The sequence below is a fragment of the Halomonas sp. ABH4_019 genome (assembly GCF_056159885.1).
In genome coordinates this window covers 1,067,868-1,111,094 of the sequence record NZ_JBSWWC010000002.1, presented here as the reverse complement: position 1 = coordinate 1,111,094, position 43,227 = coordinate 1,067,868, and the positions used below count along the sequence as shown (strand labels likewise).

The 43,227-nt window shown below is 68.8% G+C and carries 40 protein-coding genes and 1 other RNA gene (1 of these 41 cut by a window edge); 17 read left to right on the top strand and 24 right to left on the bottom strand.

The genetic code is table 11. The features are described 5' to 3' along the window. The 4 genes from ACXAFN_RS12330 to ACXAFN_RS12315 all read left to right on the top strand — a co-directional run. Window positions 1-865, top strand: an 865-nt coding sequence (locus ACXAFN_RS12330) for a homogentisate 1,2-dioxygenase domain-containing protein (protein ID WP_474989080.1), incomplete at its 5' end; no start/stop codon positions are given. Window positions 866-1,067: 202 nt separating this feature from the next. Further along, on the top strand, window positions 1,068-2,087 hold the full coding sequence (locus ACXAFN_RS12325; protein WP_474989078.1) for a fumarylacetoacetate hydrolase family protein: 1,020 nt from the start codon (window positions 1,068-1,070) through the stop codon (window positions 2,085-2,087). A gap of 11 nt (window positions 2,088-2,098) precedes the next feature. Beyond that, window positions 2,099-2,743: a maleylacetoacetate isomerase gene (maiA, locus tag ACXAFN_RS12320; RefSeq protein WP_474989076.1), complete on the top strand. Its 645-nt coding sequence runs from the start codon at window positions 2,099-2,101 to the stop codon at window positions 2,741-2,743. A gap of 80 nt (window positions 2,744-2,823) precedes the next feature. Further along, on the top strand, window positions 2,824-4,044 hold the full coding sequence (locus tag ACXAFN_RS12315) for a multidrug effflux MFS transporter (protein ID WP_474989074.1): 1,221 nt from the start codon (window positions 2,824-2,826) through the stop codon (window positions 4,042-4,044). Between the two features lie 13 nt (window positions 4,045-4,057). On the opposite strand, the gene ACXAFN_RS12310 is transcribed toward ACXAFN_RS12315, so the two are convergent. Continuing rightward, on the bottom strand, window positions 4,058-4,894 hold the full coding sequence (locus ACXAFN_RS12310; protein ID WP_474989073.1) for a LysR family transcriptional regulator: 837 nt from the start codon (window positions 4,892-4,894) through the stop codon (window positions 4,058-4,060). Between the two features lie 109 nt (window positions 4,895-5,003). Between ACXAFN_RS12310 and ACXAFN_RS12305 the strand changes: the two genes are divergently transcribed. From ACXAFN_RS12305 to ACXAFN_RS12295, 3 genes are all read left to right on the top strand, one after another. Then, a complete protein-coding gene (locus ACXAFN_RS12305; protein WP_474989071.1) occupies window positions 5,004-6,767 on the top strand; it encodes a SulP family inorganic anion transporter in 1,764 nt (587 codons plus the stop codon). Between the two features lie 60 nt (window positions 6,768-6,827). Further along, window positions 6,828-7,856, top strand: coding sequence for an aspartate carbamoyltransferase (pyrB, locus tag ACXAFN_RS12300; protein ID WP_474989069.1), 1,029 nt, complete (start codon window positions 6,828-6,830; stop codon window positions 7,854-7,856). Window positions 7,857-7,960: 104 nt separating this feature from the next. Beyond that, entirely contained in the window at window positions 7,961-8,608 is a 648-nt protein-coding gene (locus ACXAFN_RS12295) for a hypothetical protein (RefSeq protein WP_474989067.1), read from the top strand. Window positions 8,609-8,645: 37 nt separating this feature from the next. Here the strand turns inward: ACXAFN_RS12295 and ruvX are convergent, their stop codons facing one another. From ruvX to ACXAFN_RS12235, 12 genes are all read right to left on the bottom strand, one after another. Continuing rightward, window positions 8,646-9,086, bottom strand: a complete 441-nt coding sequence (gene ruvX, locus ACXAFN_RS12290; protein WP_474989065.1) for a Holliday junction resolvase RuvX — start codon at window positions 9,084-9,086, stop codon at window positions 8,646-8,648. Between the two features lie 67 nt (window positions 9,087-9,153). Continuing rightward, on the bottom strand, window positions 9,154-9,711 hold the full coding sequence (locus ACXAFN_RS12285; RefSeq protein WP_474989064.1) for a YqgE/AlgH family protein: 558 nt from the start codon (window positions 9,709-9,711) through the stop codon (window positions 9,154-9,156). Window positions 9,712-9,781: 70 nt separating this feature from the next. Beyond that, window positions 9,782-10,699: an energy transducer TonB gene (locus ACXAFN_RS12280; RefSeq protein ID WP_474989062.1), complete on the bottom strand. Its 918-nt coding sequence runs from the start codon at window positions 10,697-10,699 to the stop codon at window positions 9,782-9,784. Window positions 10,700-10,715: 16 nt separating this feature from the next. Beyond that, window positions 10,716-11,684, bottom strand: a complete 969-nt coding sequence (gshB, locus tag ACXAFN_RS12275; protein WP_474989060.1) for a glutathione synthase — start codon at window positions 11,682-11,684, stop codon at window positions 10,716-10,718. Window positions 11,685-11,768: 84 nt separating this feature from the next. Next, window positions 11,769-12,494: a CvfB family protein gene (locus ACXAFN_RS12270; RefSeq protein WP_474989058.1), complete on the bottom strand. Its 726-nt coding sequence runs from the start codon at window positions 12,492-12,494 to the stop codon at window positions 11,769-11,771. Between the two features lie 98 nt (window positions 12,495-12,592). Then, a complete protein-coding gene (locus ACXAFN_RS12265; RefSeq protein WP_474989056.1) occupies window positions 12,593-14,170 on the bottom strand; it encodes an aldehyde dehydrogenase (NADP(+)) in 1,578 nt (525 codons plus the stop codon). A 14-nt stretch (window positions 14,171-14,184) separates the two neighbouring features. Next, on the bottom strand, window positions 14,185-15,177 hold the full coding sequence (araD1, locus tag ACXAFN_RS12260; protein ID WP_474989054.1) for an AraD1 family protein: 993 nt from the start codon (window positions 15,175-15,177) through the stop codon (window positions 14,185-14,187). 8 nt (window positions 15,178-15,185) lie between these two features. Next, window positions 15,186-16,358, bottom strand: a complete 1,173-nt coding sequence (locus ACXAFN_RS12255) for an L-rhamnonate dehydratase (protein ID WP_474989052.1) — start codon at window positions 16,356-16,358, stop codon at window positions 15,186-15,188. Between the two features lie 26 nt (window positions 16,359-16,384). Further along, on the bottom strand, window positions 16,385-17,419 hold the full coding sequence (locus tag ACXAFN_RS12250) for a 4-hydroxythreonine-4-phosphate dehydrogenase PdxA (RefSeq protein WP_474989050.1): 1,035 nt from the start codon (window positions 17,417-17,419) through the stop codon (window positions 16,385-16,387). Between the two features lie 17 nt (window positions 17,420-17,436). Beyond that, a complete protein-coding gene (locus ACXAFN_RS12245) occupies window positions 17,437-18,717 on the bottom strand; it encodes a TRAP transporter large permease (protein ID WP_474989048.1) in 1,281 nt (426 codons plus the stop codon). Further along, the gene (locus ACXAFN_RS12240; RefSeq protein WP_474989046.1) at window positions 18,714-19,268 is read right to left on the bottom strand and encodes a TRAP transporter small permease; all 555 of its coding nucleotides are present in this window, start codon (window positions 19,266-19,268) and stop codon (window positions 18,714-18,716) included. The genes ACXAFN_RS12245 and ACXAFN_RS12240 overlap by 4 nt, the downstream gene beginning before the upstream one ends. A gap of 69 nt (window positions 19,269-19,337) precedes the next feature. Beyond that, window positions 19,338-20,312, bottom strand: a complete 975-nt coding sequence (locus tag ACXAFN_RS12235; protein ID WP_474989045.1) for a TRAP transporter substrate-binding protein — start codon at window positions 20,310-20,312, stop codon at window positions 19,338-19,340. 251 nt (window positions 20,313-20,563) lie between these two features. Between ACXAFN_RS12235 and ACXAFN_RS12230 the strand changes: the two genes are divergently transcribed. Next, on the top strand, window positions 20,564-21,298 hold the full coding sequence (locus tag ACXAFN_RS12230; protein WP_474989044.1) for a FadR/GntR family transcriptional regulator: 735 nt from the start codon (window positions 20,564-20,566) through the stop codon (window positions 21,296-21,298). Between the two features lie 279 nt (window positions 21,299-21,577). Here the strand turns inward: ACXAFN_RS12230 and ACXAFN_RS12225 are convergent, their stop codons facing one another. Beyond that, complete coding sequence (locus ACXAFN_RS12225; RefSeq protein ID WP_474989043.1) at window positions 21,578-22,333, bottom strand: response regulator transcription factor; 756 nt, start codon at window positions 22,331-22,333, stop codon at window positions 21,578-21,580. A 488-nt stretch (window positions 22,334-22,821) separates the two neighbouring features. Between ACXAFN_RS12225 and ACXAFN_RS12220 the strand changes: the two genes are divergently transcribed. Together ACXAFN_RS12220 and ACXAFN_RS12215 are read left to right on the top strand one after the other, a co-directional pair. After that, a complete protein-coding gene (locus tag ACXAFN_RS12220; RefSeq protein WP_474989041.1) occupies window positions 22,822-24,087 on the top strand; it encodes a FecR family protein in 1,266 nt (421 codons plus the stop codon). Next, window positions 24,068-26,410: a CHASE2 domain-containing protein gene (locus ACXAFN_RS12215; RefSeq protein WP_474989039.1), complete on the top strand. Its 2,343-nt coding sequence runs from the start codon at window positions 24,068-24,070 to the stop codon at window positions 26,408-26,410. The genes ACXAFN_RS12220 and ACXAFN_RS12215 overlap by 20 nt, the downstream gene beginning before the upstream one ends. On the opposite strand, the gene ACXAFN_RS12210 is transcribed toward ACXAFN_RS12215, so the two are convergent. The 4 genes from ACXAFN_RS12210 to ACXAFN_RS12195 all read right to left on the bottom strand — a co-directional run bounded on the left by ACXAFN_RS12210 (window position 26,394) and on the right by ACXAFN_RS12195 (window position 29,078). Beyond that, on the bottom strand, window positions 26,394-27,131 hold the full coding sequence (locus ACXAFN_RS12210) for an outer membrane protein assembly factor BamE (RefSeq protein WP_474989038.1): 738 nt from the start codon (window positions 27,129-27,131) through the stop codon (window positions 26,394-26,396). The two genes, ACXAFN_RS12215 and ACXAFN_RS12210, sit on opposite strands and share 17 nt — an antisense overlap. Window positions 27,132-27,141: 10 nt before the next feature. Then, window positions 27,142-27,873 (bottom strand): 16S rRNA (uracil(1498)-N(3))-methyltransferase, encoded by a 732-nt coding sequence (locus ACXAFN_RS12205; RefSeq protein WP_474989036.1) that lies wholly within the window; start codon window positions 27,871-27,873, stop codon window positions 27,142-27,144. A gap of 220 nt (window positions 27,874-28,093) precedes the next feature. Next, window positions 28,094-28,615 (bottom strand): protein-export chaperone SecB, encoded by a 522-nt coding sequence (secB, locus tag ACXAFN_RS12200; protein ID WP_474989034.1) that lies wholly within the window; start codon window positions 28,613-28,615, stop codon window positions 28,094-28,096. 40 nt (window positions 28,616-28,655) lie between these two features. Then, the gene (locus ACXAFN_RS12195; RefSeq protein WP_474989032.1) at window positions 28,656-29,078 is read right to left on the bottom strand and encodes a rhodanese-like domain-containing protein; all 423 of its coding nucleotides are present in this window, start codon (window positions 29,076-29,078) and stop codon (window positions 28,656-28,658) included. A gap of 210 nt (window positions 29,079-29,288) precedes the next feature. On the opposite strand from ACXAFN_RS12195, the gene gpmI reads away from it, so the two are divergent. The 3 genes from gpmI to ACXAFN_RS12180 all read left to right on the top strand — a co-directional run bounded on the left by gpmI (window position 29,289) and on the right by ACXAFN_RS12180 (window position 33,410). Further along, window positions 29,289-30,860 carry a 2,3-bisphosphoglycerate-independent phosphoglycerate mutase gene (gene gpmI, locus ACXAFN_RS12190; protein ID WP_474989030.1) on the top strand — a complete coding sequence of 524 codons (1,572 nt, stop codon included), beginning with the start codon at window positions 29,289-29,291 and terminating at the stop codon, window positions 30,858-30,860. Further along, window positions 30,857-32,014, top strand: a complete 1,158-nt coding sequence (locus ACXAFN_RS12185; RefSeq protein ID WP_474989028.1) for a murein hydrolase activator EnvC family protein — start codon at window positions 30,857-30,859, stop codon at window positions 32,012-32,014. The genes gpmI and ACXAFN_RS12185 overlap by 4 nt, the downstream gene beginning before the upstream one ends. Window positions 32,015-32,087: 73 nt before the next feature. Continuing rightward, window positions 32,088-33,410 (top strand): S41 family peptidase, encoded by a 1,323-nt coding sequence (locus ACXAFN_RS12180; protein WP_474989026.1) that lies wholly within the window; start codon window positions 32,088-32,090, stop codon window positions 33,408-33,410. 42 nt (window positions 33,411-33,452) lie between these two features. On the opposite strand, the gene ACXAFN_RS12175 is transcribed toward ACXAFN_RS12180, so the two are convergent. From ACXAFN_RS12175 to ACXAFN_RS12160, 4 genes are all read right to left on the bottom strand, one after another. Further along, window positions 33,453-34,691, bottom strand: a complete 1,239-nt coding sequence (locus ACXAFN_RS12175) for a UbiH/UbiF/VisC/COQ6 family ubiquinone biosynthesis hydroxylase (RefSeq protein WP_474989103.1) — start codon at window positions 34,689-34,691, stop codon at window positions 33,453-33,455. A gap of 50 nt (window positions 34,692-34,741) precedes the next feature. After that, on the bottom strand, window positions 34,742-35,959 hold the full coding sequence (ubiH, locus tag ACXAFN_RS12170) for a 2-octaprenyl-6-methoxyphenyl hydroxylase (RefSeq protein WP_474989024.1): 1,218 nt from the start codon (window positions 35,957-35,959) through the stop codon (window positions 34,742-34,744). A 62-nt stretch (window positions 35,960-36,021) separates the two neighbouring features. After that, window positions 36,022-37,359 (bottom strand): aminopeptidase P N-terminal domain-containing protein, encoded by a 1,338-nt coding sequence (locus tag ACXAFN_RS12165; RefSeq protein ID WP_474989022.1) that lies wholly within the window; start codon window positions 37,357-37,359, stop codon window positions 36,022-36,024. 69 nt (window positions 37,360-37,428) lie between these two features. Then, on the bottom strand, window positions 37,429-38,016 hold the full coding sequence (locus ACXAFN_RS12160; protein ID WP_474989020.1) for a UPF0149 family protein: 588 nt from the start codon (window positions 38,014-38,016) through the stop codon (window positions 37,429-37,431). A 152-nt stretch (window positions 38,017-38,168) separates the two neighbouring features. Between ACXAFN_RS12160 and ACXAFN_RS12155 the strand changes: the two genes are divergently transcribed. The 3 genes from ACXAFN_RS12155 to ACXAFN_RS12145 all read left to right on the top strand — a co-directional run bounded on the left by ACXAFN_RS12155 (window position 38,169) and on the right by ACXAFN_RS12145 (window position 39,339). Next, window positions 38,169-38,468 (top strand): cell division protein ZapA, encoded by a 300-nt coding sequence (locus ACXAFN_RS12155; RefSeq protein ID WP_474989018.1) that lies wholly within the window; start codon window positions 38,169-38,171, stop codon window positions 38,466-38,468. A 45-nt stretch (window positions 38,469-38,513) separates the two neighbouring features. Beyond that, window positions 38,514-38,698: non-coding RNA, 6S RNA (gene ssrS, locus ACXAFN_RS12150), on the top strand. Window positions 38,699-38,706: 8 nt separating this feature from the next. Beyond that, entirely contained in the window at window positions 38,707-39,339 is a 633-nt protein-coding gene (locus ACXAFN_RS12145) for a 5-formyltetrahydrofolate cyclo-ligase (protein ID WP_474989017.1), read from the top strand. A gap of 522 nt (window positions 39,340-39,861) precedes the next feature. On the opposite strand, the gene ilvA is transcribed toward ACXAFN_RS12145, so the two are convergent. Next, complete coding sequence (gene ilvA, locus ACXAFN_RS12140; protein ID WP_474989102.1) at window positions 39,862-41,445, bottom strand: threonine ammonia-lyase, biosynthetic; 1,584 nt, start codon at window positions 41,443-41,445, stop codon at window positions 39,862-39,864. Between the two features lie 91 nt (window positions 41,446-41,536). Here ilvA and rpiA point away from each other — a divergent pair, with 91 nt between their 5' ends. Next, entirely contained in the window at window positions 41,537-42,211 is a 675-nt protein-coding gene (gene rpiA / locus ACXAFN_RS12135) for a ribose-5-phosphate isomerase RpiA (RefSeq protein ID WP_474989015.1), read from the top strand. Between the two features lie 221 nt (window positions 42,212-42,432). Here the strand turns inward: rpiA and waaA are convergent, their stop codons facing one another. Beyond that, window positions 42,433-43,227, bottom strand: partial view of a lipid IV(A) 3-deoxy-D-manno-octulosonic acid transferase gene (gene waaA, locus ACXAFN_RS12130; protein ID WP_474989013.1) — the 3' portion only. 504 nt of this gene lie beyond the right edge of the window; 795 of the gene's 1,299 nt are visible here — the last part of the coding sequence; its start codon lies off the right edge, out of view; it ends in the stop codon at window positions 42,433-42,435.

Sequence of the window (43,227 nt, the reverse complement as noted above, 5' to 3'; positions counted from 1 at the left end):
CGGCGAGCTGCTGATCGTGCCCCAGCTGGGCACCCTGCGCCTGCGCACCGAGCTCGGCGAGCTCGAGGTGGGCGGCGGCGAGATCGCGGTGATTCCGCGCGGCGTCAAGTTCCAGGTGCGCCTGGCCGAGGGCCATGATGCCGCCCGAGGCTATGTCTGCGAGAACTACGGCAGCCCCCTGGAGCTGCCTGGCCTGGGGCCGATCGGCGCCAACGGCCTGGCCAACCCCCGCGATTTCCTGACCCCGGTGGCCGCCTTCGAGGACCGCCAGGGTGATATGGAGCTGGTGGCCAAGTTCTCCGGTCGCTTCTGGAGCACACGGCTCGACCACTCGCCGCTGGACGTGGTGGCCTGGCACGGCAACTACGCGCCCTACAAGTACGACCTGGCACGTTTCAACACCATCAACAGCGTGAGCTTCGATCATCCGGACCCGTCGATCTTCACCGTGCTGACCTCGCCGTCGGACACCGCGGGCACCGCCAACATCGATTTCGTGATCTTCCCGCCGCGCTGGATGGTCGCCGAAGGCACCTTCCGCCCGCCCTACTTCCATCGCAACCTGATGAGCGAGTTCATGGGCCTGATCCACGGCGAGTACGACGCCAAGGCGGAGGGCTTCGTACCCGGCGGCGCCAGCCTGCACAACTGCATGTCGCCCCACGGCCCCGACGCCGACACCTTCGAAAAGGCCAGCCAGGCGGAGCTCGAACCCCAGTATCAAGGCAATACGCTGGCCTTTATGTTCGAGAGCCGCTACGTCTTCCACCCCACCGAGGCCGCGCTGGCCGCCGACTTCCGCCAGCGCGACTACGTGGAGGTCTGGTCGACCCTGCGCGCCCATTTCGATCCGAATCGGCGCTAACCTCTACCGACGAAGATGAGCGCCGGGGACAAGCCGCAGCGAGGGTTTTTGCCATGGATGGCAAAAGTAGCGCCCAAGGATGGGTTTACAGCGCCTCGCGAAGGCTTGTCGACGGAAAAGCTCATCACTGTCCACTCAGAGTGCAAGACGCTCTGGACAACGGACGCCCCGAATCCTCTGACATACCCACAGGAACGCCACCATGAAACTCGCTACCCTGAACAACGGCCGCGACGGCGAACTGGTCGTGGTCTCCCGGGACCTGACCCGTGCCGTGCGCGCCAGCGACATCGCCGCCACCCTGCAGCAGGCCATCGAACGCTGGGACGATCTCGCCCAACGCCTGGAGGAGCGCTACGCGGCGCTCAACGACGGCCGCGCCGAGGGCACCTTCGACCTCGACCACGGCACCCTGCACTCGCCGCTGCCGCGCACCTATCACTGGGCCGACGGCTCCGCCTACCTCAACCACGTCCAGCTGGTCCGCCAGGCCCGGGGCGCCGAGATGCCCGAGACCTTCTGGACCGACCCGCTGATGTATCAGGGCGGCGGCGATGCCTTCCTGGCCCCCTTCGAGGACATCGAGGCGGTCAGCGAGGAGCATGGCATCGACTTCGAGGGCGAGATCGCGGTGATCACCGACGACGTGCCCATGGCGGTGACGCCGGAGCAGGCCGCCGGCCACATCAAGCTGATCATGCTGGTCAACGACGTCAGCCTGCGCGGCCTGATCCCCGGCGAGCTGGCCAAGGGCTTCGGCTTCTTCCAGGCCAAGCCGGCCTCCAGCTTCTCGCCGATCTGCGTGACCCCGGACGAGCTGGGCGACGCTTGGAAGGACGGCCGCGTCCACCTGCCGCTGACCGTGCACCTCAACGGCGACAAGTTCGGCGAGCCGGAGGCCGGCCCCGACATGATCTTCGGCTTCCCCGAGCTGGTGGCCCACGCCGCCCGCACCCGCTACCTGGGCGCCGGCGCGGTGATCGGCTCGGGCACCGTATCCAACCCGGACGCCGACGGCGGCCCCGGCAAGCCGGTGACCGACGGCGGCGTGGGCTACAGCTGCCTGGCCGAGGTGCGCATGGTCGAGAAGATCCTCCACGACGAGGTCAAGACGCCCTTCATGCGCTTCGGCGACCGGGTGCGCATCGAGATGTTCGACCGCGACGGCCGGAGCATCTTCGGCGCCATCGACCAGCGGGTCGTGAAGCACGAGGCCAAGTAAGGAGACCGGCCATGACCACGCTCTACGGCTATTTCCGCTCGTCGGCGGCCTACCGGGTGCGCATCGCGCTGAACCTCAAGGGCCTGGACTACGCCCAGGCCCCGGTCAACCTGGTCAAGGGCGAGCAGCGCAGCGAGGCCCACCTGGCGCGCCAGCCCCAGGGCCTGGTGCCGGTGCTGGAGACCGAGGATGGGCGACGGCTGACCCAGTCGCTGGCGATCTGCGAATACCTCGAGGAGTGCCATCCGGCCCCGGCGCTGCTGCCCGAGCATCCCGCCGACCGCGCCCGGGTGCGCGCCCTGGCCCAGCTGGTGGCCTGCGAGATCCACCCCCTCGATAACCTGAAGGTGCTCAAGTATCTGGTGGGCGAGCTCGGCGTCGACGAGGCGGCCAAGCTGGCCTGGTACCGGCACTGGGTCCACGAGGGCTTCACCGCCCTGGAGGCCCAGCTCAGCCGCGAGGCCGGCAGTGGTGACTTCTGCCATGGCGACGCCCCGACCCTGGCCGATATCTGCCTGGTGCCCCAGGTGTTCAACGCCGAGCGCTTCGAGTGCGACCTCGCGGCCTATCCGCGTATCCGGCGCATCGCCGCCAACGCCCGGGCCCTGGAGGCCTTCCGGCGGGCGGCGCCCGGAGAGCAGCCCGACGCGACCTGAGGTACAATAAGCGGGCTAAGGAAGCACCGGTCGGTGCTTCCCCTCGTCGTTGGTGATCGCCCACTCACCGAGGAGCCGCCGTGCTGAGGCCGACTTCCGCCGCTACCGTCGCCGTGCTCGCCGCCCTGACCGCCCTGGGGCCGCTGGCCACCGACATGTACCTGCCGGCCATGCCGGCCATGGCCGAGGCGCTCGGCGCCAGCCCCGATCAGATCCAGCTGACCCTCAGCGTCTACATGGCCGGCTTCGCCCTGGCCCAGCTGTTCTGCGGCCCGGTCTCCGACCGCTTCGGACGCCGCCCGGTAATGATCGCCGGCTTCGGTCTCTTCCTGGTGGCCAGCCTGCTGTGCGCGCTGGCGCCGAGCACCGAATGGCTGCTGCTGGGCCGCTTCCTGCAGGCGCTGGGCGGTGCCGCCGGGCCGGTATTGGCCCGGGCCGCGGTGCGCGACATCCACGGGCCCGTCGAGGCCGGGCGAGCGCTCTCCTACATGGGCAGCGTCATGGCCCTGGCGCCGGCCCTGGCGCCGGTGATCGGGGCGGGGCTGCTGGCGGTGCTCGGCTGGGCGGCGATCTTCTGGCTGCTGGCGGGCTACGCGGTCGCGATGCTGGCGATCCTCGCCTGGTGGCTGCCCGAGTCGCTCCCCGCGACGCAACGCCAGTCCATCGCCCCCCGCGCCATCCTCGCCAACTACCGCATGCTGCTCGGCCAGCGTGTCTTCGTCGGCTATACGCTGACCAACGCCGCCGCCTTCGCCGGCATGTTCGCCTTCCTGTCCGGCTCCTCCTTCGTGCTGATCGAGTACCTGGGGGTGTCGCCGGGCCTCTACGGCGTGCTGTTCACGCTGATCGTCGGCGGCTTCTTCACCGGCAGCCTGATCAGCGGGCGCTACAGCCGCCGGCTGAGCCGCGACCGCCTGCTGTCGCGCGCCACCCTGCTCTGCGCCCTGGGCGGGGTCAGCATGGCCGCCCTGGCGCTGCTCGGGGTCCACACCCCCTGGGCCATCATCCTGCCCCACGTCGTCTACATGATCGGCTTCGGCATCGTCATGCCCCAGAGCATGGCCGGGGCCCTCGCGCCCAACCCGCAGTGCGCCGGCTCGGCCTCCTCGCTGTTCGGCTTCCTGCAGATGACCATCGCCGCCCTGGGCAGCGCCCTGGTCGGCCAGTTCCACGACGGCACGTCGCTCGCCATGACCCTGGCCATCGGGCTATCCGGCGTGCTGGCCCTGGCGGCCTATGCCCGACTGGTCAGGACAGGACGGGGCAACGCGCCGGTCGCCGAGGGCCAGGGCGCACGCTAGGCGGCCGCGGCCATCACCGCAGCCGCTTGAGCAGCTCACGGATCAGCTCGCGATGCTCGCCGTGCAGGTGGTAGGCGACATAGGCCTTGAGCTCGATCGGCGGGGCGTCCTCGACGACGAACAGCCGCTCGCGGCGGCACCAGGGGGCCACGATGTCTGCCGGCAGGTAGGCCGCGCCGCCGCACTCCAGCAGCAGGTTCAGGGCGATGCGCCCGCTGTTGACGCGGCCCCGGGCCAGCAGGCGCTGCGGGAAGCGGCTCTCGTGGACGCTGGCGAAGGCCGTGCCCCATTCCACGCGGATGTAGCCGTCGCCCACCGCTTGCTCGGCCTCGATGCCTGGCCGGCTCGCGACCATCACCAGCGGGATGCTCGCTACTTCCTCGACCCCCACCCCGCGCAGGCGCGGCGTGTCGTAGAGGAAGCCGACGTCGATCATGTTCTGCTCCAGCTTCTCGACCACCCGCAGCGGCGTGCTCTCCTCGGCACGCAGCCCGAGCGTCGAATGGGCGCGATAGATCTCCGTGAGCCAGTCCTGCAGGAAGATATCCCACAGGCTGGCGACCCCGGCCACCACCAGGCGCCGCTGGTGGCGCTCGCTGAGCGCGGTGTCTTCATAGGCCCGCTCCCAGGCGCCGAGGATGAAACGCGCATGGCGCTCCATGCGCTCTCCGGCGGGGGTCATGTCGATGCGGTGATGGCCGCGGGTAAAGAGCGCAAGCCCCAGGTGCTCCTCCAGCTGGCGGATGCGCGCGCTGACCGTAGAGGGCGATACGCACAGGCTCTCGGCGGCCCTGCCGAAGTTACGCAGTCGGCCGACCTCGAGAAAGGTTTCCAGCAGTTGGGTGTCCATGGGAGCCATCTTCGATTTTTATGTTCATGAAGGCCAGAAAATTTTGTTTTCCAGCATGCCAGCTTTTCCCTAGGCTGGCTCCCCCGTATATCGTTCGAGGTTTCTCCCCATGGCGCCCAGACCCACGCGATTTCTGCCCTTCCTGAGCTGGGGCCGCTCCCTCGACCGTCGTATCCTGGGCGCCGATCTGATGGCCGGGCTCACCGGCGCCATCCTGGTGCTGCCCCAGGGCGTCGCCTACGCCTTCATCGCCGGCCTACCGCCGGAGATCGGCCTCTATTCCGCCATCGTCGCCGCCAGCGTGGCGGCGCTGTTCGGCAGCTCCTGGCACATGATCTCGGGCCCCACCGCCGCGCTCTCCATCGTGCTGGCCAGCGTGGTCGGCAGCCTGGGCGCCTTGACGCCCTCGGAATATCTCGCCGCCGCCCTGACCGTGACCCTGCTGGTCGGCGTGATCCAGCTGGCGATGGGGCTCCTGCGGCTGGGCAGCCTGGTGAGCTTCATCTCCCACACGGTGGTGATCGGCTTCACCACGGGGGCGGCGATCCTGATCGCCACCAGCCAGATGAAGCACCTGCTCGGTGTCGCCGTCGATGGCCAGGGCTTCCTGGCGGAACTGGCGCAGCTGATGCGGGCGCTGCCCGAGACCAACCCCTACGCCCTGGCCATCGGCCTGATCTCGCTGGTCACCTCGCTGGTGGTGCGGCGCCTCCACCGCCGCGCGCCACATTTGCTGCTGGGGCTGGCGGCCGGCAGCCTGGCCTGCTGGCTGCTGGACGGCGAGGCCCACGGGGTCGCCCTGGTCGGCGCCCTGCCCGGCACCCTGCCGCCGCTGTCGCTGCCCGAGCTGTCGCCGGACAGCCTGCGCACCCTGACCTCCGGCGCCTTCGCCATCGCCCTGCTGGGACTGATCGAGGCCGTCTCGATCGCTCGCGCCATCGCCCTGCGCTCGGGGCAGGTGATCGACGGCAACCAGGAATTCATCGGCCAGGGGCTGTCCAACATCATCGGCGGCTTCTTCTCCTGCTACGCCAGCTCCGGGTCTTTCACCCGTTCCGGCGCCAACTATGATGCCGGCGCCCGCACCCCGCTGGCGTCGGTGTTCGGCGCCGCCCTGCTGGGGCTGATCCTGGTGCTGGCCCCGGACATCACCGCCTACCTGCCGCTGCCCGCCATGGCCGGCGGCATCCTGCTGATCGCCTGGAACCTGATCGACGGCCACCACATCGCCCACCTGGTGCGCGCCAGCCGCCACGAGGCGATGATCCTGGCGGCGACCGTCGCCGCCACCCTGCTGGTGGCGCTGGAATTCGCCATCTACGTCGGGGTGCTGCTGTCGCTGGTGCTCTACCTCAAGCGCACCTCGCGCCCCACCGTCATGGAGGTGGCACCGCGCCAGGACCATCCGCGCCGCCACATCCGCAACGTCGAGCGCTACGCCCTCGCCCAGTGCCCGCAGCTGAAGATCCTGCGCATCGACGGCTCGCTGTTCTTCGGCGCCACCGACCACGTGCAGCGCCGGCTGCGGGCACTCGGCGCCGCGCCGGGCACGCGAATGCTGATCATCGGCAAGGGCATCAACTTCATCGACACCGCCGGCACCGAGATGCTGCTCCAGGAGGCCCGGCGACTGCGCGACCAGGGCGGCGAGCTGATGATCAGCTCGCTCAAGGGCACGGTGCTGGACGAGCTCGGCCGCCGCGGCGACCTGGCCCGGCTCGGCGAGCAGCGCTTCTTCGAGACGCCCGAGGCGGCGATCGCCGCCATCGCCCCGGCGCTGGATCCGGGGACCTGCGAGAGCTGCCACAAGCGGATCTTCACCGAGTGCGGCCCGACGCCGGACGCCGGGGAGATACTGGCGCGAGAAGGCTGAAGCCAGGCACGACGGAGAGTAAACTAGCGCCCGACCCCCACCGCCAGCCGAGGCCCGCAAATGAGTTCTCACCTGCTCTCCGTCGATTCCCTGTCCCGAGACGATGTCGATCACCTGATGCGCGTGGCGGCGCGCATGGAGCCGATCGCCCAACGCCGCAAGGTCACCCGGGTGCTGGAGGGCGCGGTGCTCGGCAACCTGTTCTTCGAGGCCAGCACGCGCACCCGGGTCAGCTTCCACGCGGCCTTCTGCCGACTGGGCGGCAGCGTCTGCGACACCACCGGCTTCACCTTCTCCTCCATGGCCAAGGGCGAGTCGCTCTACGACACCAGCCGGGTGATGAGCGGCTACTGCGATGCCATCGTGATGCGCCACCCGGAGCAAGGCTCGGTGGCCGAGTTCGCCCGCGCCACCAACGTGCCGGTGATCAACGGCGGCGACGGCCCCGGCGAGCACCCCAGCCAGGCGCTGCTCGACATCTACACCATCGACAAGGAGTTCGCCCGACGCGGCAAGCGCCTGGCCGGTGCCCATGTCCTGCTCACCGGCGACCTGAAGTTCGGCCGCACCGTGCACTCGCTGATCAAGCTGCTGTCGCTCTACGAGCCGATGCGTATCACCCTGGTCTCGCCGCCGGGCCTGGAGATGCCACAGCATTTGATCGAGCTGGTCGCCTCCCGCGGCCATCGGGTCGAGACCCGCGAGAGCCTGGCCAGCGACTTCTCCGACGTCGACGTGGTCTACACCACCCGCATCCAGAAGGAGCGTTTCACCGCCGAGATGAGCGAGGGCTTCAGCCTGTCGCGGGACTACACCGTGGACAAGGCCTTCATGGACCAGCGCGTCAACGACCACGCCATCGTCATGCACCCGCTGCCCCGCGACAGCCGTCCCGACGCCAACGACCTGGACGTGGACCTCAACGGCGATCCGCGCCTGGCGATCTTCCGCCAGACCGACAACGGCATCCCGATGCGCATGGCGATCTTCGCCACCCTGCTCCAGGTCGAGGACCGGATCGAGAAGGACCTGCGCGACGTGCCCTGGTTCGTGCCCGGCACCGTGGGCGTGGACGACGTGCCACGCTGAACTGCGTTGGCCGCCCCACCGGGTCCGATCGGCGAGTTTCGCCTAAGCTGGCAGGCAGACGGCCACAGCGGCCGGACCACCAGGCGACAGGGAGGGGCGAGCCGATGAACCTGCAACGTGCCTATGCACTGCTGGCAATCTTCTATACCGCACTGCTGGCGGTAGGCGTCCTCGCCGTGGCGATGGGCGGCGGCACGCCGCTCTCGCTGCTGCAACTGGCCATCGGCGCGGTGACCGTCATCGGCCTGTGGGGCTATCTGCTGGGTCGCCAGGCCATGAGCTGGCGGACCTGGCGGCCGTTCGCCGGACTGCTCGTCGTCGGCATCGCCGCCAATATCTGGCTGCTGTTCACGACCTCGCCCTCCGGCACCGAGCTCACCTGGCTGCTGGCCAACATCATCTTCACCTCGCTGCCGGCCGTGCTGCTGTTTCGCTACGGCGACCGCGACCAGGACCTCTGGGCCTCCCCGGCCGCGCTCGAGGGCGGCCGGGCGCTGGGCGAACTGCTCGCGCGGGAACGCGAACTGACGGTGGAGAAGCACGATGACCCGCGCCACGCCACCGTCAACGTCAGCCGCGAGGGCGAGCTCTACCGGGCACGGGTGGTCCGGGGCCAGGGCGACGCGGAGGAACGCTTCGAGGAGCGCTTCCGACGCCCCGCGACCCTGGCCGCGTTCATCGAGACGTTTACCTGCGTCGAAGTGCAGGATTTCATCGCCAAGTACCGCAACGGGCCGGATGCGACCCAGTAGGCCGCGTCGGAAATACCTTGGAGAGAGGGCGAAGAGCCTAGCGCGGCAGCCCTTCGCGGTCGGCCAGCCAGCCTTCGAGGATCAGCACCGCGGCCAGGCCGTCGACGCTATCGTCCCGGTAGTTGCCGCGGTGCCCCGCTTCCCGGGCGATATGCTTGGCCTCGCGGGTGGAACCGCGCTCGTCGGCCATCTCGCAGGGAATGCCGTAGCGCCCGTAAAGCCGCTTGCCGAACTTGCGGGCGCGGGTGCTCATCACGCTCTCGCTGCCGTCCATGTTGAGCGGCAGGCCGACCACGAACAGGTCCGGCCGCCACTCATCCACCAGCCGCGCCACCCGGTCCCAGTCGGGGATGCCGTCGCGGGCCGGCAACGGCTCCAGGGCCCGGGCGCTGGCGGTCAGCTCGTTGCCCACCGCCACGCCGATGCGCCGGGTGCCGAAGTCGAAGCCCAGGATCAGGCGCTGGCCGCTGCCACTCATCGGCACCGCTCCCCGAGGGGGCACCGGGCCGGCGAACGCCACGAGCGAGCGCAGTGCGTTCCCGTCATCAGGAGTGCCCCGCCTCGCGGGTCATCAGGTTGAGATCGATCCCCAGCAGGTTGGCGCTGGCCCCCAGGCGCTGTTCCGGCGGCACCTCGAAGAGGATGTCGGCGCGCCCTTCCACGGTCAGCCAGGCGTTGTCCTTGAGCTCCTCCTCGAGCTGGCCGGACTCCCAGCCGGCACAACCCAGGCAGACCAGGAACTTCTCCGGGCCGCGGCCCTCGGCCAGGGCCTGGAGGACGTCCATGGAGGTGGTCAGGGCGATGTCCTCGGCCACCTGCAGGCTCGAGTCCCACTCCTGGCTGTCGCCCTGGTGCAGGATGAAGCCGCGGTCCTTGTGCACCGGGCCGCCATAGTAGACGGGCGCATTGAGGTGCGGGCTGCCGGTGCACTCCAGCTCGAGCTGCTCGAACAGGGCATCGAGGGTCAGTTCCAGGGGCCGGTTGACGATCACCCCCATGGTGCCCTTGTCGTCGTAGTCGCAGAGGTAGCTGAGGGTGCCGGCGAAATTGGGATCTTCCAGGTGCGGCATCGCCATCAGGAAGTGATTTTTCAAGCTTTGCATGGAGCTCCCCAGCGGAATGCGGCACGCTCCCGTCGCGGGCCGCCAAATGTCTGCGCGCGCCTTGCGGTGGCTAGCGCACGCCGTAGTGATTTCCGTCGCCGAACCGCCAGATCCGGGTGATGGACAGGCTGTCCAGGTCGCCCATGCCCGCGTCGAAGGGACGATAGGGCGCGGCGCCGTGGACGGTGTCCAGGGCCGCCTGGTCCAGTTCGGGATGTCCCGAGGATTGTATCACTTCCGCCCGGCGAACCTGACCGTCGCGGCCGATCACGACTCGGATCCTGAGCTGGCCCGCCAGGTCCGGCGGCGCCGGGTGGACCCGGTTGCCGTAGTCCTCGACCCGGCGCGTCCAGTCGTCGATGTAGCGGGCCTCGGCGGCCCGCTGTGCCGCCGGCCGCGCCGCCCCCGAGGCGTCGCCGGCATAGTCGGCGGACAGTCCCTGTTCGCGAATGCTGGTGGTGGCCTGGGCCAGCAGGTCGCGCCCCGATACGGGGGTGCCGGTCGCCGCAGGAGCTGCGTCCGTCACCGGTTGGGCCGTACTGGGACGGGGTTCAGGGGCCTCCGCGGCCTCTTGTTCCGGCGAGGGCTCCGGGTCGACGGCGGGCGGAGCGCTCGGCTCGGGCTGCACCTCCGGTTCGGGTCGAGCGGCCACCTCGGGCTCGGTCGGGGTGGCCGGCGCTCCGGCCGGGACCGTCGCCGTGGGGGAAGCAGGCCGTCGGTCAGGCCCGGCGCGAGACTCGGCGGCCTCCCCGGCGGCACGCTGGGCGGCCTCGGCCAGCGCCTCGGCGGCCACCGGGGACTCGGCGGGCCGGGTCGCCAGCACCACGTCGAGGCCGGTGCGTTCCGGCGGGGCCGGGACGAACGGCCGGCTCGCCACCGCGCCGATGACCGCCAGATGCAGCAGCAGCGACGCCGCCCAGGCCAGCCAGTAGCGGTAGGGCCGAGTCACCGGCGCGTAGCGGACCGGATCGTTGACGGGGGCGGCCACGGCGGCGTCTTCCGGCTCAGCCCCGACGCTCGGCGAGACGACGCTCGACGGCGTCCATCAGCGCCCCGGCGATGTCGGTGCCGCGCTGGTCGTCGATCTCGCGCACGCAGGTCGGGCTGGTGACGTTGATCTCGGTGATGTAGTCGCCGATCACGTCGAGGCCGACGAACATCAGGCCCTTCTCGCGGATCATCGGCTGCACCTGGCCGATCAGCCAGCGATCGCGGTCGGTGAGCTCGCGGCTGACGCCACGGCCGCCGGCGGCCAGGTTGCCACGGGTCTCGCCGGCGCTGGGAATGCGCGCCAGGCCGTAGGGGACTGGCTCGCCGTCGACCAGCAGGATGCGGGTGTCGCCGTCCTTGATCTCCGGCAGGTAGCGCTGGGCCATGATCTGGCGGCGGCCGCGCTCGGTGAGGGTCTCGATGATCGCCCCCAGGTTGCGGCCGTCCGGCTGAACATGAAAGATGCCGCTGCCGCCCATGCCGTCCAGCGGCTTGAGGATGACGTCGCCGTGCTCGGCATGGAAGGCACGCAGCTCCGACTCCCGGCAGGACACCAGGGTCGGCGCGCAGCACTCGGGGAACTGCTGGGCGAACAGCTTCTCGTTGCACTCCAGCAGCGCCCGGGTGGGATTGACCACCAGCACGCCCTCGCGCTCGGCGAAGCCCAGCAGGTGCACGGCGTTGAGGAAGTGGCCGTCCACCGGCGGATCCTTGCGCATCAGGATCACGTCGAGCTCGGCCAGCGGGCGCGACGCGACCTCGCCCAGAGCAAACCAGCGCTCGGGGTCGCGGAACACCTCGAGCTCGCGCAGCTGGGCGTGGGCCCGGCCATCGCGCAGGAACAGGTCCTCCTGCTCCATGTAGTACAGCGCGGCGCCGCGGTCCTGGGCGGACCACAGCATGGCCAGGCTGGTGTCCTTCTTGTAGCTGAGGTCGGCGATGGGATCCATCACCACGCCGACCTTGAGGGGGCGTTGGCTCATCGGTCTACTCGTCTGCGCCGGAGCGATCCGGCGGGGAATGATGGCTGGCAGTATGCCGCAGGGCCGCGAAGGACTCCAAGGCGCTCACTCCTGGCCGCCGCCGGGCGCGAAGCGGATGCCGCCGGCCTCGATGACGATACGGCGCTGCTTGTAGAGCCGGCCGATGGCCTGCTTGAAGGCGTTCTTGCTGACCCCGAGCCGGGACTTGATCTCGGGTGCCGGGCTGGCGTCGGAGAGCGGCAGGTAGCCACCACTCTCGCGCAGTGCCTTGAGCACCGCCTCGCCGACCACGTCGAGCCGTGCCGGGCCCGGCGGCAGCAGCGACAGGTCCAGGCGGCCGTCGTCGCGGACCCGCTTCACATGACCCTCCAGGCGCTGGCCGCGGCGCAGCGGCCGGGTCACATCGTCATGATAGAGCAGCCCCCAGAAACGACCGTCGACCACCGCCTTGTAGCCCAGATCGGTCTGGTCGGCGATCACCAGCGCCACGGCGCTGCCGGCGGACAGGCCCTCGGCATGGTCGGAAAGATAGCGATCGAGGCGCTGGCTGGCGAAGGGGCGGCCGCGGTCGTCCTCCTGAATCATCACCAGCACCCGGCGACCCACGGTGGGGCGAAAGCGCTGCTCGCCGAAGGGCAGCAGCAGGTCCCGGGAGTGGCCCCAGTCGAGAAAGGCGCCGGTCTCGTTGACCGTCACCACCGGCAGGTAGACGACCTCGCCGACGTTCGCCCGAGGCTCGCGGGCACGGCGCATCGGCTCGCGGCGGGTGTGGGCCGCCCGGGGGGCGCGGCGGCGGTCGGCATCGGACATGGCGGGCGTACCGGTCGAGAGTGGAGCCGCCATTATCCCCGATGGGCGCCGGCAGACAAAACTCACCGGCCAGACCCTGGGCCATGCGATGACGGACCTCAGGCCTCGCGCTGGCCGTCGACCAGGCGGCGAACGCCGGCCGGGTTGCCGTCCCGAAGCGCCGAGGGCAACAGGCCCTGGGGCAGATTCTGGTAGCACACCGGACGCAGGAAGCGATGGATCGCCGCGCTGCCTACCGAGGTGGTGCGCGCGTCCGAGGTGGCCGGATACGGGCCGCCGTGGACCATGGCGTGGCACACCTCGACGCCGGTGGGCCAGCCGTTGGCCATCACCCGGCCGGCGCGGCGCTCCAGCGTCGGCAGCAGCTTGCGTGCCGCGTCCAGGTCGCCGTCGTCCATCTGCAGGGTGGCGGTGAGCTGGCCTTCCAGGGACTCGGCCACGCGCTTGACCTCGTCGAGGTCGGCGCACTCGACCACCAGCGAGGTAGCGCCGAAGACTTCGGCCTGCAGCGCCTCGTCGGCGAGGAAGTCGGCGGCCGAGGCCACGAACAGCCCGGTCTGGCAGGCGTTGGGGCCCTCGCCGGCGTCGCCGCGGGCGACCTCGCGGGCCTTGCTGCTTTGCATGAGGCCGTCGACGCCCTGCACGTAGGCGTCATGAATGCCCGGGGTCAGCATGGTCTGGGCCGTGGAGCCCTTCACCGCCTCGCCGGCGGACGCCACGAAGGCATCGAGCGCCTCGCCCTTGACGGCGATCACCAGGCCGGGGTTGGTGCAGAACTGGCCGGCGCCCATGTTCAGCGAGCCGATAAAGGCTTCTCCAAGCTCCTTACCGCGGTTGTTCAGCGCTTCCGGCAGCAGAAATACCGGATTGATCGAGCTCATCTCGGCGTAGACCGGGATCGGCTCGGGGCGCGACTGGGCGGCCTGCATCAGCGCGGTGCCGCCGCTGCGCGAGCCGGTGAAGCCCACCGCCTTGATGCGCGGGTCGCGGACCAGCGCCTGGCCGAGCTCGCGGCCGGAGCCGTAGAGCAGCGAGAACACGCCCTCGGGCAGCTCGCACCTGGCCAAGGCGCGCTGCACGGCGCGGCCGACCAGCTCGGAGGTGCCGGGGTGGGCGGCGTGGGCCTTGACCACCACCGGGCAGCCGGCAGCGAGTGCCGAGGCGGTGTCGCCGCCGGCCACGGAGAAGGCCAGCGGGAAGTTGGAGGCGCCGAACACGGCCACCGGGCCCAGGGCGATGTGGCGCTGGCGCAGGTCGACCCGCGGCATCGGCTGACGCTCCGGCAGGGCCGGATCGAGGCGCACGTCGAGCCACTCGCCGGCGCGCACCACGGAGGCGAACAGGCGCAGCTGGCCGCAGGTGCGGCCGCGCTCGCCCTCGAGGCGTGCACGCGGCAGGCCGGACTCGGCCATGGCACGGGTGATCAGCTCATCGCCGATACCCTCGATCTCCTCGGCCACGGCCTCGAGGAAGGCGGCGCGGGCCTCGAGGCCGGTCTCGCGATAGCGATCGAAGGCGGCCCAGGCCAGTTCGCAGGCCTGCTCGACCTCGGCCTGGCCGCCGGCGGGATAGGCCGGGGACAGGGTCTCGCCGGTGGCGGGGTCGACGGCGTGGATCGGCTTGCCGTTGCTGGTCACGGCCTGCTGGCCGATGAGTTGCTTGCCTTCCAGGGTCATGTTGCCTCCTGAGGTCACAGGGAATGAACGGTGGCGTCGGCGGCGTCGGCCGCGAACGCCAGCGGGTTGCGCAGCGTGCGGCCGAAGGCCGGCAGACTGATCTCGAAGCGATCGCCGTCGCGGGTCTGGACGCCGTCGGCGAAGCTCAGCGTCGCGGTGCCGAAGAAGTGCACGTGGACGTCGCCGGGGCGCCGGAAGCCCGGGTACTTGAAGTGGTGGTGCTCGAGGTTGGCGACGCTGTGGGCCATGTTGGCCTCGCCGGTGAGAAACGGCTTCTGCCACAGGGGCTCGCCGTCGCGCACGATGCGGCTTACGCCCTCGAGGTGCTCGGGCAGCTCGCCGATCAACAGCTCCGGGCCGAAGCTGCAGTGGCGCAGCTTGGAGTGGGCCAGCCACAGGTAGTTGAAGCGCTCGGTGACGTGGTCGGAGAACTCGTTGCCGATGGCGTAGCCGACCCGCCAGGGCCGGCCGTCGTCGCCGATCACGTAGAGCCCGGCGAGTTCCGGCTCCTCGCCGGCGTCCTCGGCGAAGGCCGGCACCGGCATCGGCGCCTCGGGGGCCACCACGCAGTCGCCGTCGCCCTTGTAGAACCACTCCGGCTGGGCGCCGGTCTCGCCGGCGGCCGGCTTGCCGCCTTCCACGCCGAGCTTGAACATGCGCATGGAGTCGGTCAGCTCGGACTCGTCGGCCTGGGTCTTGGCGTGCATGGCCGAGCGGGTGTCGGCGCTGCCGAGATGCGTGAGGCCGGTGCCGGTCACGAGACAATGGGCCGGATCGGGATGGGTCAGCGGCGGCAGCAGGCGGCGCTCGTCGATCAGCTGTTGATAGTCGATCAGGTCATCGTCGAGCCGCACTTCGATCACCGCCGACAAGGACTGCCGGCTGGCGATGGCCAGCCGCGCCAGGGCGTAGGTGCCGCCGGCGAGGCGAATCGGCCTCACCGCGTCGTCGCTCTCCACCAGGGCAGCGCGCGGCTGCCCCTCCTCGAGATACTGGATCAGTCGCATGGCCGGCCTCACTCGGTGATGTGGAACTGGTCGAAGTAACGCTCGTTGAGCGTGAGGCCGAGGCCCGGGGTCTCGTCATCCAGGTCGAGGAAGCCGTTGACCGGCTCCGGGTCGCCCTCGAACAGGTAGTAGAACAGCTCGTTGCCGATCTCGACGTCGTGGACCGGGAAGAACTCTGCCATCGGCGAGGCCAGGGTCGCCATGGTCAGGTGATAGTTGTGCATCTGGCCGGCGTGGGGGATCACCGGCACGCTGAACGACTCGGCGATGGCATTGATCTTGCGCGCCGCCGTGATGCCGCCGACCCGGTTGGTGTCGTACTGCACCACCGAGACGGCACGCTTCTCGAGCAGCTGGCGGAAGCCGTAGTGGGTGAACTCGTGCTCGCCGCCGGAGATGGGGATGCTGGTCAGCCGGTTGAGCTCGGCATAGCCGTCGATGTCGTCGGCCAGCACCGGCTCCTCCAGCCAGCGCGGCTGAAAGCGCTCCAGCTTCGGCAGCATGCGCTTGGTGTACTCCAGGTTCCAGCCCATGTAGCACTCGAGCATCAGGTCGACGTCCTCGCCGATCACCTCACGCACCGCGGCGACGCTGTCGAGGTTGGCGCGCATGCCGGCGGGACCATCCTTGGGGCCATAGCCGAAGCGCATCTTCATCGCCGTGAAACCCTGATCGAGATAGGACTGGGCCTCCTCCTGCATCGACTTCAGGTCGGTGCGATAGAGCTTGGAGGCATAGCAGGGGATCTTCTCCTTGGTGCGCCCGCCGAGCAGCTTGAACACCGGCTGCCCGACGGCCTTGCCCATGATGTCCCAGATGGCGATGTCGACGCCGGAGATCGCCGCCATGCCGATGCCCTTGCGCCCCCAGGCGTGGGTGGAACGATACATGCGCTGCCACAGGTACTCGTAGTCGAAGGGGTCCTGACCGATCACCAGCGGCGCCAGGTACTGGTCGATGATGGCCTTGGCGATGCGCGGCGCCAGCGCCACGTTGCCCAGCCCCACCAGGCCAGTATCGGTCTCGACCTCGACGGTGGTCCAGCCGTGGAAGCGGAAGGTCCCCATGGAGTCGCCCTTGTCCCACAGCTCGTCCATGGCGTTGGAGCAGAAGTGGGCGGTGGGGGGCACGGTGTGGCCCTTCCATTCGAAGACGCGGGTGCGGACGTTGCTGATCTTCATGTGCGGTGTTCCTTGTACGGGGAGATTCAGGCGTGGGTGGCGGCGTCGGCGAGACGCTGGCGACGCAGATTGGCGCCCATGCGGCAGGCAATCTCGAAGGCGTTGCGGGTCGGCCCCACATCGGCCCGGCCCTGGCCGGCGATATCGAAGGCGGTGCCGTGGGCCGGCGTGGAGATGGGGATCGGCAAGCCGCCCTGAACGGTGACGCCCTGCTTGAAGCCCAGCAGCTTGATCGCGATCTGCCCTTGGTCGTGATACATGGTGACGATGGCGTCGTAGTCGCCGTCGCGGGCCTTGAGGAAGATGGTGTCGGCGGGGAAGGGGCCGTCGATGGGATAACCCTGGGCCCGGCACGCCTCGACGGCGGGGGCGATGACATCGATCTCCTCGCGCCCGCAGGTACCGCCCTCGCCGCCATGGGGGTTGAAGGCCGCCACCGCGACCCGCGGCGCCTCGAAACCGGCCAGTCTCAAGGAGTCATGAATCAGCCGGCTGGCGGCAACGATGCGCTCCTTGGTGACGTAGCGGGCGGCATCCTTGAGCGGGATGTGCGAGGAGATCCGCGAGGTCCACAGGCTGCCCAGGGTGTTGAACTCGCAGAAGTACCCCTCCACGCCCAGCCGCTCGGCGAAGAAGTGCAGCTCATCTTCGTGCTGCAGGCCGCCCTTCTTCATCGCCAGCTTGTTGAGCGGCGCAAAGCAGATGGCATCCACCTCACCGGCCTGGGCGGCCGCCAGGCAACGATCGAGGATCGCCAGCACCGAGGCGCCGCCGGCGGCGGTCTCCTCGGCATAGCCGACCTCGCCCTCGGCGACGCTGTCGACCGGCAGGAAAACCGGCCCGGCGTGGTCGCGGGCGGCGGCAAAGTCCGAGACCTCGGGTAACGGATGAGAGAGGCCGGCGACGCGTTGCCCCTCCTGCCACAGCCAGCGGTCGCCCACCAGCACGGCATGCACGTCGGCGAACAGCGGGGTCTCGGCGAACAGCCTGGCGATCAGTTCCGGGCCGATGCCGGCCGGGTCGCCCAGGGTGACGGCGATGAGGGGGCGTGAATCGGTCATGAGGGGCTCCGTATCACTCAATAGAAGAGGTTGACGAGTGTCATGGGAATAGCCGGCACGTAGGTGACCAGCATCAGCACGATGAAAAGCACCAGGATCATCGGCAGATTGACGCGGGTGGTGTTCCAGATATCGGTCTTGGCGATGGAGCAGGACGTCGCGAGCACCGAGGCGACCGGCGGCGTCTGCTGGCCGATGGCCAGGTTGAGGGTCAGGATCAGGCCGAAGTGGATCGGGTCGATGCCGATCTGCTGGACCAGCGGCATGACGATGGGCACCACCAGGATGATGGCGGCGGCGCCGTGCAGGAACATGCCGAGCAGCAGCAGCAGGACGTTGAGCAGCGCCAGCACCAGCACCGGATCCTGGGTGATGGCGGTGATCTGCTGGGCCAGCTGCTGAGGCAGCTGCATCTCGGTGAGGAACAGCCCCAGTACCGCCGAGGTCGCCACCAGCAGCATCACCACGGCGGTCTGGACCACGCCCTCGATCACCGCGCGGTAGAGGATCTTGAGGTTCAGCTCGCGATAGACCAGCCCGCCGATCAGCAGGGCGGCGAGCACGGCGATGCCGGCGCCCTCGGTGGCGGTGACGAAGCCGCCGAAGATGCCGCCGAGGATGATCACCGGCAGCAGCAGGGCCCAGAAGGCCTCGCGGAACGCCTTGCCCAGGGTGGCCAGCGAAAACGCCGCTTCGCGGGGCAGGTCGTACTTCACCGCGTAGTAGTAGCAGGCCCCCGCCAGCCCCAGGGCACCCAGCAGGCCGGGCACGATACCCGCCACGAACAGCTTGACGATGGAGGTATCGGCGATGGCGCCGTAGAGGATCATCGACAGCGACGGCGGGATGATGATCGCCAGCGACGCCGAGGAGGAGGTGATGGCGGCGGTGAAGTCGGGATGGTACTTGCGGCGCTTCATCTCGGGGATCAGCACCGAGCCGGTGGCGGCCACGTCGGCCACCGCCGAGCCGGAGATCTCGGCGAAGAACAGCGACACCCCGACATTGACCATCGCCAGCCCCCCGCGCACGAAGCCCACCAGGGCGGTGACCAGGTTGATCAGGCGCAGAGAGATGCCCGAGGTGTTCATCAGCGCGCCGGCGAAGATGAACAGCGGGATGGCGATCAGCGGAAACTTGGTGGCGCCGTTGAACAGCGTCAGCGGCACATTGACCAGTGCCTCGGCGCCCATGTTGAGGTAGACGCCCACGACGCCGACCACACCGATGGCCACGGCGATGGGGACGTTGATCAGCACCAGGGCGAAGAGGGCGGCAATGATGATGAGCAGGATCATGCGCGGTGCTCCTTGAGGTCATCCTCGGCCTGCCGAATGGCGGCCTCGATCTCTTCTTCTTCGCTGTTCACGCCGCTGCGCATCTTGCGCCAGGCCATGGGCAGGCTGAGCAGTTCGCAGAGAATGAACAAGGCGGCGCTGATGGGAATCACCGACTGGGTAACATCGAGATGGACGGCGGGAAGGGCCACCAGGGTGTCCCAGGCCAATACATCGAGGACCCGGTATCCATAGAGACCCACCACCAGGAAGAAGCCGATCACGATGACTTCCGAGGCCAGGAATAGGGTCGTACGAAGCGCCTCCGGGGCCTTGGCGACCAGCCCGGGGAAACCCATGTGGGCTCGCTTGAGGGCCGCCAGATTGGCGCCATAGAAGCTCAGCCAGGCCAGCCCCACCGAGGCGACCTCGTCGTACCAGGGGATCGAGCTTCCCACCGTGCGAAAGACCACGGCGCCGAGCACGATGGCGGTCAGCCCCAGCAGCAGGGCCACCGTGAACGCCTCCAGCAGGCGCTCCAGGCCGAGTCGACAACGATCCAACAAGGGCATGGTCGGACTCTCCTCTGTGCATGACGGGAGGGGCGCCCGCTGGGCGCCCGATGACGTGGACATGGCGACTTACTCCTCGGCCAGTTCCATGGCCCGGTCGATCAGTGCTTGACCACCTTCGACGCGCTCGGCATAGGCCTGGTAGACGGGGGCGCTGGCCTCGACGAAGGCGTCGCGATCGACCCGATTGATCTCCATGCCGGCCTCGCGCATGGTGCCGATCAGGTTTCCATCGAGCTCCGCGCCCTTGGCCAGGGCCCAGTCTTGAGTCTCGGAGGCGACCTCGGTGATGGCGGTGCGCACTTCCTCGGGCAACGTCTGCCAATTGCCCTGGCCGGTGGTCAGCCAGATCGGCGAATAGACATGGTTGGACAGCGACAGGTAATCCTGCACCTCCTGGAACTTGGCGCCGTTGATGTTGCTGAGCGGGTTCTCCTGGCCATCGACCACGCCGGTCTGCAGCGCCACGAATACTTCGGAGAACGCCATCGGCGTGGGGTTGGCGCCCCAGGTATCGAACATCATCGTCCGCCACTCGCTCTTCGGCGTACGAAGCTTCAGGCCATCAAGGTCGGCGGGCGCCTCGATCGGACGCTCGTTGTTGGTGATATGACGGAAGCCGTTCTCCCAGGTGGAGACGATGTGCAGCCCCTTGGCCTCGGCGCTGTCGGCCAGGTCCTGCATGATGATCTCCTGATCGAGGCGCTTGAGATGCTCGCGATCCTTGACCAGGAAAGGCATGTCGAAGAGAGCGAACCGCGAGTCGATGGAGGACATGATGGAGGAGATTGCCGCTAGATCGACGGTGCCCAGGCGAAGCTTCTGAACCAGCTGCTGCTCGCTACCGAGCTGTCCGCTGTCATAGAGCTCGACCTGGTGCTCGTCGCCGAGGCGCTCCTGGAGGCGGCGAGTGAACTCCTGCGCGGTCTGCCCCTGCAAACTCTGCGGCGTGCCCCCGATGGCGAAGACGATCTCATCGGCCTGTACCTGGGCCGAGGCAACCGCGAGACCGAGCGCTGAAAGACCGAGTAGCTTCTTGTACATGATGACTCCTGTGAGCTTGCGGTTTGTCATTGGCGTTATTCGAGCCAACTGGTTTGCTGGTATGCCCACCAGACCAGATGGCGTTCTTGAAGTTAGCCATCGGCCCTCGGTCGGTCAAGCCTACATATCGAGCCTTTGACCAAAGTCTCAGTCCAGGTATGCGACCAACGCAGGACAATCGCATGGCGTCAAAGCTCGCAAAATTGGTATATACTCCATACCAGTTGTACATCATCGACGAGGATGGACCCATGACGCTGCGGGCCTTTGCCGACGAACAGGCACTGAAGAGCCGAACCAAGAAGGAAATCCTGGCCGACAAGTTGACCGACATGGTGTTGACGGGACTGCTGAGGGACGGGGACGAACTGCCCAGCGAGCGAGAGCTGGCCCAGCTGTTCGGGGTCAGTCGAGAAACCGTGAGGGGAGCGCTGGCACAGCTCACGGCGCATGGCCTGGCCAGCGTCTCGCATGGCAGCAAATCGCGGATCTGCGCCAGCGAAGCGATCATCGAGCGTTTTCAGCAGCATTCCGGCCATCGTCAGGAGGCCGAGGTCAATCGCTACGATGTCGACAGCGTCTTCGAGAGCCGCCTGGTCGTCGAGGCGTCGATCGCCCGGCGAGCCGCCCGCTATATCGATGACGCCGGGTTACAGCAGCTAGACCGACTGCTGGAAGCTCAGAGTCAGCTGTTCGACTCGCCGGTGCACTTCCAACTGTCGGACCAGAATTTCCACAAGCTGATCTCGGAATACGCCCGCAACGAGATTTTGTTGCGTTACTCGGAAGAACTCTATGCCTATGGGCTGAACATTCGACGCCAGGTCATGGTGGAGAGCGGGTCCATCGAGCAGAGCTATCGAGAGCACGTCCGGATCGTCGAGGCCTTGCGCGCAGGCGACCCGGATGCCGCGGAACGCACCATGCTGTCGCACCTGGACAGCGTCTATCGTACGACGCGCGAAAAGCTCGACGCCGCGGGGTGAATCGTCACGGCTCGTCGAAACGATTCACCCCGGGCCCGGGCCAGCGCGGGAAACGGTCTCGATTGTCGATGCCTCAGGCCAGGAAGTTGTGCGGGGTCAGGGCACCGGCTGCCAGGCAGCGTACACCCGAGCAGACCCCGTAAGGGAGACGCGACCCAAGTCCGCCAGGAGCACTTGTATAGGCCGGGAATATCCCCGGCCGCTCAGTTGATGAGAACCAAGCTCGGCCTGGCCGTCATCGGACCAGGCGAGTGACAGGAAAAATCAGCGCTGACGCCTTTATCCCTTGTCCCGCGCCTCGTCGACCAGTCTTTGGAGACGATATCCATATCGATACACAGACGACAGCTTCCAGCCGTTCTCGGCGTTCAATAGCAGCTTCCGACGCAGGCGGTAGATGTGCACGTCCAGCGTCCTCGACATGGGACTCTCTTCCTGACCCCATACCGATTCGTACAGATAGGAGCGGCTGAGTGGTTGATCGACGTTCTTCAGCAACAGAAGCGCCAGACGGTATTCCTGGTGCGTCAGCTTGGCGGGCGTCCCCTGGACCGCAATTTCTTCCTCCTTGGGCGAGACGACGATATCTCCCTGCCGGAAGGATTCTAGCTGGTGCTTGCCGCCCGCATGGCGACGTCGCAGGGCGGCCAGGACTCTGGCGGCCAGCTCCTTCGAACGAAACGGCTTGCTGACAAAGTCCTCGGCGCCGGCCTCCAGGGCCTCGACCACATCCTGCTCGGCATCCCGGTTGGTCACCATGATCACGGGAGGAGGAGCCTGGAAATACTCTTCCATCCAGCTCAACACCTCCGGGCCGTTCATATCCGGCAGCACCCAGTCCATCAACACCAGGTTGTAGGTGTTGCGCTTGACGCCCCGGATGAAGGAGCGCGCATTCTGGTAGCTGTCGATCTGCCATCCTTTCTTGTCACCATCCAACCTCCAGCCCGGCGGGCCTTGCTCTGCTGCCACGCTCAGCAGATTTGCCAGCTGATCGAGATAGACTGGATCGTCCTCAAGGATGGCGATGAACATCTTGGCATGGCTCCTCAAGTGTAAATTTTACAATATTTCATATTGTTGTCCCGCGCATATGCCAAGAGAAAATTAACAATTTTTCACATGGAAGGCTATCGCGGCGACATAAAAAATGCCTGGCGGAGGCCAGGCAAGTAAGCAGGGGTCACGGGCGCTCCCATGACGCCCCTCATCATAGGCCAACTCATTGCTTTAGCTAGGGTTTGCGTATGAACAAATATTAACTACGGCACAACTCCGAAACCCCTCTCGTTTTTCACGTCTACATTCGAGAAAGAAACATGGCACCTGGGACATTCAGAGTTCCCGAATACTCCTATCAGGAAAACCTGCGCCGGTGTCCGCGATAGCCGAGCCATTTGCGGTATCGAAAAGAGAAGGGTCGCTAAAGATAAGCGCCACGCACCGCCATGTGCTTTGGGTTATGCTATAGCGCCCGGGACAATACACTCTCTCATTTACGCAAGCGGGGCCGGAGCAGAAGCATGAACGAAGGGTATCGACATGGGCTGATGGGCGTCGGTCTTGCCGCCTTACTGGCGGCAACGACGGTGCAGGCCGATGGCAATGCCGCCCCGGAGCACTACCGGGTCAAGCCGGGCGATACCCTCTGGGAGATCACCGAACGCTATCGTGGCGATGCCGGGGAGTGGCCGATCGTCGGCGATACCAATCGAGTGAGCGAGCCCCGCCACATTCAGCCCGGAGACGTCCTGGTACTGCCGCCTCTACCCGCGCTGACGGCCGAGGTTAGACATCGTCAGGGCACCGCCTGGCTGATCCGCGAAGATGGAGAACGGGTGTCGTTGCGCGACGACATGGCCATCGTGCCTGGCGAGGCCCTGGAGACCGGCCCCCGCGCCTTCGTCGCGCTGCGCCTGCCGCATGGCGAGGACGTGGTGCTACCTTCCAACACGCGGGTGATACTCCGGCGACAGGACCGCCGCCACTCCCGGCTCTACCTCGAGCGCGGCGAGCTGGAAGCCCGGGTGCCGCCACAGCGCGATCATCAGGAGGTGCTGAATGTCGATACGCCGACGGGCATCATCGGGGTGCGCGGCACCCACTTTCGGGTGGCGCATGCCGATGACGGTACGCGGGTCAGCACCTGGGAAGGCGAAGTGGCGCTGGGCCATGGCGAGACCACGACCAGCGTGCCATCCGGCCGAGGCGCGCTGTCGAGCGAGGGGGCTGCCACCCGGGTAACGGCCCTGCTGCCGGCCCCCAGGATCGAAGACAGCGTGTTTTCCGTCGATCGCCCCCTGAGGGTCGAGGTATCGGCGGTCTCGGGCGCCGAGGCCTATCGCGTCCAACTGGCACGGGACCCTCGCTTCCAGACCCTCTTCCGCGACAAGCGCAGCGACTCGCGCATCATCGCCTTCGACTCGATCCCCCAGGGGTTCTATTACGCCCGCAGCTCGGCCTTCGACGCCCTGGGTATCGAAGGCCGATTCGACAGGCGGCTGGTCCTGCATCGGCCGATCGAGGTGCAGGTGGAAGCCATCGGACAGGGGTATACCTTCCGCTGGTCCGATATTCCCCGCCTGTCATTTCGCCTACAGTTATCCGAGGACGCCGGGTTCCATGCGCCCTTCATGGACCGGCCATTCACGGAGAGTCGAGGTGTCACCTTGCACAACCTGCCCACGGACGAGTTCTTCTGGCGCCTGCAGGTCTCCGGCCCGGGCGGCGAGTTCGTGGACCCCACCGTGGTAGCGTCCGGGAGGCAAGGTGCCGTACGCCAGCCATAGCCTGCTCAGAGGCCTGACCGGCACCTGGCTGGTGATCGGCATACTGCTGCTGGGCCTGACCTGGTGGGCGGGGCAGCGAAGCTGGTCGACGGATGCCTATGTGTACGATCGCCTGCTGACGACCCGGATACAGCCACCGGCCGACGATATCCTGGTCGTGGCCATCGACGAGCGAAGCCTGGAGGCACTGGGCCGATGGCCGTGGCCACGCCAGGTGCATGCACGCCTGCTGGACCGCCTGGCCGATGCCGATGCGAGGGCCGTGCTGCTCGACGTGGTATTCGCCGAGCCGGCACGCACCCCCGACGAGGACCGACGCCTGGCGCAGGCAATCGAGCGTCATGGCCATGTCTACCTGCCCGTCATTCATGCCGCGAATGGTCAGACCTCGGGGGTTCAGCGCTTGTCTCCGATCGAGCCGCTGCGCAGCGCCGCCCGCGGCACCGGCCATATCGACATCCGATCGGAGGCCGACGGCGTCGTGCGCCGGGTCCACCTGCGGGAGAACCACCTCCCCCAGCTGGCGCTGAGCGTCTACCGGGATCTGGTCGCCGAGCGCCATGTCACGCCCCACGACACCATGCGCCGTCTCCTGGCGGGTGACGGCGACCTCGAGGTCCGCATTCCCTATCTCGGCGACACCTTCCACTTCCCGACCGTCTCCTACGTCGATCTCCTCGAAGGCCGCCTGCCCCGCTCCTTGCTGGAGGACCGGATCCTCCTGGTCGGGGCAACGGCGAGGGGCTTGAGCGATCGACATCCGACGCCCTTCGGGGGCGACGAAGGCGGCATGCCCGGCATCGAGATCCAGGCCCACCTGCTGGACGGTCTGCTACAAGGCAGGATCATCCAGGACCTCTCCGACAGGGTCTCCCCGGCGCTCTCGATACTGCCACTGCTGGTCTTCATGGCCCTGGTCCGCGGCCTCAAGTTCCGCCACATGTCCAAGCTGACCCTGGGCATCGTGATCGCGATACTGCTGAGCAGCTGGGGGCTATTGAGGCTGGGCTGGTGGTGGCCCCCCAGCGTCGGCCTCGGCTCTGTGCTGGTGGCCAGCGTGCTCATCAGCTGGCGTTGCCAGGCGACGGCCATGCACTGGTTCCAGCGAGAGCTCGGCCGCCTGGAAGACGAGCCCAGCGTGGTGCCGGACACACCGCACCCGCCGCCGAACGAGTGGGGATATGCCCTGCACCAAAAACTCCACTCACTGGAAAGCGCCATCACGCGCATCCGCAACACCCGCCGGTTCATCACGGACGCCATGGACTCACTGCCTATCGCCACCCTGGTGATCGACCGGCAGGGCACCGTCATCATCTCGAGCGACCAGGCCAAGCAACTGTTCGCCCATTACGGGGTCCATGGCGCCGCCAGCCTCCAGGCGCTGTTGTCCACCATGACGCCGGAAGGCCAGGCCGTGGCCAGCAGCAGCCACTCCCCGCAGCAGGCCCTGCCGGAAGAGGACGCGTTCGCGTCGCTCGACGACACCCTCCACCAAGGCAGGGACGAGCGCCATTTCCATATCAAGGTCGCGTCGCTGATCACGGATGTCGATGCCTTCGAGGTCGGCTGGCTGGTCAGCCTGGTGGATGTGACGAGCGAACGACAGGCCGCGGAGCAGCGTGCCAGCCTGCTGCGCTTCCTGTCGCATGACCTGAAGGCTCCGCAAAGCAACATCCTGGCCCTGACCCAGCTGCAACACACGGCGTCCCGGCTGCCCGAAGAGCAGCTGCTCGACAGGATCGCCCAACAGGCCCGCAACTCGCTGACGCTCACCGACGACTTCATGAAACTGACCCGGGTCGAGTTCGGCGCCCTGGACAGGGGCTTCGTGCTGCTCGCCGACGTGATCCTGGAAGCCATCGACCAGGCCTGGCCGATGGCCCGGCAGCGCAACATTCGCGTCGAATGCGACGACGTCGAGGATGCCTGCCCCATGGAAGGCGATCGGGCCTACCTGCTGAGGGCGATCTTCAACCTCCTGGACAACGCCATCAAGTACAGTCCTCCCGGCACTCGCGTCCTGGTATCTGCCAAGGAAGCGGACGACGATATTCGCCTGAGCATTCGGGACCAGGGCGTCGGCATTCCCGAGCGAGACCTTCCCTACATCTTCGACAGCTATCAGCGCAGCTCCGGTAGCGGCCACTCGGCGGGATACGGCCTCGGCCTGTCGCTGGTCCAGTCGGTGATCGAGCGCCATGGCGGCACCATCGAATGCCGGAGCACGGAACATGTCGGCACCGAGTTCGTCATTACCCTTCCCGCCCTGGAGCAGCGCATCGATGCCGAGGCTCATCCCGGCGTCACCGAACCTCGATGACGATCGTCTCGGTTCGCCGGCACGTCTCGATGCTGGTGACATCACGACAGGGTGACACCGCCTCTTCGGTCAGCTGCACCGCCTCCGCGGAGATGCCGTGGCGAGCGGTCAACACGCGACGAACGGCCTGGCGATGGGGTCGGTACCCACCGGCCGACGGGAAGCTGGCAATGGCCAGGGACGGGGCGGGCACGTCTTGTGCCACAAGCGCGGCGAACTCTGCCGTCACGCGCCGCCCCTCCTCGGTCAATACGCCCTCCGGCTCGAACATGCCATCGATGGGCAAGCGAAAGAGATGTACCGGTCGTGCGCTCTGGATCGGCTCGGCCAGGATGGCCGAGAACCGGACGGCACACCTGGCCGTTCGCCAGCGCATCTCCTCGACGCGCATCGCACCATCGAAGGCCAGCCTGAGCTGGCACAGCTCGCGCGGATGGCCATCCTCGGCGCCGAGATCGAACAGATAGTTCCAGGTCCGAACGTTGAACAGCCCCTCGTAGAAATGCGGATTCCCCAACACTCCCCTCACCTGGTCCTTGGTCATGCCGGCCTGGAGCGTCTCGATGGCACGGGACGACTCCAAGGTCCCCCCGCGAACGAAGGAAGCTCCCGGGTCGGGAAAGCCATCGTAGCCCTCGCCCGCCGCACAGCCACCCAGTAGCGACGCCATGGCGGCGATGGCAACACCCCGCCGAACCTTGCCCAGGGTCGTCATGGTCATGGTCTCCACCTCACAGATCGCCGAAGCGATCCTGTAGCAGGGTCAGGGCGACCACCGGGGCGGTCTCGGTGCGCAGGATGCGTGGCCCTAGGGTCAGGGCGGCGAAATCGGCCGCGGCCGCCGCCTCGACCTCGGCGGCCGAAAGGCCGCCCTCGGGGCCGATCAGCAGCGCCGCCGAGGCGATCTTGTCCGGGCGCTCCAGGGCGCCCGGCGTGCCGGGATGCAGCACCAGGCGCAGCGCCTCGTCGCGACCCGCCAGCCAGGCGGCGAGCGGTTCCGGCGGATGCACCGGCGGCACGGTGGCGCGGCCGCACTGCTCGCAGGCGCTGGCGGCTACCGCCTGCCAGTGAGCCAGCTTCCTGGCCTCGCGGTCGCCCTTGAGGCGCACGTCGCCATGCTCGGTGTAGAGCGGGGTGATCTCGGCCACCCCCAGTTCCACGGCCTTCTGGATCGCGTAGTCCATGCGATCGCCCTTGGAGATCGCCTGGCCCAGGTGCACCGCCAGCGGCGACTCGCCGCGTCCCTCGTGGAGCGACTCGACCCGGGCCACCACCCGCTTGCGGCCGGCCTCGACCAGCACGGCCTCGGCCTCGCGGCCCTGGCCGTCGAACAGCACCAGGGGCGCGCCCTCGCCGAGGCGCAGCACCCGGGCCACATGGCGCGCCGGGCCATCCGGCAGCACGACGTCACCGCCGGCGGTCAGCGCGGCGGCGACATGGATACGGGGGGCCTTGATCGCCATGGGCGAGACTCTCTCTTGAGGAAGGGAGGCACGAGGTTCGCTGGAGGTGAGATGAGCCCGGGCGCAAGCCGGGGCGAGGAGGGCTGGCCATGAATGGCCAGCCACGGCCCTGCAAACGAAGCAGGATGCGAGAGTGCCTCTGGGCCGGTGCAGCGCCCATGGAAGGGTTCATGGCGCCCCGCGCAGGCTTGCTCCCGGAAAAGCTCATCGAATGCCAGCGTTACTGCGTGGCCTGCTCGCCCTGCTGTTGCTGCTGGGCCTCGCGCTGCTTCTTCTGGGCGTAGATCGCCTCGAAGTTGACCGGCGACAGCATCAGCGGCGGGAAGCCGCCACGGTTGACCAGGTTGTCGATGCACTCGCGGGCATAGGGGAACAGCACGTTGGGGCAGAAGGCGCCCAGGGTGTGATCGAGCTGGGCGCCCTCGATGCCGCCGATGCGGAACAGGCCGGCCTGCTCGATCTCGGCCAGGAAGGAAGTGGTGCCTTCCTCGCTGTGGGTCACCTGGGCGGTGACCTTGATCACCACTTCATACAGCTCCTCGCCGACCTGCTGGTGGGTGGTATTCAGGTCCAGGCCGACCTTGGGCTTGAACGGCTGCTGGAACACCGCCGGGGAGTTCGGGGCCTCGAAGGAAATGTCCTTGACGTAGATGCGCTGCAGGGCGAACTGCACCTGGGGCTTGTCCTGCTGGCCGGCGGCCTGTTCGCCGGCGCCGTTGTTCGGGTTGTTGTCTTCCGCCATGGAAAGGAATCCTTTGGTCGTGGGATGAGAAATGGCGCGATCACTTCTTGACCAGCGGCAGGCCATCCGCCTGCCACTGCGTCATGCCGCCCTTGAGCTTGAGCACGCGCTCGAAGCCGGCCTTGGTCAGCTTGGCCTGGACGGTACCGGAACTCTGGCCGTGCTTGCAGGCCACGATGATCGGCTTGCCCTTGAACTTGTCGAGTTCGCTGAGGCGATTGTCGAGGCTGCTCTGGGGGATATTGCGGGCGCCGGCGATATGGCCCGCCTTGAAGTCGTTCTTGTCGCGGATGTCGAGCACCACGGCGTCCTCGCGATTGACCAGCTGGGTGGCCTCGCCGGTGGTCACGCCGTTGGCGCCGCCGCTGCGGATCTCATAGGCGATCCAGGCGACCAGCACCAGCAGGAAGGCGCCGACCAGAAGCGGGTGGTTCTGCACGAATTCGAACAGCTGATCGATCATGGTTCGGAAAGACTCTTTTCGGGTACGCGGTGAACGAAACCGGCCGAGCCGGCGGCGCCCAGTATACATGATGCCGGGAGGCCGCCGAGGGCGTGCGATATGACGCCCGGCGGGGCCGTGCGATATGATGCCGCAAGCAGCGGCAAGTCGCGACCCCGCCCAAGGCCGTAGAGCCCAGGCGGCCACGACCCAACCAAGAGGCTTCGACGCATGACCGACTCATCGACCCCGACTCCCCGCCCGGTGGCCCTGATCATCCTCGACGGCTACGGCCACAACCCGGACCCCACCGACAACGCCATCCTGGCCGCCGACACGCCGGTGATGGACGGGCTCTGGGAGACTCGGCCGCATGCCCTGGTGCACACCGACGGCCGCTACGTGGGGCTGCCGGACGGCCAGATGGGCAACTCGGAAGTCGGTCACATGAACCTCGGCGCCGGGCGCATCGTCTACCAGGACTTCACCCGCATCACCAAGGCCGTCGACGACGGCGAACTGGCCGACAACGCCACCCTCACCGCCCCGCTGGACGCCGCCGCCGAGGCCGGCCGCGCCGTGCACCTGCTGGGCCTGCTGTCGCCGGGCGGGGTGCACAGCCACGAGGACCACATCCTGGCCATGGCCGAGCTGGCCGCCAAGCGGGGCGCCAAGCGCATCTATGTCCACGGCTTCCTCGACGGCCGCGATACCGCCCCCAAGAGCGCCCGCGCCTCCATCGAGCGCGTCAACGCCCGGCTCGCCGAGATGGTAGGCGCCGACAACGGCTGCGTGGCCTCGCTGATCGGCCGCTACTTCGCCATGGACCGCGACAACCGCTGGGACCGCGTCGAGCAGGCCTACCGCCTGGTCACCGAGGGCGCCGCCGAGCACCTCGCCCAGAGCGGCGAGGCCGGCCTGGAGGCGGCCTACGACCGGGGCGAGACCGACGAGTTCGTCACCGCCACCGCCATCCTCGCCGGCGATGCGCCGATACGCATGGAGGACGGCGACGCCGCCTTTTTCATGAACTTCCGCGCCGACCGCGCCCGCGAGCTGACCCGCGCCTTCGTCGAGGACGACTTCGCCGGCTTCGAGCGCCGGGCGCGCCCGGCCCTGGCCGGGGGCAGCCTGGTGACCATGACCCAGTACGCCGCCGACATCCCGGCCCCGGCCGCCTTCCCGCCCGAGGAGCTCACCAACACCCTCGGCGAGGTCATGGAAAAACGCGGCCTGACCCAGCTGCGCATCGCCGAGACCGAGAAGTACGCCCACGTCACCTTCTTCTTTTCCGGCGGCCGCGAGGCCGAATACCGGGGCGAGACCCGGGTGCTGGTGCCCTCGCCCCAGGACGTGAAGACCTACGACGAGAAGCCCGAGATGAGCGCCGTCGAGGTCACCGACCGCCTGGTCGAGGCCATCGAGTCCGGCGCCCACGACCTGATCGTCTGCAACTACGCCAACGGCGACATGGTCGGCCACACCGGCGACTTCGACGCCGCGGTCAAGGCCATCGAGGCCGTCGATGCCTGCGTCGGCCGGGTGGTCGAGGCGATCGAGGCGGCCGGCGGCGCCTGCCTGATCACCGCAGACCACGGCAACGCCGAACAGATGGTCCACCCCGAGACCGGCGTCGCCCAGACCGCCCACACTACCTTCGACGTGCCGCTGATCTACGTCGGCCCGCGTCCGCTGCGCCTCGCCCAGGACGGCCGGCTGTGCGACCTGGCGCCGACCCTGCTGACGCTGATGGACCAGCCGGTGCCCGAGGAAATGACCGGCCGCGTGCTGATCGAGGCGTGAGCCGACGGCGCTGGCCGGCCCGGTGGCGAGCGCTGCCGGGCCTCGTTCTTGCGATAGCGCTGAGCGCCGCCCAGGCGGCGCCGGTCGACGAGCGACAGGCCAGGGAGCGCCTGGACGCCATCGGCGAGCGCATCCAGGCGGTGACCCAGGACCTCGGCGCCACCCGTGATGCCCGCCACGCGGCCAGCGAGGCGCTGCGCGAGGTCGAGACCGCCCTGGCCGAGACCCACCGCCGCCTGGACGAGCTCCAGGCCGAGAAGCGCGCGCTGCGCGATGACGTCGCGGCGCTCGAATCCCGGCGCGACGCGCTGGAGGCGGAGCGCCGTAGCCAGCTGACGGCCCTGGGCGAACAGCTCGATGCCCTCTATCGACTGGGCCTGACCCCGCAGCTCAAGCTGCTGCTCAACCAGGACGATCCGTCCCGCCTGGATCGCCTGCAGACCTACCTCAACCGCCTGGCCGACGCCCGCCAGCGTCGCCTCGACGAGCTCGCGCGGCTGGATGCGGCCCTGGCCGACAATCGCGAGGCCCTGGATGCCCGCGACACCCGCCTGGAACAGCTGGCCGAGGAACTGGAGGACCGCTCGGCCGAGCTCGCCCGTCGCATCGACGAGCGCGAGACCCTGGTCGCCAGGCTCGATGACCGTTACGCCAGCGAGCAGGCCCGCCTGACCGAGCTCGACCAGGACCGCGCCCACGCCGAGCGGGTGCTGCGTCAGGTGCAGGAGCGCCTGGCGCGCCTGCAGCAGCCGCCGCCCTCCACCAACATCGCCGACACCCGGGGCGACTTGCCCTGGCCGGTCCAGGGGCAGGTGGCGTCGTCCTTCGGCCGCGGCGACGGCGTGCATCGCAATGGCCTGGTGATCCGCGCCGCCGAGGGCACCCCGGTGGAGGCGGTCCATGCCGGCCGGGTGGTGTTCGCCGACTGGATGCGCGGCTTCGGCAACCTGCTGATCCTCGACCACGGCGACGGCGTCATGACCCTGCATGCCCACCTGCAGCGCTTCGCGGTCGACGTCGGCCAGGCGGTGAGCGCCGGCGAGCCCCTCGGTGCGGTGGGCGCCAGCGGCGGCCAGGCATCGCCCGGGCTCTACTTCGAGGTACGCCGCCAGGGCGAGCCCATCGATCCCAATCGCTGGATCGCCCGGCGCTAGTCGACGCTATTCCAATCGCGTCCGCCGCCACGCTATGCTGGGCGTCCATCTGCGAAGAACCGCGAGAGAGCGCATGTTCCCGACGAACGCCCCGCTGCGACGCCTGAAGGCGGCGCTGCTGCCGGCCGCCCTGCTGGCCCTGCCGCTGCCCCTGCAGGCCGCCCCCGATACCGCACCGGCCGGCGACGACCTGCCGGTGGCCGAGATCCAGGCGTTCGCCGAGGTGTTCGAGCGCATCAAGCGCGCCTACGTCGAGGAAGTCGACGACGCTACCCTGCTGCGCAACGCCATGCGCGGCATGCTCAGCGAGCTCGACCCGCACTCCACCTACCTGGACGCCGAGGACTACCGGAGCCTGCAGGAATCCACCCAGGGCGAGTTCGGCGGCGTGGGCATCGAGGTCGGCAAGCGCGACGGCCAGCTCACCGTGATCACCCCCATCGACGACACCCCGGCCTCCCGGGCCGGGCTGCAGGCCCAGGACGTGATCCTGCGCATCGACGAGACCCCCACCGAGGGCCTCTCGCTGCAGGAAGCGGTGGACCTGATGCGCGGCGAGCCCGGCACCGAGATCCGCCTGACCATCATGCGCCAGGGCGAGAACGCCCCTCGCGAGGTCAGCATCGAGCGCGAGATCATTCGCACCGAGAGCGTCAAGCAGGAACTGCTGACGCCGGGCTACGGCTACCTGCGGGTCAGCCAGTTCCAGACCCGCACCGGCGAGCAGGTCGTCGAGGCGCTGGAGACGCTCCGCGAGGACGGCCCGCTGCAGGGGCTGGTGCTCGACCTGCGCAACAACCCCGGCGGCGTGCTGCAGGCGGCGGTGGACGTGGCCGATGCCTTCCTCGACGACGGCCTGATCGTCTACACCGAGGGGCGGCTGCCGGACAGCGCCATGCGCTTCTCCGCCCGACGCGACACCGCCGCCCCGGAGGTTCCGCTGGTGGTGCTGATCAACGGCGGCAGCGCCTCGGCGGCGGAGATCGTCGCCGGTGCCCTGCAGGACCAGCGCCGCGGCGTGGTGATGGGCACCGAGAGCTTCGGCAAGGGCTCGGTGCAGCAGATCATGCCGCTGGGCGACGACGAGGCCCTGAAGCTGACCACCGCCCTCTACTTCACGCCCGGCGGACGCTCGATCCAGGCGCTCGGCATCGCCCCGGACGTGGAAGTGGTGCGCGGCCGCCTCGAGGTGGCCGAGAATACCGGCCTGCGGGTGCGCGAGGCCGACCTCGAGGGCCACCTGGCCGGCAACGGCGAGGGCGACGAGCGCGACCCGCTCAGTGACCGGCTGCGCGACGACTACCAGCTCGGCGAGGCCCTCAACCTGCTCAAGGCCCTGAATGTGCTCAGTAAGCGCGATGGCCCGGTGACCGAGCCTCCGACCTCCGACGAGTAGCGAAGGCAGCGCCACCGGGCGAGCAGGCGGCTCGGTGGGCCCTTATCGGCAGGAGAGCGGCAAGCGTCCGCGATGGCCCGCCGCCTGCTGCATCAGCAGCCGCTTGAGCGGCGCCAGGCGGTCGACGCCGGCGAGCCCCAGGTTGCGGGCCAGGGTCAAGGCCGGATGCCGCGTCCCGAACAGCAGCCGAAAGCCGTCCATCAGCTTGAGCATGGCGGCGTTGTCGCCGCGGCGACGCCGTGCATAGCGCGACAGCCAGGCCTCGCTGCCCATCGCCAGGCCGCGCCGCCGGGCCGCCAGCAGCTCCTCGGCCAGCACCGCGGCGTCCATCAGCCCCAGATTCACTCCCTGGCCGGCCAAGGGATGGATGCTGTGGGCGGCGTCGCCCACCAGCGCCAGCCCCGGCTGCACGTAGCGTTCGGCATGGCGTTGGGTCAGCGGCACCGCCAGGGCGCCATCGACCGCTTCCACCTTGCCCAACCGCCCCGCGAAGGCCCCCTCCAGGGCCTGACCGAGCGCCTCGGCGGAGAGGCCGGCGAGGCGCTCGGCCTCCTCCGGCGTGGTCGACCAGACGATCGAGCAGTAGCGGTCATCGCCCGCCACCGTCAGCGGCAGGAAGGCCAGCGGGCCATCGGCCAGAAAGGCCTGGCGGGCCACGCCCCCATGGGGCTCGGCGGTGCGCACCGTGGTCACCAGCGCCGAGTGACCGGTGTCATGGGCCGCCACCTCGATGCCGGCCAGCGCGCGCAGCGGCGAACGCGCCCCGTCGGCGGCCACCACCAGCGAGGCGGCCAGCCGCTCACCGCCTTCCAGCACCAGCTCGCGGCCCGCCGGCCCGGCCTCGAGGCCGGTCACCCGCGCCCCGAAGCGCCGCGTCACCGTGGGCAGGCCCGCCAGCCGGCCTTCCAGGGCGGCCAACACCACGTCGTTCTCGACGATATGGCCGAGCACCGGCAGGCCCGCCTCCTCGGCGGAGAAGCCCACCTCGCCGGTGCCCTCGGCATCCCACACGCGCATGCCGCGATAGGGCGTGACGCGCCGGGCGCGCATCCATTCCCAGGCCCCCAGCCCCTCCAGCAGGCGCTGGGAGACCGGCGTCAGGGCGCTGACGCGGCGGCCCGGCCGGCCAACGCCCACGGCCTCGGCGTCCAATGGCCCCGGCCGCGCGTCCAGCAGGGTCACCGCCACACCGGCCTCGCCCAGCAGGCAGGCCAGGCTGGCGCCCACCATGCCGCCGCCGACGATGATCGCCTCGCCGGCCGGCGTCGCGTCTCGGCTCATGCCGCTCGCCTCGTCACTCACGCTGTCGTCCTCCTTCACGGGCGCCGGGGTCATCGTTCCACCCCCATGGCCCGGCGAGCCAGGGTGCGGCGCAGCGGCCCCACCAGGTTGAGCCCCACCAGCCCGGCGGAGCGAGCGTGGGAGAGCAGGGCGCTGTCGAGGCCGAACAGCCGCACCAGGCCGTCGCTGAAGCGAACCACCTCCCGGCGGTCGCCGCCGCGACGGGCCTCGAAGTCGGCCAGGGTGGCGGCGCTTCCGGCGGGTTCGCCGCCCGCGGCGCCGGCCTCGATGGCGGCCACCAGGTCCATCACCCCGCGCAGCGCCAGGTTGAAGCCCTGCCCGGCCACCGGGTGCAGGGCATGGGCGGCATTGCCCATCACCGCCAGCCCCGGGCGGATGGCCTCCCGCGCCGTGACCAGCGACAGCGGATAGGCGTGACGGCGGCCCACCCGGCGAAAGCGCCCGGCACGGTCACCGAAGGCGCGCTGCAGCCGGGCCAGGAAGTCGCCATCGGAGAGCGCCAGCCGGGCTCGCTCGCGGCCCGCCTCGTGGGTCCAGACCAGCTCCATGGCCTGACCCTTGAGCGGCAGCAGGGCGATCGGACCTTCGGCGGTGAAGCGCTCGAAGGCCCAGCCGTCGTGGGGCCGGTCGAGCTCGACGCCGGCGATCACCGCCACCTGATCATAGGGTCGCTCGTCGCTCGCGATGCCGAGTCGCTCCTTGAGTCCCGAGCGGCCGCCGTCGGCCAGCACCGTCAGCCCCGCTTCGAGGCAGGTGCCGTCGGAGAGCGACAGCCGATGACCGCCGGCCTGCGGTTGGATCTCCTCGACCCGGGCCGGGCAGTGCCAGGCCAGCGGCAGCTCGGCGAGCCGCCGGTGGAGCACCCGCCCCAGCCAGGCATTGGGAATCACCTGGCCCAGGGCTTCGCTGCCAAGTTCCTCGGCGCGCAGCCGGGTCGCCCCCAGGCGCCCCCGCTCGCTGACGTGGATGCGCCGGATCGGCGAGGCCTGCTCGGCCAGGGCCTGCCACAGCCCCAGGCGGCGAAAGTGGTGCACCGACCCCTCGGCGATGGCGCTGGCCCGGGCATCGAAGCTCGGCTGGAAGGGCGCCTCCAGATCCGCCGGCAGGGGAGCGGCCTCGATCACCGCCACCGTCAGGCCGTGACGCTCGATCAGCGGCGCCAGGGCGCAGCCCAGGCTGGCCCCTACCAGGCCGCCGCCGACGATGGCGATATCCACGCGGCGGGGCGTATCGGCCGTGTCACTCATGACCGGGCCTCATTATCATAATGTACATTACGTAATCCAAATCTCGATCCACTTGCCGCCGATCATTTCTTGACCAGCAGGGCCTCGATATCGGCCGCCCGCTTGGGCACATCGGCGGTCAGCACCTCGCGGCCTTCCTCGGTGACCGCCACGTCGTCCTCGATGCGGATGCCGATGCCGCGAAAGGCGGCGGGGATGTCGTCGTCATCCGGCACGTAGAGCCCGGGCTCGATGGTCAGCACCATGCCCGGCACCAGCGGCCGCGGCTCGCCCTCCTGGCGGTAGTCGCCGACATCATGGACATCGAGCCCCAGCCAGTGGGAGGTGGCATGCGGGTAGAAACGCCGGCAGGCGTTGGCCGCCAGGCAATCCTCCAGCGCACCCGAGAGCAGGCCAAGCTCGAGCAGGCCGGCGGTGAGGTCACGGACCACGCCGCGATGGATGGCGGCCAGGGTGGTTCCCGGGCGCACCGCCGCGATGGCGCGCTGCTGGGCGCCGAGCACGACCTCGTAGAGGGCCCGCTGCGCCTCGCCGAACCGGCCGCCGACCGGGAAGGTGCGGGTGACGTCGCCGGCGTAGAGATCGAACTCGGCCCCGGCGTCGATCAGTACCAGCTCGCCGTCACGCAGCATGGCGGTGTTCTCGATGTAGTGCAGCACACGCGCATTGCCCCCGCCAGCGACGATGCTGGCGTAGGCCGGCCCGCTGCCGCCCTGCCAGCGGAACTCGTGCTCGAGCTCGGCCTGCAGCTGGTATTCGGCGAGCCCGGCCGCGCAGACCTGCATCGCCCGGCGGTGGGCCCGGGCGGTAATCGCCCCGGCGTGGCGCAACAGCGCCAGCTCGGCCGGGCTCTTGACCAGGCGCAGCTCGTGTATCGGCCCCGCGACGTCGGCGAAGGACAGCGGCGGCCTAGCGCCCCGCCGGGCCCCGGCCTGCAGGTCGGCGCGGATGCGCTCGGCCAGCCGCAGGCTCTCGCCATCGTCCAGCGGCAGATAGAGCGTGGCGCGTCCGTCCAGCAGCTCCGCCAGCCGCGACTCGCGCTCGGCGTTGACGAAGGCCTGGTCGACGCCATGCTCGCGTTCGGCGCCCGAGGCCCCGCAGCGGCGCCCCGTCCAGGTCTCCATCTCGGGGTCGCGATCCTGGCAGAACAGCACGCATTCCCCGGCCTCGCGGCCGGGCAGCAGCAACAGCAGGGCCTCCGGTTCCGGGAACCCCGTCAGGTAGTGAAAGTCGCTGTCCTGGCGGAAGGCGAACTCGCTGTCCCGGGAACGGGTCACCAGCGAGGCACCGGGCAGCAGCACGGCGGCATCGCCGGGCAACGAGGCCATCAGCCGCCGTCGGCGGTCCTGATACTCCTGGGCGGTGATGGAAGCGGGGCGGGACAGGGTCTCGGGCGGCATGGCGGCTCCTCGGCGATGGCGGGGCGGCCCCGGCGATACGCGAGGCCTGACGCGACGGTACAGGGGCCCTCAGTGCTTGGGCTGGGCCTCGGGATCCTCCACCTGCTCGACCTGCGGCTGGCCGGGATGCTGCTCGGTATAGAGCAGCATGGCGGCCATGCGGGCGTGCTCGGTGAGGGCGAAGAGGTCGTTCTCGTTCTCGGCGCTGTCATCGAGGTCGGTGTCGATGGCCGTCAGCCCGCGAAGGTCGTCGATCGCCTCGCGCAACGCCTCGGACCAGGCCTTGCGCGGCGTGTCGCCGGCATCCTCGATCACCTCGAGGAAACCCTGGGTCCACTCCTTGAGGCCCTGGGCGCGCTCGGCCAGCGAGAACAGTTCATCGGGCAGCAGCGGCTCGTAATGCATCTCGCTGGCCGAGAGCGCCTCCAGGGTCTGGCGGCGCCAGCCCAGCAGGCGCTCGGCGGCCGGCTCGTCCTTGGGCTGCTCGACCCCGAGGTTCTCGCAGACCGTCGCGAGCCAGGCCTCAGCGCCGAGGTCGTGCAGCGCCAGCGCGGCGCACAGGCGACCGTCGAGGAAGGCCGGCGACTGCATGCTGCCATGCAGCAGGAAGGTATCGGCGATATCGGCGAAATCCTGGCGTTCGTTGATCAGTGACATGGGCCCATCCGGTGCGAGAGCCGTGCGTGCGTTGACCGGCCGCAAACGGCTCTCTTATAGTGACTTGACGTACGTATCCCCTACGATGTTAACGCATCGGGCCCCCATGGCGCGCACCCCCGCGTTCGTCCGGGCCCCGCCGGAGCACCCCCATGACCGACGCCTCGCGGCCCACCACCGAGATCACCCTGCTGCAGCGCCAGTACGTCATCGCCTGTCCGCCGGACGAGCAGGACAAGCTGGAGCGCGCCGCTCGCTACCTGGATCGCGCCATGCAGGGCATCCATGCCCAGGGCAAGGTCGTCGACCGGGAGAAGATCGCCATCATGGCGGCACTGAACATCACCCACGAGCTGCTCGAGGCGCTGGAGGAGCGCCGCGCCGGGGAGCAGAGCCTCGGCGAGCTGAGCGCGCGCCTGGAGAAGGCGCTGGCCGACGCCCCCTCGCGCTGAGGATTCTTCGCTTTGGACGAACGGCTCGCTCTGCTAGGATAGAGACGTTCCCTGGGGTGTTCGCCAGTCGTTATAGTCCCTCGAGCCTATGCGCAGTACCCAGGGGGCCAACAGCTAGTCCGGACCCGTGTGCATGTCCGTGCGACGGAAAGCCTGACGGTCCGGCTGCGGCCACCCACCTTGAACCAAGGGTTCAAGGGCCAGAACGACAGCGGCACTCTGGGGAACTCTATCCGACATGACGCACATGCAGGATACCGCCGCCCACGCCACGCGAGACGACGCGCGACGCGCCCTGCGCCGTGAACTGCGTCGCAAGCGTCGGCAGTTGAGCGCCCGCCAGCAAGCGGTAGCCGCTCGGCGACTTTGCCACCGCCTGCGCCACCTGCCCGAGGTGCGCCGGGCCCGACGCGTGGCCCTCTACCTGCCGAACGACGGCGAGATCGATCCGACCCGGCTGATGCCCTGGCTGCATGGCCGCGGCGCACGCGTCTTCCTGCCCGTGCTGCGCCCGCTATCCCATAACGCCCTGTGGTTCGTCCACTACCATGCCGACACGCCCATGGTGACCAATCGCTTCGGGATTCCCGAGCCCTGCACCCGCCACGGCGCCCATCGCGCCCGCCGCATGCCGGCCTGGGCCCTGGACCTGATCCTGATGCCACTGGTGGGCTTCGACGACGAGGGGCAGCGCATCGGCATGGGCGGCGGCTTCTACGATCGCACCCTGGCCTTCACCCGCGGCGCCGGCCCGCGACCCCGCCTGGTCGGCCTGGCCCATGACTGTCAGCGGGTCGAGCGACTGCCGATCGCTCCCTGGGACGTGCCCCTGGACGCCATCGTCAGCGATACCCGCATCCTGCGCCCCTGACGGGCCTGCATGCCTCGTGCGCCCGACATGAAAAAAGCGGCCGATGGCTGAGCATCGACCGCTTTCTCGGGAATCGTGGTGGGCAGCAGGAGGATCAGTGCCCGACCAGTGCCTGGGCATAACCGGTTGCCACGACGCCGATACCGAAGATCAGTGCCAGGGTCATGACCAGGTCGGGCTTGCGCTTCATCGTCGACTCCCTTCGATGGATTCGCTACGGCGCATACGGAGCCCTCCGATGCGCGGGCGTAAAGATGGCTGCTCTCGACTATACGACGTCGCGGACGCCGCAAAATGCCCATTTGGCCCCGCAAACACTGTTTCTTGGCGGCTTCCGGTCCGCAGACCACGAGACGTCGGCCTTTCGTGATAACAAGAGCCGTTGGGCACCCTCGAGCGAGGCCACAGCCTAGCCCAAGGCCCCGGGCATGACAACCGTCATACCCGGAACACGACGGAAAAAACGCTGTCGTGGCCTAAGCTCACGCGCGAGCAAACATTCACTCACGCCGACCGTGCCGATCAGGCCATGAACAGCCGATAGGCGGGGTTGTCCGACTCCTTCCAGTAGCGATAGCCGATCTCGTCGAAGTGCTCCTCGACGTGGCCGCGATCGTCGCCCGGCAGCTGCATGCCGACCAGCACCCGGCCATAGGCGGCGCCGTGGTTGCGGTAGTGGAACAGCGAGATGTTCCAGTCCTGGGGCAGGTGGGTGAGGAAGTTCATCAGCGCGCCGGGGCGTTCCGGGAACTCGAAGCGATAGGCCTCCTCGTCGAACTGCTGCTTGGGTCGGCCGCCGCCCAGGTGGCGAATGTGCAGCTTGGCCAGCTCGTTGTCGGTGAGGTCTTCCACCGGATAGCCAGCCCCGCGCAGCTTGTCGATGACCGCCTGACGGTCCTCGCCGCCGGGCTTGACCTGGACGCCGACGAAGATATGCGCCTGCTCGGGGTCGGCGTAGCGATAGTTGAACTCGGTGACCATACGCTTGCCGATGGTGCGGCAGAACTTCTTGAAGCTGCCCGGCTTCTCGGGAATGGTCACCGCCAGGATCGCCTCGCGCTGCTCGCCGAGCTCGGTGCGCTCGGCGATGTGCTGCAGGCGATCGAAGTTGGTGTTGGCGCCGGAGTTGATGCACACCAGGGTCTCGCCGCTGGCGCCGGTCTGCTGGATGTACTTCTTGAGGCCGGCCAGGGACAGCGCGCCGGAGGTCTCGGACACTGCCCGGGTATCCTCGAAGATGTCCTTCACCGCGGCGCACATCTCGTCGGTATTGACGGTGATGACGTCATCCACCAGGCCCTGCATCACCGCGAAGGGCGCCTCGCCGATCTGGGCCACGGCTACCCCCTCGGCGAACACCCCGACCTGGTCCAGGGTCACCCGCTCGCCGTCGCTCAGCGCCGCCTTCAGGCAGGCACTGTCCTCGGATTCCACGCCGATCACCTTGATCTCGGGGCGCAGATACTTGACGTAGGCCGCCACGCCGGCGATCAGCCCGCCGCCGCCCACCGGCACGAAGATGGCATCCAGTCGGCCGGGGTTCTGGCGCAGGATCTCCACGGCGACGGTACCCTGGCCGGCGATGACGTCGATGTCGTCGAAGGGCGGGATATAGGTGTAGCCGTGTTCTTCGATCAGCTCCTGGGCATGGGCGGCGGCCTCACCAAAGGCATCGCCCTTGAGCACGACCTTGGCGCCCCGCGCGCGCACCGCGGCGACCTTGATCTCCGGGGTGATGCGCGGCATCACGATCACCGCCTTGACGCCCATCTGGCGCGCCGCCAGGGCCAGCCCCTGGGCATGATTGCCCGCCGAGGCGGCGATCACGCCCTTGGCCTTCTGCTCGTCGGTCAGCTGGGCCATCTTGTTGTAGGCGCCGCGAATCTTGAAGGAGTGGACCGGCTGGAGGTCCTCGCGCTTGATCAGGATCTGGTTGTTGAACCGGCGAGAGAGGAAGGGGGCCGGCGAGATCGGCGTTTCCCGGGCGGCCTCGTAAACCCGGGCCTGCAATATCTTCTTGACGGTGTCTTCGAGCATCCTGATCTTCCGATGGGTGGCGCGAGGAGCCGCATGACGCGGCACGAGGGGAACCCTTATTGGTAGCATTCCGGCGACCACGGCGTCCAGCACGGCGAGGCGCCATGGCCTATAATGGCGCGGCATTCGCCCCCGACACCCACATCCAAGCGAGCAGGACATGACCCAGGACGAACTCAAGGACGCCGTGGCGGCCGCCGCCCTCGACGAGATCCGCCCCCTCCTCGGCAACGACATCGTGATCGGCATCGGCACCGGTTCCACCGCCGACCGCTTCATCGACAAGCTGGCCGCGCTGCGCGGCGACTTCCGCGGCGCCGTGGCCAGCTCGGAGGCCAGCGCCGAGCGCCTGCGGGGTCACGGCATCGACGTCTTCGAGCTCAACGAGGTCGGCACCGTGCCCGTCTATGTCGACGGCGCCGACGAAGTGAACGCTCACCTCCAGATGATCAAGGGCGGTGGCGCGGCCCTGACCCGGGAGAAGATCGTCGCCGCCTGTGCCCAGCGCTTCGTGTGCATCGCCGATGGCTCCAAGAAGGTCGAGCGGCTGGGCGACTTCCCGCTGCCGGTGGAGGTGATCCCCATGGCCCGCTCCTACGTGGCCCGCGAGCTGGTCAAGCTGGGCGCCGATCCGGTCTACCGCGAGGGCGTGGTCACCGACAACGGCAACCAGATCCTCGACTGCTATGAGTTCATGATCGACGACCCGGCCGCCATGGAAGCGCGCCTGAACGCCATCGTCGGGGTGGTCACCAACGGGCTGTTCGCGGCCCGCGGCGCCGACGTGCTGCTGCTGGGTACCGACCAGGGCGTGCAGCGTCTGACGCCTCAATAAAGCAGCGCCGGGCATAAGCCGGAGCGAGGGGGTTTCGACCATGGGTGAGGTGATCTTCGCCGAACGGGCTGGCCATGGATGGCCCGCATCGGTCCTGCAAGCGGAGCGGGATGCGAGAGCGCCGCAGGGCCAAAGTAGCGTCCACGGAAGGGGTTACAGCCCCCTCGCACAGGCTTGTACCCGGGAAGGCGATGCATTCCGGCAGGCCAGAAAGTAAGCGCTCACTTCGACCGAAGAAGCCGCTCTAGGCCTGCCAGCGTCCGCGCCAGCGCGCCACGGTTGGCCTCGACCACCGCCCGGCCGGCCGCGGCGAGGCGCTGGCGCTCCGCCGCGTCGTCGAGCAGGCGCGACAGCGCCTCGGCGAGCGTCGCGGCGTCATCGACCTCCACCAGTGCCTGCCGCTCACGCAGCGCGTCGGCCACCTCCGTGAAGTTGGCGAGCTCGGGGCCAGTCAGCACCGGCACGCCCATGGCGGCCGGCTCCAGCAGGTTGTGCCCGCCCACCGGCACCAGGCTGCCGCCCACGAAGGCCAGGTCCGCCGCCCCGTAGAGTGCCGAGAGTTCGCCCATGGTGTCGCCCAGATAGACCGCGGTCTCGGCGGTCACCACCTCGCCCCTGGAACGACGCGCCAACGCCATGCCGCACGAGCGGCAAAGCGCGGCCACCGCCTCGAAGCGTTGCGGGTGGCGCGGCACCAGGATCAGCAGCACCTCGGGGTGGCGCTCCCGCAGCCGGGCATGGGCCTCGAGCAGCGCCTCGTCCTCGCCCTCGTGGGTCGAGCCCGCCACCCACACCGCGCGCTCGCCGAAGCGGGTACGCAAGCGCTCACTCACCTCAAGGGCCTCGTCGTCACTGGCCAGGTCGAACTTCAGCGAGCCGGTCACCTCGGATGTCGCCTCCGCCATGCCCAGCGCCCGGAAGCGCTCGGCGTCGACCTCGGACTTGGCCCCCAGCCAGTCCACGTGGGACAGCGCCTCGGCCATCAGTCGCCCGAGGCGTCGGTACCCCTGGAAGGC

Bases quoted from the DNA above. Each gene is read 5' to 3' on its own strand.
- ilvA (WP_474989102.1), bottom strand. From the start codon at position 41,445: ATGCTACCAATAAGGGTTCCCCTCGTGCCGCGTCATGCGGCTCCTCGC.
- ubiH (WP_474989024.1), bottom strand. From the start codon at position 35,959: ATGAGTGACACGGCCGATACGCCCCGCCGCGTGGATATCGCCATCGTC.
- ACXAFN_RS12220 (WP_474989041.1), top strand. From the start codon at position 22,822: ATGAACGAAGGGTATCGACATGGGCTGATGGGCGTCGGTCTTGCCGCC.
- maiA (WP_474989076.1), top strand. From the start codon at position 2,099: ATGACCACGCTCTACGGCTATTTCCGCTCGTCGGCGGCCTACCGGGTG.
- rpiA (WP_474989015.1), top strand. From the start codon at position 41,537: ATGACCCAGGACGAACTCAAGGACGCCGTGGCGGCCGCCGCCCTCGAC.
- gshB (WP_474989060.1), bottom strand. From the start codon at position 11,684: ATGAGCCAACGCCCCCTCAAGGTCGGCGTGGTGATGGATCCCATCGCC.
- ruvX (WP_474989065.1), bottom strand. From the start codon at position 9,086: ATGAGTGGCAGCGGCCAGCGCCTGATCCTGGGCTTCGACTTCGGCACC.
- ACXAFN_RS12165 (WP_474989022.1), bottom strand. From the start codon at position 37,359: ATGCCGCCCGAGACCCTGTCCCGCCCCGCTTCCATCACCGCCCAGGAG.
- ACXAFN_RS12305 (WP_474989071.1), top strand. From the start codon at position 5,004: ATGGCGCCCAGACCCACGCGATTTCTGCCCTTCCTGAGCTGGGGCCGC.
- ACXAFN_RS12155 (WP_474989018.1), top strand. From the start codon at position 38,169: ATGACCGACGCCTCGCGGCCCACCACCGAGATCACCCTGCTGCAGCGC.
- ACXAFN_RS12310 (WP_474989073.1), bottom strand. From the start codon at position 4,894: ATGGACACCCAACTGCTGGAAACCTTTCTCGAGGTCGGCCGACTGCGT.
- ACXAFN_RS12270 (WP_474989058.1), bottom strand. From the start codon at position 12,494: ATGTCCGATGCCGACCGCCGCCGCGCCCCCCGGGCGGCCCACACCCGC.
- araD1 (WP_474989054.1), bottom strand. From the start codon at position 15,177: ATGCGACTGATCCAGTATCTCGAGGAGGGGCAGCCGCGCGCTGCCCTG.
- secB (WP_474989034.1), bottom strand. From the start codon at position 28,615: ATGGCGGAAGACAACAACCCGAACAACGGCGCCGGCGAACAGGCCGCC.
- ACXAFN_RS12205 (WP_474989036.1), bottom strand. From the start codon at position 27,873: ATGGCGATCAAGGCCCCCCGTATCCATGTCGCCGCCGCGCTGACCGCC.
- ACXAFN_RS12285 (WP_474989064.1), bottom strand. From the start codon at position 9,711: ATGCAAAGCTTGAAAAATCACTTCCTGATGGCGATGCCGCACCTGGAA.
- ACXAFN_RS12195 (WP_474989032.1), bottom strand. From the start codon at position 29,078: ATGATCGATCAGCTGTTCGAATTCGTGCAGAACCACCCGCTTCTGGTC.
- ACXAFN_RS12230 (WP_474989044.1), top strand. From the start codon at position 20,564: ATGACGCTGCGGGCCTTTGCCGACGAACAGGCACTGAAGAGCCGAACC.
- pyrB (WP_474989069.1), top strand. From the start codon at position 6,828: ATGAGTTCTCACCTGCTCTCCGTCGATTCCCTGTCCCGAGACGATGTC.
- ACXAFN_RS12255 (WP_474989052.1), bottom strand. From the start codon at position 16,358: ATGAAGATCAGCAACGTCCGCACCCGCGTCTTCGAATGGAAGGGCCAC.
- ACXAFN_RS12265 (WP_474989056.1), bottom strand. From the start codon at position 14,170: ATGACCCTGGAAGGCAAGCAACTCATCGGCCAGCAGGCCGTGACCAGC.
- ACXAFN_RS12160 (WP_474989020.1), bottom strand. From the start codon at position 38,016: ATGTCACTGATCAACGAACGCCAGGATTTCGCCGATATCGCCGATACC.
- ACXAFN_RS12325 (WP_474989078.1), top strand. From the start codon at position 1,068: ATGAAACTCGCTACCCTGAACAACGGCCGCGACGGCGAACTGGTCGTG.
- ACXAFN_RS12210 (WP_474989038.1), bottom strand. From the start codon at position 27,131: ATGACCATGACGACCCTGGGCAAGGTTCGGCGGGGTGTTGCCATCGCC.
- ACXAFN_RS12145 (WP_474989017.1), top strand. From the start codon at position 38,707: ATGACGCACATGCAGGATACCGCCGCCCACGCCACGCGAGACGACGCG.
- ACXAFN_RS12175 (WP_474989103.1), bottom strand. From the start codon at position 34,691: ATGAGCCGAGACGCGACGCCGGCCGGCGAGGCGATCATCGTCGGCGGC.
- ACXAFN_RS12225 (WP_474989043.1), bottom strand. From the start codon at position 22,333: ATGTTCATCGCCATCCTTGAGGACGATCCAGTCTATCTCGATCAGCTG.
- ACXAFN_RS12295 (WP_474989067.1), top strand. From the start codon at position 7,961: ATGAACCTGCAACGTGCCTATGCACTGCTGGCAATCTTCTATACCGCA.
- ACXAFN_RS12250 (WP_474989050.1), bottom strand. From the start codon at position 17,419: ATGACCGATTCACGCCCCCTCATCGCCGTCACCCTGGGCGACCCGGCC.
- ACXAFN_RS12240 (WP_474989046.1), bottom strand. From the start codon at position 19,268: ATGCCCTTGTTGGATCGTTGTCGACTCGGCCTGGAGCGCCTGCTGGAG.
- ACXAFN_RS12235 (WP_474989045.1), bottom strand. From the start codon at position 20,312: ATGTACAAGAAGCTACTCGGTCTTTCAGCGCTCGGTCTCGCGGTTGCC.
- ACXAFN_RS12245 (WP_474989048.1), bottom strand. From the start codon at position 18,717: ATGATCCTGCTCATCATCATTGCCGCCCTCTTCGCCCTGGTGCTGATC.
- gpmI (WP_474989030.1), top strand. From the start codon at position 29,289: ATGACCGACTCATCGACCCCGACTCCCCGCCCGGTGGCCCTGATCATC.
- ACXAFN_RS12180 (WP_474989026.1), top strand. From the start codon at position 32,088: ATGTTCCCGACGAACGCCCCGCTGCGACGCCTGAAGGCGGCGCTGCTG.